At 58.0% G+C, this 57,671-nt stretch carries 38 protein-coding genes and 1 pseudogene (1 of these 39 only partly in view); 24 read left to right on the top strand and 15 right to left on the bottom strand.

Going from position 1 to position 57,671, the window contains the following annotated elements:
- Positions 1-466: 466 nt before the first annotated feature.
- The gene (locus ABD720_RS13675) at positions 467-1,492 is read left to right on the top strand and encodes a hypothetical protein (protein ID WP_344763893.1); all 1,026 of its coding nucleotides are present in this window, start codon (positions 467-469) and stop codon (positions 1,490-1,492) included.
- Positions 1,493-1,559: 67 nt separating this feature from the next.
- Here ABD720_RS13675 and ABD720_RS13670 read toward each other — a convergent pair whose 3' ends face one another.
- The 4 genes from ABD720_RS13670 to prpR form a co-directional block, all read right to left on the bottom strand.
- Positions 1,560-1,724 carry an AAA-type ATPase lid domain-containing protein gene (locus ABD720_RS13670; RefSeq protein WP_344763892.1) on the bottom strand — a complete coding sequence of 55 codons (165 nt, stop codon included), beginning with the start codon at positions 1,722-1,724 and terminating at the stop codon, positions 1,560-1,562.
- Between the two features lie 30 nt (positions 1,725-1,754).
- Positions 1,755-3,029, bottom strand: coding sequence for a hypothetical protein (locus ABD720_RS13665; RefSeq protein ID WP_344763891.1), 1,275 nt, complete (start codon positions 3,027-3,029; stop codon positions 1,755-1,757).
- Between the two features lie 40 nt (positions 3,030-3,069).
- The gene (locus ABD720_RS13660; RefSeq protein WP_344763890.1) at positions 3,070-3,612 is read right to left on the bottom strand and encodes a hypothetical protein; all 543 of its coding nucleotides are present in this window, start codon (positions 3,610-3,612) and stop codon (positions 3,070-3,072) included.
- 288 nt (positions 3,613-3,900) lie between these two features.
- Positions 3,901-5,499, bottom strand: coding sequence for a propionate catabolism operon regulatory protein PrpR (prpR, locus tag ABD720_RS13655; RefSeq protein WP_344763889.1), 1,599 nt, complete (start codon positions 5,497-5,499; stop codon positions 3,901-3,903).
- A 186-nt stretch (positions 5,500-5,685) separates the two neighbouring features.
- Between prpR and prpB the strand changes: the two genes are divergently transcribed.
- The 18 genes and pseudogenes from prpB to ABD720_RS13560 all read left to right on the top strand — a co-directional run bounded on the left by prpB (position 5,686) and on the right by ABD720_RS13560 (position 30,648).
- Entirely contained in the window at positions 5,686-6,579 is an 894-nt protein-coding gene (gene prpB / locus ABD720_RS13650; protein WP_344763888.1) for a methylisocitrate lyase, read from the top strand.
- A gap of 20 nt (positions 6,580-6,599) precedes the next feature.
- Positions 6,600-7,751 carry a bifunctional 2-methylcitrate synthase/citrate synthase gene (gene prpC, locus ABD720_RS13645; RefSeq protein WP_344763887.1) on the top strand — a complete coding sequence of 384 codons (1,152 nt, stop codon included), beginning with the start codon at positions 6,600-6,602 and terminating at the stop codon, positions 7,749-7,751.
- Between the two features lie 37 nt (positions 7,752-7,788).
- Positions 7,789-10,383: a Fe/S-dependent 2-methylisocitrate dehydratase AcnD gene (acnD, locus tag ABD720_RS13640; protein WP_344763886.1), complete on the top strand. Its 2,595-nt coding sequence runs from the start codon at positions 7,789-7,791 to the stop codon at positions 10,381-10,383.
- Positions 10,384-10,458: 75 nt separating this feature from the next.
- Positions 10,459-11,640 (top strand): 2-methylaconitate cis-trans isomerase PrpF, encoded by a 1,182-nt coding sequence (gene prpF, locus ABD720_RS13635; RefSeq protein WP_344763885.1) that lies wholly within the window; start codon positions 10,459-10,461, stop codon positions 11,638-11,640.
- A gap of 116 nt (positions 11,641-11,756) precedes the next feature.
- Positions 11,757-13,401: pseudogene (tnpC, locus tag ABD720_RS13625) on the top strand (IS66 family transposase).
- Between the two features lie 452 nt (positions 13,402-13,853).
- The gene (locus ABD720_RS13620; RefSeq protein ID WP_344763882.1) at positions 13,854-17,240 is read left to right on the top strand and encodes a protein-tyrosine phosphatase family protein; all 3,387 of its coding nucleotides are present in this window, start codon (positions 13,854-13,856) and stop codon (positions 17,238-17,240) included.
- 24 nt (positions 17,241-17,264) lie between these two features.
- Positions 17,265-20,192 (top strand): tetratricopeptide repeat protein, encoded by a 2,928-nt coding sequence (locus ABD720_RS13615; protein WP_344763881.1) that lies wholly within the window; start codon positions 17,265-17,267, stop codon positions 20,190-20,192.
- Between the two features lie 51 nt (positions 20,193-20,243).
- On the top strand, positions 20,244-21,506 hold the full coding sequence (locus ABD720_RS13610) for a hypothetical protein (RefSeq protein WP_344763880.1): 1,263 nt from the start codon (positions 20,244-20,246) through the stop codon (positions 21,504-21,506).
- Between the two features lie 81 nt (positions 21,507-21,587).
- Positions 21,588-23,285, top strand: a complete 1,698-nt coding sequence (locus ABD720_RS13605) for a hypothetical protein (RefSeq protein ID WP_344763879.1) — start codon at positions 21,588-21,590, stop codon at positions 23,283-23,285.
- Positions 23,286-23,432: 147 nt separating this feature from the next.
- On the top strand, positions 23,433-24,353 hold the full coding sequence (locus ABD720_RS13600; protein WP_344763878.1) for an SEL1-like repeat protein: 921 nt from the start codon (positions 23,433-23,435) through the stop codon (positions 24,351-24,353).
- A 97-nt stretch (positions 24,354-24,450) separates the two neighbouring features.
- Positions 24,451-24,747 (top strand): transposase, encoded by a 297-nt coding sequence (locus ABD720_RS13595; protein WP_344763877.1) that lies wholly within the window; start codon positions 24,451-24,453, stop codon positions 24,745-24,747.
- Between the two features lie 226 nt (positions 24,748-24,973).
- Entirely contained in the window at positions 24,974-26,407 is a 1,434-nt protein-coding gene (locus tag ABD720_RS13590; RefSeq protein ID WP_344763876.1) for an IS110 family RNA-guided transposase, read from the top strand.
- A gap of 358 nt (positions 26,408-26,765) precedes the next feature.
- Positions 26,766-27,095, top strand: a complete 330-nt coding sequence (locus ABD720_RS13585) for a hypothetical protein (protein WP_344763875.1) — start codon at positions 26,766-26,768, stop codon at positions 27,093-27,095.
- Between the two features lie 355 nt (positions 27,096-27,450).
- The gene (locus tag ABD720_RS13580) at positions 27,451-27,876 is read left to right on the top strand and encodes a hotdog fold thioesterase (protein WP_344763874.1); all 426 of its coding nucleotides are present in this window, start codon (positions 27,451-27,453) and stop codon (positions 27,874-27,876) included.
- 94 nt (positions 27,877-27,970) lie between these two features.
- Entirely contained in the window at positions 27,971-28,237 is a 267-nt protein-coding gene (locus tag ABD720_RS13575) for a hypothetical protein (protein WP_344763873.1), read from the top strand.
- Between the two features lie 237 nt (positions 28,238-28,474).
- The gene (locus ABD720_RS13570; protein WP_344763872.1) at positions 28,475-28,975 is read left to right on the top strand and encodes a hypothetical protein; all 501 of its coding nucleotides are present in this window, start codon (positions 28,475-28,477) and stop codon (positions 28,973-28,975) included.
- Between the two features lie 432 nt (positions 28,976-29,407).
- Positions 29,408-29,590, top strand: coding sequence for a type I restriction-modification system subunit M N-terminal domain-containing protein (locus tag ABD720_RS13565; RefSeq protein ID WP_344763871.1), 183 nt, complete (start codon positions 29,408-29,410; stop codon positions 29,588-29,590).
- On the top strand, positions 29,587-30,648 hold the full coding sequence (locus ABD720_RS13560; protein WP_344763870.1) for a PDDEXK nuclease domain-containing protein: 1,062 nt from the start codon (positions 29,587-29,589) through the stop codon (positions 30,646-30,648). Before ABD720_RS13565 ends, ABD720_RS13560 begins: the two co-directional genes overlap by 4 nt.
- 209 nt (positions 30,649-30,857) lie before the next feature.
- On the opposite strand, the gene xth is transcribed toward ABD720_RS13560, so the two are convergent.
- The 6 genes from xth to ABD720_RS13530 all read right to left on the bottom strand — a co-directional run bounded on the left by xth (position 30,858) and on the right by ABD720_RS13530 (position 45,758).
- Positions 30,858-31,628 (bottom strand): exodeoxyribonuclease III, encoded by a 771-nt coding sequence (gene xth, locus ABD720_RS13555; protein ID WP_344763869.1) that lies wholly within the window; start codon positions 31,626-31,628, stop codon positions 30,858-30,860.
- Positions 31,629-31,818: 190 nt separating this feature from the next.
- Positions 31,819-33,138, bottom strand: coding sequence for a type II toxin-antitoxin system HipA family toxin (locus ABD720_RS13550; RefSeq protein ID WP_425547979.1), 1,320 nt, complete (start codon positions 33,136-33,138; stop codon positions 31,819-31,821).
- A gap of 16 nt (positions 33,139-33,154) precedes the next feature.
- Positions 33,155-33,559, bottom strand: a complete 405-nt coding sequence (locus ABD720_RS13545; protein WP_344763867.1) for a helix-turn-helix domain-containing protein — start codon at positions 33,557-33,559, stop codon at positions 33,155-33,157.
- A gap of 290 nt (positions 33,560-33,849) precedes the next feature.
- Complete coding sequence (locus ABD720_RS13540; protein WP_344763866.1) at positions 33,850-42,588, bottom strand: GH36-type glycosyl hydrolase domain-containing protein; 8,739 nt, start codon at positions 42,586-42,588, stop codon at positions 33,850-33,852.
- A 362-nt stretch (positions 42,589-42,950) separates the two neighbouring features.
- Positions 42,951-44,168, bottom strand: a complete 1,218-nt coding sequence (locus ABD720_RS13535) for a tetratricopeptide repeat protein (RefSeq protein WP_344763865.1) — start codon at positions 44,166-44,168, stop codon at positions 42,951-42,953.
- A gap of 78 nt (positions 44,169-44,246) precedes the next feature.
- Positions 44,247-45,758 (bottom strand): leucyl aminopeptidase, encoded by a 1,512-nt coding sequence (locus ABD720_RS13530; protein WP_344763864.1) that lies wholly within the window; start codon positions 45,756-45,758, stop codon positions 44,247-44,249.
- Between the two features lie 40 nt (positions 45,759-45,798).
- On the opposite strand from ABD720_RS13530, the gene lptF reads away from it, so the two are divergent.
- From lptF to ABD720_RS13515, 3 genes are read left to right on the top strand one after another with little or no spacing between them, the layout of a single operon-like run.
- Positions 45,799-46,929, top strand: a complete 1,131-nt coding sequence (gene lptF, locus ABD720_RS13525; protein ID WP_344763863.1) for an LPS export ABC transporter permease LptF — start codon at positions 45,799-45,801, stop codon at positions 46,927-46,929.
- Positions 46,926-48,062, top strand: a complete 1,137-nt coding sequence (gene lptG, locus ABD720_RS13520; protein WP_344763862.1) for an LPS export ABC transporter permease LptG — start codon at positions 46,926-46,928, stop codon at positions 48,060-48,062. The genes lptF and lptG overlap by 4 nt, the downstream gene beginning before the upstream one ends.
- 40 nt (positions 48,063-48,102) lie before the next feature.
- A complete protein-coding gene (locus ABD720_RS13515) occupies positions 48,103-48,474 on the top strand; it encodes a sirohydrochlorin chelatase (RefSeq protein WP_344763861.1) in 372 nt (123 codons plus the stop codon).
- A 38-nt stretch (positions 48,475-48,512) separates the two neighbouring features.
- On the opposite strand, the gene ABD720_RS13510 is transcribed toward ABD720_RS13515, so the two are convergent.
- The 4 genes from ABD720_RS13510 to ABD720_RS13495 all read right to left on the bottom strand — a co-directional run bounded on the left by ABD720_RS13510 (position 48,513) and on the right by ABD720_RS13495 (position 55,135).
- Complete coding sequence (locus ABD720_RS13510) at positions 48,513-49,304, bottom strand: hypothetical protein (protein WP_344763860.1); 792 nt, start codon at positions 49,302-49,304, stop codon at positions 48,513-48,515.
- A gap of 294 nt (positions 49,305-49,598) precedes the next feature.
- Complete coding sequence (locus ABD720_RS13505) at positions 49,599-50,066, bottom strand: type III secretion system chaperone family protein (RefSeq protein ID WP_344763859.1); 468 nt, start codon at positions 50,064-50,066, stop codon at positions 49,599-49,601.
- 181 nt (positions 50,067-50,247) lie between these two features.
- Positions 50,248-53,088: an EAL domain-containing protein gene (locus ABD720_RS13500; protein ID WP_344763858.1), complete on the bottom strand. Its 2,841-nt coding sequence runs from the start codon at positions 53,086-53,088 to the stop codon at positions 50,248-50,250.
- A gap of 199 nt (positions 53,089-53,287) precedes the next feature.
- Positions 53,288-55,135, bottom strand: coding sequence for an ExeM/NucH family extracellular endonuclease (locus ABD720_RS13495; protein ID WP_344763857.1), 1,848 nt, complete (start codon positions 55,133-55,135; stop codon positions 53,288-53,290).
- 320 nt (positions 55,136-55,455) lie between these two features.
- On the opposite strand from ABD720_RS13495, the gene ABD720_RS13490 reads away from it, so the two are divergent.
- Positions 55,456-55,902 carry a YidB family protein gene (locus tag ABD720_RS13490; RefSeq protein ID WP_344763856.1) on the top strand — a complete coding sequence of 149 codons (447 nt, stop codon included), beginning with the start codon at positions 55,456-55,458 and terminating at the stop codon, positions 55,900-55,902.
- 148 nt (positions 55,903-56,050) lie between these two features.
- Here the strand turns inward: ABD720_RS13490 and ABD720_RS13485 are convergent, their stop codons facing one another.
- Positions 56,051-57,100, bottom strand: a complete 1,050-nt coding sequence (locus ABD720_RS13485) for a M29 family metallopeptidase (RefSeq protein WP_344763855.1) — start codon at positions 57,098-57,100, stop codon at positions 56,051-56,053.
- 156 nt (positions 57,101-57,256) lie between these two features.
- On the opposite strand from ABD720_RS13485, the gene ABD720_RS13480 reads away from it, so the two are divergent.
- Positions 57,257-57,671, top strand: partial view of a YXWGXW repeat-containing protein gene (locus tag ABD720_RS13480; protein ID WP_344763854.1) — the 5' portion only. 47 nt of this gene lie beyond the right edge of the window; the window shows 415 of its 462 coding nt (coding positions 1-415); its start codon is at positions 57,257-57,259; its stop codon lies off the right edge, out of view.

Genomic DNA, 57,671 nt, shown 5'->3' with positions numbered 1-57,671 from the left:
CTTTCCAATGTGGCGGTTGGTAATTGTTCAGCGCAAGCTGGTCAAGTCAGAGTGATCGACGGATGTGGCGCACTAAAAACGGGTGCCGCGATTGCGCGCCGATGTGTTGTCCGGAATTCGGTTTCCAATTGTGCACTCGTTCATTTTGGAACTGATCGGTTGGTCGGCGCACTCATCGGGGAGTGTCGTCCTGTGGTCAACAGAATGGAGGGTTGATCGTCGTGGCGCGTTCAATGGTGCGAGCCGGAATTGCTGTCTTCGGCTGTGCGAACGGATGCGATGACTTTTTTTGGCGGAAATAATGGGACTTTTTACGGCCTGCCGACAGGCCTATGCGAGATGGACCGGCGCCGACCGGGCTGAGCAGACTCGGGATTCGGCGTCCGAAATGCTGCTTCCTCGGGGCTCTCCGCGGTCGACCGAGCCACCGGATGGCCGGCGTAATTCTGTTATCAGAGGCCAAAGCGTGGCAGCAAGACTTCGTACGCTCTCGCGCAGTTCGCAGGCCGGGCCGCTTGCAAGAGTCTCTGGCGATGTCAGCCGCCAGGTTCAGGCAACGCATGCACCGCTGAACCCACCAGTTAGCGACGCCACTTTGCGCGAACGCACACCGGCAGAGCACGCTTACAACGCGCAGCTGGTGCAACAAGTCGAGGCCGCCGAGTTAGCGTTAGCGATCAAGTTATCGCTGGGTGACACTGGCGGTGTTGATACCGGTTCGGTACAAAAAATCGCGGTGTTGGAACCAGATACTGCAGCTACCCGGCTGCCGCACTTTGCTGCGCCTGGCATCGACACATTCCGGGACCAGCATCTCGGTGCAGGGCAGCTGCAACGTTTTGCCTCGGGCCTGTCCGCCACGCACACGCTCAAAGAAATCTCGGGCAACCAGAATCAGTGCGCCTGGCAATGCGCCTGGATGAGCGTGATGCTGCAATTGACGCCTGAGCAACTCAAACGATCGATCATCGAAAGTCTCGGCGAGAGCGCGACCGCACTCGCCGATCACATGCACATGGCAGCAACCGCCCTGAAGGAAAAAGGATTGCAGGCCGTGGTATCGCAGCCGTTCAGCGCAGCCAGTCGCTTGCATTTTCCCGGCAAGCTGCCGGATGAAACGTCGGGCATGCTGAGCAATCTGACTTTCATGCTGCTTGAAAAAAGCGGCGCATCGTTCGAACGTGCCCACGCGCTGGCTTTTAAAAACAGGCTTGTCTCCGGCGAGGATATGCTGCGCGTGATTCAGCAGCTGGGCGCTGCCGGTGCCGTGCTGGAGATTCCGCGTGGCGCTGACGGTGCGGTGCCCGTCGAAGGGGCCATCCAGCTGCACATGTGCACCGCCAGGGAGGCGGCGGGTTTTACCGCCGCTGAAGACACGGATAACGCCGCCGGCTTGCACACCTATTTCAAACAGATCCCGGTGGCGATCATCTCGGACAATCACTTCAATTTGCATATTCCGACGCAGTTCATGCCGCCGGCGCTCGCTTGATACAGCACCAATAGAACGGCTGTCCGATAGAGCGATCCACATGCTGTCGTCATCGAACTCTATCGATTTAGCGGAAGTCGTCATTCCAGGTCCTTTCAATGAGCGCAGCATTGTGTTCTGCGATGTTGGCGAGTTCAATCCGTTCCATCATGCTGCGCAGTTCGCGCACATTGCCGTACCAGCCGTAGCCGGCCAGCAGCGAGGCCGACGCGCCCAATTCTGAGCGGAACACGGATGCCGGTACCTCATCGCGCAATGTTCGTTAATTTCCCAGTGCCGCCCTGAACACGCCGGCAGCGTCCTTTGTCACGTTTACCGTAAAAAGCGTTGCCATGGGTGTGTCGCCTGTTTCGCCACCGAGCGTGACGGATTTGGTGCCGAGAACGCCCGACCCATATGAGGCAACCTGCATGGTCGCCGTCCGGCCGGTGGCGCGGGCGTAATTGGCGATGGCGATCTTGTAGGTCCCTGTCTGCAACTTCTGGGCGCTGCAACTGGCGTAATAATGTTCTGGACCGTTTGCCACGACGTTGTCGACATCCAGGAACCCGGCGCGGCCTTGTTTGCTGCGGTACCAGACATGGGTGCCGCCGGGCTCGTCGATGTGGGTGTCGACGTCACCGATGCCGTCCCAGGTCAGCGTCGTCGAAAAGAATCCGGTGGCGGCACGCGAGGGTGGCTGGACCAGACTGGCCAGGCCGTTGTTGATGAGAGACTTCACTTTGGCGCTGATAGCGAGATACGGGTTGAGATAGATTTCCAGTAATCCATGCCCCAGCCTGTCCCTGAGCCCTTGAATGCCGGCCGGCCTGGCGGCATAGTCGGGAATGTTGTCGGTGATGTTGACCACCGATCCGACGATGCGCAACGCATTGATGACCAGATCAAGATTGGCCAATACATGTGGTCCGATCACGACGGGTGAGGCGGGAGCGATATGCACCACCCCGACGGCGCTGGACGGTGACCTGGAGACGGCATAGCGATAGGCCGGATTGACGAACAGGTTGCCTTGCGAATGGGCGACGAACAGCATCTTCTTGCCTTCGAGGGCGAAGTTGTCGATGCGGGTGCGGTGTTCCTGATAGGTGATCTCGGTTGGTGGGTTGGCGAGGAGGGTGGTCAGATTGCGGGTGGTAATGGCATTCACGGAATCGACCAGCGCGGACAAGGTCTGGCCCGCCGCCGCGACGGAATTGACAATGGTCGTCCACCAATCGCCCCCGCCTTGCATGGCTTCGAAAAACAGCTCAAAGCGGTTGGCCAGCAGGCCATTCTGTTCAAGCATGCGCTGCTCGAATGTCTCGACGAAATCCTCGAAATCGTTGCTGCTGTTGTACATCAGTTCGTAGCGGATTATCTGGTTGTCGGCGAGCTTCGCGCCGTGAATTTTCTTGAAATTGTCCAGCGCATACTCGGCTTGTCTTATTGATGTCTTGACGCCGTTAAAAAACGCGAAAATTGTTTCGGTTTTGCAGATGTCATTGTCAGAAACAGGGTTAGTTTGTGCCCTGACCGTCGAGCCGCCGACCATCATGCAAATGCCGGTAAAGAGGGCAACCACGGAACGCATGCGCTTATTCACAGGTGTCACCTGTCGGTAGGCTGATCGCGGTGCCGTCCTGTGATTTATTAAAAGCCAGATACGCTTTCAGGCGCGGCTTGGTATTGGTGGTAATTGCTTCGATCTTTGCGCCAATAGCCGATGCGGACTCCAATCCTTGCCCATCCGGAAATCGAGAAGAGACGCAGTTAACGGCGGCCATCATTTCGAGACTCACTGCTTTGCTTGCCTCTTTGTTAGTCGGATCAACCAGCACCGCTTTCTGCATCGTCCGGGCATCCTGCAACACCGCAGCCCGCTGCTTCGGATCCGTAAATTTTGTATTGATGTAATCGTCAATGTCATCCCGGACGCCGTTGTTGTTGGCATCCGGTCCGGCCAGCGACGCGGAGCGGTCCAGCCTGGGCAGGGCGCCGCTGTTTTCGAGCTGAACGAGGGGTGATGCAACCGTGACCGGGGTGGTGGCTCCCGCGCCGGTGGTGTCGTCGTCGCGGCCGCCGCAAGCGGCCACGGCCAGTCCGATGCAGGCGCTCGCCGCAAGCTGGTAAAAAGTCATGAATGTCACTCCATTTAGTTGTTAAATAATTTAACAAATAATGCTGGAGAAATCGGTGCAGTCTCTGTCTCTAGGTGTGGTGGATCGTCTGGCAAACAGGAAGCGTTTTCAGTGTCGGTTAAATGTCGAATTGTTACTTTCACGACAAAAATGACGCGTTGGCCAGAACGTCTGCGTCTGAAAAATGTGGTGTGATGAAACAATTGGTGCAGCAGAAAATCCCGCGGTGGCCATTGAATATCAAGCGCCGTGGCGGGTTTGCGTCCCCGGACAGGGCACGCAGCCCCGCTACGCGCCCCGCAACTTCCGCCACAACGTCGTCCTGCTCATTCCCAGATACTTCGCCGCCGCTTCCCGATTGCCATCGAAGCGCGCCAGCACCTCGGCCAGTGATTCCACGGGTGCGCTCGTGACCACCATCGGCGCGATTGCCCCGGCGCGCATCAGTTCCGGCGCGACCGCCAGCAACAACCCCGGCGACAAGGCCTGTAGCGGCTCGGCTGCCAGATACAGCGCGACCCGTTCCATCATGTTGCGCAGTTCGCGCACATTGCCGGGCCAGCCGTAGCCGGCCAGCAGCGACGCGCAGGCGCTCAGCTCGGCCTGCAGGTTGGCATGCGGGCGCAGGCCCATCGCGGCCAGTGCATTCTTCAGGCACCAGGCGGCCAGTTCGACCTGATCGTCCGGGCGCTCGCGCAGCGGCGGCAAGGTCATCCGCAGGACGCCCAGCCGATAAAACAGATCGGGCCGGAAGCGGCCTTCGCGCATGCGCTGGTCGAGGTCGCAATGGGTGGCGCTGACGATGCGCACATCGACCGGAATCGGCCGCGTGCCACCGACGCGCACCACTTCCCGTTCTTCCAGCACGCGCAGCAAGCGGGTCTGCAGCGGCAGCGCCATCTCGCCGATTTCATCCAGAAACAAGGTGCCGTGCTGGGCCGCTTCGAATAGCCCGGCATGGCCGCCGCGCCGTGATCCGGTGAAGGCGCCTTCTTCGTGGCCGAACAGCTCGGCTTCCAGCAACGACTCGGCCAGCGCGCCGCAATTGAGCGCGACGAAGGGTTGCCGCGCCCGCGTGCTTTCGCGGTGGATTGCCTGTGCGGCGAGTTCTTTGCCGCTGCCGGTTTCACCCTGGATCAGTACCGTTGCCGGCGAGCGGGAAAACAGCGTGATGGCTTGTCGCACGCGCTGCATGGCGGCCGACTCCCCCCGCAGATCATTGAGGCCATGACGCGCGCGCAGCGTATCGGCCGGTGCTGCCGGGCGACGCCGATTGGTTTCGATGCGGGTGAAGCGGGCGATCTCCAGCGCGTCATCAAAGGCTTGCCGGATCGACGCGGCGGAATACACGAACACGCTGGCCAGGCCGGCTTCTTCGGCCAGGTCGGCGATCAGTCCCGCGCCGACGATGGCCTTGACGCCGGTGGCCTTGAGTTCGCTGATCTGGGCGCGCGCGTCCTCTTCGGTGACATAGCTGCGCTGGACGATATCGAGGCCAAAGGTGGCCTGGAAGTCGCTCAGTTCCGGCATGGTTTGCTGGTAGCTGATCAGGCCGATGTGCGGCGTGATGCGGCGTGCGCGGGCCAGTGCCTGCATCACGTCGAAGCCGCTGGCCTTGGCGATGATGACCGGTACCGACAAGCGGCTTTTAAGATATGCCGCATTCGAGCCGGCGGCAATGACCGCGTCGCAGCGTTCGGTCGCCAGCCGTTCGCGGATGTGGCGCACTGCGTCTTCAAAGCCGAGATTGATCGGCTCGATCGTGGCGGCGTCGCCGTACTCCAGCATGATGTCGCGGAACAGGTCGAACAGCCGGGAGATCGAGACCGTCCAGATGATCGGCTTGTCATTCGGGTCGATGGGGACGGGGAGAATGGGACGGTGCATGTTTCACCTTGGCGTTTCAATGTTGCAAGTGTAACGGAATTTGAAACGTGATAGCGCGATGAAGCTTCAGCCAGTATTGAATGAATGGCCGTTACAGGGACGTTACAGCGTATCGGCAAGGGGTGGCACGGCGATTGCAACACTCATTGCAAGCAAGTCCGATGAAACACACCCGAAAGTGACCTCATGACCCAATATTCCGCTGGTGCCGCCTTCCGCAAGGCCATGCAAGAAGAATCGCCGCTGCAAGTCGTCGGTGCCATCAATGCCAACCATGCGCTGCTGGCAAAACGTGCCGGCTTCAAGGCGATCTACCTGTCGGGTGGCGGTGTGGCTGCCGGTTCGCTCGGTCTGCCTGACCTGGGTATCACCTCGCTCGATGATGTGCTCACCGACGTGCGCCGCATCACCGATGTCTGCGACCTGCCATTGCTGGTGGATGTCGATACCGGCTTCGGTTCATCGGCCTTCAATGTGGCACGTACCGTCAAGTCGATGATCAAATTTGGCGCAGCGGCGATGCACATCGAAGACCAGGTCGGCGCCAAGCGCTGCGGTCATCGTCCGAACAAGGAAATCGTCTCGCTGCAGGAAATGGTCGACCGCATCAAGGCCGCCGTCGATGCCCGTACCGACGAGAACTTCGTGATCATGGCGCGCACCGATGCGCTGGCCGTCGATGGTCTGGACGCTGCACTGGAACGTGCCATCGCCTGCGTCGAAGCCGGCGCCGACATGATCTTCCCGGAAGCCATCACCGAACTCGCGATGTACAAGCAGTTCGCCGCTGCCGTCAAGGTGCCGGTACTGGCCAACATCACCGAATTCGGCGCCACGCCATTGTTCACGGTCGACGAACTGAAAAGCGCTGACGTCGGCCTGGTCCTGTATCCGCTGTCGGCCTTCCGCGCCATGAACAAGGCTGCCGAAAACGTCTACAACGCGATCCGTCGCGACGGCTCGCAGCAGAACGTCGTCGATACGATGCAGACCCGCAAGGAACTCTACGACCGCATCGATTATTACGCCTACGAAGACAAGCTCGACGCACTCTTCGCAGCACAAAACGCCAAAAAATAATTCATCCTTCAGGAGACACCATGACCGAATCCGTACCTGCATTCAAGCCGAAGAAATCGGTTGCCCTGTCAGGCGTTACCGCTGGCAATACCGCACTCTGCACCGTCGGCAAGACCGGCAATGACCTGCACTATCGCGGCTACGACATCCTCGACGTCGCCGACACCTGCGAATTCGAAGAGATCGCGCATTTGCTGGTCCACGGCAAGCTGCCGACCAGCGCGGAACTGCATGCCTACAAGGCCAAACTGAAAGCGCTGCGCGGCTTGCCTGCCAGCGTGAAGATCGTGCTCGAAGCACTGCCGGCGTCGTCGCATCCGATGGACGTGATGCGCACCGGCGTGTCGGCACTGGGATGCATGCTGCCCGAAAAAGACGATCACAACACCCCGGGCGCGCGCGATATCGCCGACCGGTTGATGGCCTCGCTGGGTTCGATGCTGCTGTACTGGTACCACTACAGCACCAACGGCAAGCGCATCGAAACGCAGACCGACGATGACTCCATCGGCGCGCATTTCCTGCATCTGCTGCACGGTAAAAAGCCGTCCGAAGCCTGGGAAAAAGCGATGCATGTCTCGCTGATCCTGTACGCCGAACACGAATTCAATGCCTCGACCTTCGCTGCCCGCGTGGTCGCCGGCACGGGGTCCGACATGTTCTCCGCCATCACCGGCGGTATCGGTGCCTTGCGCGGACCGAAGCATGGCGGCGCCAATGAAGTCGCGTTCGAAATCCAGAAGCGCTACGACAATCCCGATGAAGCCGAAGCCGACATCCGTCGCCGCGTCGAGAACAAGGAAGTCGTGATCGGCTTTGGCCATCCGGTTTATACCGTCTCGGATCCGCGCAACAAGGTCATCAAGGAAGTGGCCCGTTCCCTGTCGCACGAAGAAGGCTCGACCAAGATGTTCGACATCGCCGAGCGCCTCGAAACCGTGATGTGGGAAGCCAAGCGCATGTTCCCGAACCTGGACTGGTTCTCGGCCGTGTCGTACCACATGATGGGTGTGCCGACTGCCATGTTCACGCCGCTGTTCGTGATCGCCCGCACCTCCGGTTGGGCCGCGCACATCATCGAGCAGCGCATCGACAACAAGATCATTCGCCCGAGCGCGAACTACGTCGGTCCCGATGACCTGGCGTTCGTGCCGATCAGCAAGCGCAAGTGAACTCACGCAAGCGCCATCACCCTCATTCAAGGACACCATGAATAGCGAATTCCGCAAACCCCTGCCGGGCACCGCGCTCGATTACTTCGATGCGCGTGCCGCCGTCGATGCCATCACGCCCGGTGCCTTTGACACACTGCCGTACACCTCGCGCGTGCTGGCCGAGAACCTGGTGCGTCGCTGCGACCCGGCCACGCTGAACGCCTCGCTGTCGCAACTCATCGAGCGCAAGCAGGACCTGGATTTTCCGTGGTTCCCGGCCCGCGTGGTCTGCCATGACATCCTCGGTCAGACCGCACTGGTCGACCTGGCTGGCCTGCGCGACGCGATTGCTGCCGAAGGCGGCGACCCCGCGCTGGTCAATCCGGTCGTGCCGACCCAGCTGGTGGTGGACCACTCGCTGGCCGTCGAATTCGGCGGCTTCGACAAGGACGCGTTTGCAAAGAACCGTGCCATCGAAGACCGTCGCAACGACGACCGTTTCGATTTCATCGACTGGACCAAGAAGGCGTTCAAGAACGTCGACGTGATCCCGTCGGGGAACGGCATCCTGCATCAGATCAATCTCGAACGCATGAGCCCTGTGGTGCAGGTCACGGACAACGTGGCCTTCCCGGACACGCTGGTCGGTACCGACTCGCACACACCGATGGTCGATGCGCTGGGCGTGCTGGCCATTGGTGTCGGCGGTCTCGAAGCTGAAAGCGTGATGCTGGGCCGCGCCTCGTACATGCGCCTGCCGGACATCATCGGCGTCGAGCTGACCGGCAAGCCGCAGCCCGGCATTACCGCCACCGATACCGTGCTGGCGCTGACCGAGTTTTTGCGCAATGCCAAGGTGGTCTCGTCGTACCTCGAATTCTTCGGTGAAGGCGCTGCGCACCTGACGCTGGGCGACCGCGCCACGATCTCCAACATGGCGCCGGAATTCGGCTCCACTGCAGCGATGTTCTACATCGATCAGCAAACCATCAAGTACCTGAAGCTGACCGGTCGCGACGACGAACTGGTCAGGCTGGTCGAAATTTATGCACGTGAAACTGGCCTGTGGGCCGACACGCTGACCAAAGTGCAGTACGAGCGCGTCCTGCAGTTCGACCTGAGCACCGTGGTGCGCAACATCGCCGGTCCGTCCAATCCGCACAAACGCGTACCGACTTCGGAACTGGCTGCACGCGGGATTTCGGGCATCGTCGAGAACGAGCCTGGCCTGATGCCGGACGGCGCCGTCATCATCGCCGCCATCACCAGCTGCACCAACACCAGCAATCCGCGCAACATGATTGCTGCCGGCCTGCTGGCACGCAATGCCAACCAGCGCGGACTGACCCGCAAGCCGTGGGTAAAAAGTTCGCTGGCACCCGGCTCGAAGACGGTTGCGCTGTATCTGGAAGAAGCCAAACTGCTGCCCGAACTGGAAACCCTCGGTTTTGGCGTGGTCGGCTTTGCCTGCACCAGCTGCAACGGCATGAGCGGTGCGCTCGATCCGGTGATCCAGGAAGAACTGATTGCACGCGACCTGTACGCCACGGCCGTGTTGTCGGGCAACCGTAACTTCGACGGGCGTATCCATCCGTATGCCAAGCAGGCGTTTCTGGCCTCGCCGCCGCTGGTGGTGGCGTATGCGATTGCCGGCACGATCCGTTTCGATATCGAAAAAGACGTGCTCGGACTCGATCACGATGGCAAGCCGGTACTGCTGGCCGACATCTGGCCGAAGGACGAAGAGATCGATGCCATCCTCGCTGCCAGCGTCAAGCCGGAACAGTTCCGCACGGTCTATACGCCGATGTTTGCGCGCCAGGCCGATGACGGCGTGAAGGTCAGCCCGCTGTACGACTGGCGTCCGACCACCACCTACATCCGCCGACCGCCTTACTGGGAAGGCGCGCTGGCAGCAGTGCGCACGCTGTCCGGCATGCGTCCGCTGGCGGTCCTCGGTGACAACATCACCACCGACCATCTGTCGCCATCGAATGCCATCATGCTCGATAGCGCCGCCGGCGAATACCTGGCAAAAATGGGCTTGCCGGAAGTCGATTTCAACTCGTATGCAACGCACCGTGGCGACCACCTCACGGCGCAGCGCGCGACCTTTGCCAATCCGATGCTGAAGAATGAAATGGTGCTGGAAAACGGCAAGGTCAAAGCCGGTTCGCTGGCCCGCATCGAGCCTGAAGGCATAGTCACCCGCATGTGGGAAGCCATCGAAACCTACATGGAACGCAAACAGCCGCTGATCATCATTGCCGGTGCCGATTATGGTCAGGGTTCGTCGCGTGACTGGGCTGCCAAGGGCGTGCGTCTGGCTGGCGTGGAAGCGATCGCGGCCGAAGGCTTCGAGCGGATCCACCGGACCAATCTGGTCGGCATGGGCGTGTTGCCGCTCGAATTCAAGGCCGGCGTGAACCGCCTCACTCTTGGCATCGACGGCACCGAAACCTACGATGTGCTGGGTGAACGTACGCCACGCACCACGCTGACGCTGGTGATCACGCGCAAAAATGGCGAACGGGTTGAAGTACCGGTCACCTGCCGCCTGGATACCGCCGAAGAAGTCGCCATCTACGAAGCCGGCGGCGTGCTGCAGCGCTTTGCACAGGACTTCCTTGAGTCGGTAAAAGCCGCGTAACTTTCGCTGACCATCATCACCTTCACGGGGTGGTACAGCGATGTACCACCCCGTCATTTTTTCAGGAAAAAGCTCATGATCCATGCACCCCAGATCAAAATCCCCGCCACCTACATGCGCGGCGGTACCAGCAAAGGCGTGTTCTTCCGCCTGCAGGATTTACCCTTCTCGGCCCAGGTTCCCGGCCCGGAACGCGACGCCTTGTTGCTGCGCGTGATAGGCAGTCCCGACCCGTACGGCAAGCAGATCGACGGCATGGGTGCGGCCACCTCCAGCACCAGCAAGACCGTCATCCTGTCGCGCAGCGGCAAACCGGAACATGACGTCGATTACCTGTTCGGCCAGGTCGCCATCGACAAGCCGTTCGTCGACTGGAGCGGCAACTGCGGAAATCTGTCGGCAGCGGTTGGTGCGTTTGCCATCAGCAGCGGTCTGGTGCATGCCAGCCGCATCCCGGACAACGGCATTGCCACCGTGCGTATCTGGCAAGCCAACATCGGCAAGACCATCATCGCGCACGTGCCGATCAGCCATCGCGAGGTACAGGAAACCGGCGACTTCGAACTCGACGGCGTGACCTTCCCGGCCGCCGAGGTACAGCTCGAATTTATCGATCCGGCGGCTGACGAAGAGGGCGCAGGCGGCGCGATGTTCCCGACCGGGAACGTGGTCGATACGCTGGAAGTGCCCGGTGTCGGCACGTTCACGGTGACGATGATCAACGCAGGCATTCCGACGATTTTCATCAACGCCGACGCCATTGGCTACACCGGCACCGAGCTGCAGGAAGCGATCAATGGCGACGAGAAAGCGCTGGCCATGTTCGAAACCATCCGTGCCTACGGTGCAGTACGCATGGGCTTGATCAAGCACATTGACGAAGCTGCCAATCGCCAGCACACGCCGAAAGTCGCGTTCGTGGCAGCACCGGTGGCGTATGTGTCGTCGAGTGGCAAGCAGGTGACGGTGGCGGATATCGATCTGCTGGTACGCGCGCTGTCGATGGGCAAACTGCATCACGCCATGATGGGTACGGCAGCGGTGGCGATTGGCACTGCGGCAGCCATACCGGGCACGCTGGTCAATCAGGCAGCCGGGGGCGGGGCGCGCAACGCGGTGCGTTTCGGCCATCCGTCGGGGACGTTGCGGGTCGGTGCGGAAGCCAGTCAGGTTGACGGCGAATGGCGCGTTGCGAAGGCCATCATGAGCCGTAGTGCGCGGGTGTTGATGGAGGGTACGGTGCGGGTGCCGGTGTAATTGCGCCTACCTGATGCCCTGAGTACTTCGTTAGTGGCCGCGAAAGTTGCCCGCAGGTCGCTCTCGCGCTTCGGCGGGAACAACGGCGGTCATGCGTCAAGCAGCGGCATGCCCTCATGCCATTTTCCCCTGACCTGCTCGATGCCCTCCCTGCCACGCTGCGCGTTTGCGTTCTTAAACGCGAAGCGGCCCACCAGCAACACCCGGCTGCGCGCGAACAGCACATCGCCACGCGCGAGCAGTACATTGCCGCGCTGGAGCAGCGCATCGGTGTGCTGGAAGAGCAGTTCCGGTTGGCACAACTCAAGCGCTTTGCGCCGTCCTCCGAGAAGCATGGCCTGCAAGGCTGCCTGTTCAACGAAGCCGAATCGGGGTTGCCCGCGCTAACGACACCCGACAACGCCGACGACCACGCCGACACCACCGAGGCAGCCGATGGCACACCGTCCCCGGGCAAGAAGCGCGGTCACCACCCCCTGCCGGCGCACCTGCGGCGTAAGCAAGTCGAGCACGACTTACCCGACGCCGACAAGGTCTGTAGCTACTGCCAGGGCACGTCGCACCGCATGGGCGAGGACGTCACCGAACAAATTGCACATCGTGCCGGCGCAAGTCAGCGTGCTCCAGCATGTGCGCTTCAAATACGCCTGCCGTCATTGTGAGCGCCACGCGCTGATCAGCCCGATCATCACCAGCCCGATGCCGGCACAACCGATCCCGGGCAACATCGCCAGCGCCAGTACGGTGGCGACCATCCTGACGGCCAAATATGCCGACGGCCTGCCGCTGTACCGGATGGAATCGGTGCTCGAGCGCAACGACGTGGACATCAGACGCGGCACGATGGGCCGCTGGGTCATCCGCAGCAGCGAAGACTGGCTGGAACGGCTTTACAAGGCGATGCGGCAGACACTGCTGCGCCAGCACATCATCCATGGCGACGAAACACCGGTGCAGGTGCTCAAGGAGGTGGGCCGCACGGCCCAGAGCAGCTCGACCATGTGGGTCTACCGCAGTGCCGCCGACAGTGTGCAACCGGTGGTGCTGTTCGACTACCAGCCGGGGCGCGGACATGCCCATCCGGAACGCTTCCTGGACGGCTACTCCGGTGCCATCATGACCGATGGCTACGCGGCCTGGCGCATGCTCAAGGGAGTCATCCACCTTGGTTGCATGGCGCACGTGCGGCATCGCTTTGACGAGGCGCTCAAGGCGCAGAAACATCCCAATGGACGCGCCCGGCAGGCGCTGGATACCATCGGCAAGCTGTACCAGATCGAGAAGAAAGCCCGCGGCAAGCCGCCCGACGGCGAAACCCCTGAGCAGTACACATACCGCCTGCGGCAGGAGCATAGTCGCGGGGTGCTCCATACACGGTATGCCTGGCTGGTCAAGCATCAGCAGGAAGTGTTGCCGCAATCGCTGATTGGCAAGGCGATCGGCGATGTGCTGGGGCAATGGAAATATGTGATCCGTTACATCGATGACGGCTGCGCCCCAATCGACAACAATGTCATTGAACGCGACATCCGACCGTTTGCCATCGGCCGCAAGGCGTGGCTGTTCGCGGACACGGTGGCATGGGCGACAGTCAGTGCGATCGTCGACAGCATCATGCTGACCTGCCGTGCCTGCAACGTCCAGCCCTATCGTTATCTGCGCCATGTGCTCACCGAATTGCCGCTGCGCTCAGTCGACGCCGACATCACTGATCTGCTGCCGTTCAACTTCCAGCCGCCAGCCGCGCCGACTAGCGCGTGACGTGACTACGTGATCCACGCCGTTGCGGTGGATGGGGTGTGTTTAATAAAGTGCTTACCTCGAAACGTCTTGCTGGCTTTGCGGAGTTTCGTGAATGCAAGCGAACGATGGCAGAAAGATGTCGCGGCGTTGGGCTTAGTGCCCCGGTAGGGGTTCCGCGGCCAAGCCCGTCAAAATTTCAGATTGCCGAAAACGATGGCCCGCTCCCAATCCATTCCCGCCAAAAAATCTTGCTTCAATACCTTCGACAAATCATGCTGGAACTAATCACCTGTCAACGACATATATCAGGGATTCTTGTCCGGCATTGGTAAACAGCGCACCCGCCGTAGCCCATGAAGGACCGGAATAAATCCGATCGGTTGACCACGGCCACAGTAATTCAGAGGTGCAGGCATCGTCGGCTGATCACGCTGCAGCGACATCGCTGCCAGTCTTTTTTGGAATGAACCATGTCTCCCCGACCAGCCTCCCCATCCACTTCGCCAGTTTTGCGAGCGATTCCTCGGTACGATCAGCATATAAGCAAGGCGTTACAGGCCAATCCAGCAAGCGGTTCACGTTTGCCAACGTGGCGTTTAGAGCGACTGAAGCATTGGTGGAGCACCTTGCGTTCATCCAGAACTCAATCAAAAGACGACTTCGTCGAGAATATCGTCGAGCCCAACGACACCGGGATCCTCTGCCCCGACAACCGAGGGACCATTTGGATCAAGACGAAGTCCTCGACTACTGACAATGGCACGCCAATTCACGCAAGCAAGTTCGAGATCGCGCACAAGGTAACGAACACCGCGGAAACCCAAAAAACCGTTATCTACAAAATCGGTCAGTCACCACACGAAAAAACCTATAAAGATTTTCTATTTGAAGGGCTGGAGTCGGGATTGGGCATTTATCAATTCGTGTCTGAGCGGACGCTCGATAATAAGAACCGGAGCAATACCGCTGTCGTCCAGTTGCTGGAAAAAGAGCTGAAAAAAATCAAAGAGAATAGTGCTTCACCGCTAAAACTGGGTGATCGCTACACAGTGCAAAGCTTTGAGATTGCGACGCAAGAGCCTGCCGTCGAGGGATGCCGTCGGTATCTGCTGACGGTCACCGACGATAATTCCCCCGGTAAGACAATTACTGTGCCGGTCACGCAAGCGGGATTGCCGTTTCAAGATGCCTTGCTCTCGGCGGAGACAATCGCCCGAGCAAGCGCGATCCTGGATCAGCACAAAAAATTACTGCCGAATCCACCGAATGAACCGATACACGAACACGATCCCCTGATCCTTAGCCAGGCCGGCTACGGTCGCAATGCGACGTTGATGACCTATCGGGATGTTTGCCTGCGGATAGCCGATGGCACGGTCAAGAACGAGGACGATATCGGGAAACAGGTTTGCAAGTTCGTTGAAGACCAAAGGGAGATAAGACCCGGGTTCGTGCATTCGCTGCCACAGGTTGAACAGTTAGTAATTGCACTTGAGAAAAAATTAAGAGAGCGAGGTGGCCAGCCGAGTCAGTATGCCCGAGCGCAGTCTTCGGCTATCAGGCCGCTTCTCGCTGCGGTGACGCCAACAGTGAAACCCACGCCGGTGATCCGCACCAGTCTCGCGAATATCGACGCCATGCCGGTTGATGGCATTGCCGTCGGTAGCAATATGACCTTCGACAATCAGCACTTTACAGACGCCCTTGCCACCGCACGCACCCATGCTCAGTCCGGTGGCACCGCGAGCTTCACACCCGTTCGTGAATTAATTTCTCGCCCGCTGAACAAGTTTCCCCAAGGTTCACAGACACCAAAATACGTCCTCGTGACAGGTCTGCCACCCCAGCACCCGCGAAGCACCCGTCCGCATTTGCCAGAGCAAGTCGTGAAATATGTTGGTAAGACTCTCGCTGCCGCAGTCACTAGCGGCCTGAAGTCCGTCGGATTTTCTGCAAATCTGCTGGCTCCCACACAATCAAGGAAACAGGGGCAGCTAGGCATCCCCTTTGAGCAGATGACGGCACTCGCTGTGGCTGCTGTGGTCCGGCAGGAGCGAGCTCCAGGTACTCCGATCAGCGTGGATTTTCAATGTACCGACGTTGGCCAGCAAGCGATTGTTAACGATGTAATCGCACAAAAGAAGAAGTTCGACGAGCATCAATACTATCAAGCACTGTTGCGATTGCCCAACAACATGCCAACGCCTATTCCAGCAACAGCGCTTACCGATTTTGGCAATTCTGACAAACGCGCCAGCTTTGCACCTATCGCGCTCAAAAAGCGCCAGGACGACACACTCCAGTTCGACCTGGCGACAGCGCTACCCACACACATACCCTCAAGTCCCGTCCCTTTCGAGAGTTGGAATGAGGTGCCTACCACCCAAGCGAAGTGGGAGGAAGGGGATGTTGTACTAGCGGGTGAGCCACCTAGCGACGGTATCGACGCTGCAGGGGTAATGATTCGCGAAAATGATGGCCGGGTCTGGGTCGTCGCACCAACGGGTGGCTTTGCCGGGATGAAAAACACGTTCCCGAAAGGACAGACTGTTGACGATGACGATCCGTTGGTTAAGTGGTCGCCGCAAGCGACCGCCCGCAAGGAAGCCTATGAAGAATCCGGGCTGCAGGTCAAGTTGACCGCCTTTCTGTGCGACTACCAAGGCGAAAAACAAAAAACACGCTATTACCTGGCAGAACGCATTGGCGGCACTCCTGCAGATGTTGGCTGGGAATCGCAAGCCGTACATCTTGTGCCGATGAACGAGCTGAGGGGCATGATGACCAGACCCAACAACAAACGTGAAAATCAAGTCTTAAATCTGAGCCGCTTTAATTTGTCTTATGACGCGACCGGTGCTTTTAGCCGCCTGGAAGAACTACTTCGCAGCCCAGGATATGACGTTGACGGCCCATTGTTTGAAGACATGGCGCAAGAAGCATCCGAAGCGATGAGATATATCGGAGGACAGCGTAAAGATAGGGGTATCGATCTCGTTCCGGAAAATCAAGTACTTTCACGCATTGATAGCCGCCAGCCGCAAAAAAGCACGGCGTTGAGAATACCCGGCGCAACGGGCAGCGCTCCGCGCTACCTCCATGCAAACCGGATTGAGCTTGGGGTAAGCCGCAACTACATCGCGGCACAATATCCATTGGGCAATAGCATGCCAGGTAGGGAAAATCGGGATGATTTCTGGCGTGCGACGACAGACAGCAAGCTGCTCATTCCGGACGTTCCGATCAAGGAGGTCAGTCTGATAGTGGACCTGACGGAGCCCGGAGAGAAGAAATACGACGATTCGTATGCGCCGGTTGGCGAAAAACCGCTTGAGCTCCCAACATATGAATTACGGTCTATTCCGCTCCAGGGGGCTAACCCGCACATTAACGAATCCATGATTCAGATAAAACCGCATAAGGGCGGAGGTACAAAAGAAGTCCAGCGCATGCATTTCACCGCATGGCCAGACAAAAAGGCAATTGAAGTTGATGCGCTGATCGATCTCGCAAACCAAATTGTCCTGAATAGCAAAGACAAGGATACGGTCTTGATCCACTGCAGCCATGGCGTGGGCAGAACCGGCACCCTCATTACGTTCCTCGCTGCCAGCGAGAAAATTGAAACAGCGATTGCTGCCGCGACCAGATCGAATCCGGACACCAAACTGTCGGTCTCCGATTTCCTGGCTATCGTGCGGGACGTGCTCATTAAGGGACGCCAGGCACGCGGTGAGCAGTTCGTCGCGACTGTACAGTTCCCGCTCATCATCAAAGCTCTCCTGCAACAGCATTTTGACAGCGAGATTGTCGATGGCATGTTGAGTCCAAAAGCCATTCGTGCCAGCGTTGCCTGATCCTCTTTTGTAACGAACGTCATCATGCCCGTCACTAACCCCTACAGCAGCACGCGCGACCCTGGACCATTGCGGTTACCCCCGCTGGACAACGCACCGATTCCGGCTTCGGTGACTGCACTGTCCCGGGAAATCAATGACAAAGGCGTCTACATCCACAAGGTGCGTCGCGATGCCGGATCACTCGCGAACGACGGCGCCATCGTCCGTGCCCAGCTAACCAAGCTGGTTGCTCTGGATGACAAGATCCCCACGCCTGCCACGCTGGTTGGCGTGGGGTTTCACAAGACTTATAACAATCGCGGCTGGACCAACACCTCGGGGCTCGTCTTCTCTCCCGCCACGGCGTCTGTTCTTTCCTACAAAGGAGACGTCCATACCCACCGCCTGTCTCGGGCCAAGAAATTTAGCGGCAACGCGGCGGACAATCCTGACTTTGATTACACCGAATACGCGCGCTATCTCAATGACAAGTTTAATGAACTGGGCACGACCGGTTCGCTGATCAATAACCGGAAAGACATGCCGCTGAAATTACGCGAAGACGTGGCAATGGCGCGAGAAAAATATGCCGAACTGGCGTTGCGAGGCAACCGCCACTTCCATCATTCGCAACCTCCCGATTCGGTCATCAGCGATATCTCCAGCAAGTTCCTGATCGCCCGACTTGCAACGGCCATCAAGCCCCCCGATCAATGGAACAAGGCCGATCTCCTGACTTTTCTGGACACGATTGACCATGAAGAAAAAGCGAACATTGATCCGTTGCTGGTGCATGCGCGCCTCAAAATCAAGGATTTCGATGGCGATACCCAAATCGCGGCCTATCTTCGGAAAGGCATGGCGAATCCCGCCAAGAAGAATCACTACACAAAAATGGTCGGCGAATGGGGCTCGCTGCCGCCTAACGAACACCTGCTGATGCCGGCACCGCGCGACCTGCTTGGCGTGCTGGTTAATCTGGACTGCGTGGCTGGCATTGACCATGCTTTGGAAATCCGCCAGCAGATTGGTAACCTGCCCGGCCACAGCTTCGATGCGCAACACGGCCCCCTTACCTTGACGCATCTTCTTTCACACAAACTGGGGAAGTCAATCGGTATTGCGGACAAGGAGCAGGTCGTGCTGTGGTCTAGCAAGGGTCTGATCGAATTTGCAAAAACGGGGTTAGCGGCAGCAGGAGTGCGTCCTGACCATTTTCAGCTGCTTTACACACTTGCTCAGGACAGTGCCCTTATGAGCCTGCAAAAAGACAAGATTGGCAACCAGACCTATGGCAGACATCCATTCATTTCCGATTTGTCGATGATCAGCGAGAGTGGAAAAAATCTCTTGCAGCTATTGATCGAGCAGCGCTCTGATCCCGACGCGGTCAATGATGCCCGCTTTTTTTGCCTGTGGAATGTGCCGCCACAGGAAACTGGCAAAGCCGACGATGCACTGCGAATGGCGCAACAACGTCAGCACAGCACGCTGCCTTTGCTTCAGGAGGCAGCAAGCTGGAGTGCGGCCGAACGCATGGAGTTAAGGCAGCAATTTATCTCCGAACAGCTCGCACGCATCCAGCTTAACCACCCGGACGAAGTGAGTTATGTACTGCGCAACGGCGTGACAGAGACAGGCAAGGTAGCGTTCATTCCGGCCTTGCAAACGTTTCGCGTCACGCAGGGTCGTCATGTGGCAACAGGCACACTAGGCCCAATCTTTGAAGGATTGCACGCCTACGATAGCGCACTCGGCGATATGGCTCTGGTTGCCGGATCGTGTCGGAAAGATACCGGAGAGCGACAGCTCGGATTGTGGCGACCGGGAACGGACAGCAAAATTCTCCCTGATCAGCTCCAATTGGGTGTACGGCATTTACCGGGCGAGCCTGGTCCCAACGGTATTGCAAAAGATGTAATTTTAATGAGCAGTAATGCGCCTGGAAATGAAATGCGACTGGTACTACGGCCTCACGGCACGACAGCAAGCGGGCACAGTGTCAGGTTCGAAATGACCGCGGCCACCGGTGCGACGCAATGCGACGACTTCGACGTTGACACCGATCGCTGCACGTCATTCAAGATGACTTGCTACATCATCAAAAAACATTACGACGAGTTTTTGGCCGGAATCGTCGAAGGCAACCTCTTTAACCACGTGGCAGTTACCCGTGACCGGTTTCATGGCACGCAATTCAAGAAACCGGAACGTGCCATCAATATTGTCCGCTACGCAATCGCCAATTTGCGCTATCTGCACGCCTGGCAGGACGCCGCTGGAGAACACTCGCCCTACAGTGATGAGGCCCTGGCCTACATAAACATGGGTACAGATGAAACGGCAAAACGTATCCGGAACCGCATTGCGATGAGCCTGCGTGACATGCGTGATGCACTGAATGAGAAACCGGAAAAAACACGCCCGTTACTCGCCGTGAAAGATGTCGCTGGTGAATGTCTTTATGACCATCTTTCAAAGCTGATCGACAGCTTCAAGACGCGTTCCTTCAGCAGCGATGCAGCCGAGGACGCGACATTTCAGTTTGGACTGGGAACAATCTGTGCGGACGGACTGGTACATCAACAACCAGATCAGAACAGGGCACGACATTTTTTTGAAAAAGGTGTGCTGCATCAACATGCAGAAAGTCAGCTCGCCTTAGGCGGCATGTACGCGCAAGGCTTTGGCGGGCTATCGGTAGACATGGGACGCGCACTCGAACTCTACCAACTTAGTGCAGCTCAAGGAAATGCCGATGCAGTCATCGCATTGCATGACGCGGCACAGCGCATGGCGCAGGAGCGCGCCGACGTAGCCGCACAACTCGAACAAGCGCGACTGCAAACGACCACATTACAAACAGAGGCGGCAGCCGCGGCAGCCGAACTCGCCGCAGCAAGGGCCGCTGCAGCAGAGGCACAACGCCCACGAGAACGATCGTGGATACGTGCCTGTTTTTCCGGCTAACGCAGCGGCAAAAGATACCGATCGCCCCACTTACTTATATCGACAACCACCATGTTTAATCCAGCACAACCGAGCGCAGGCAATACTCAATCCAGAAATGTACGGCCGCTCTTGCCTCACTCTCCTTTAGATCAGTTCACATCAACCCATCCCCAGGGTGCGATTCACGACTCGGAAAAAATCAGGCAATTCTTGATGAACAGATTCCGGAATCTGCAGCAACATCACTCGGGAGGTGAGGCGTTGTCGGTCTTTGTCAATGATGTCGACTACTTCCTTGAGGCACTTGAGCACCATCGAGGTAGCCCGGTCCGCGGCATGCGCTTCGCTACAAGGAAAGAGGCATTCGGTCTAGCAATTGCCAGCGCCGGCAACAAGCCATTCGAACTTGTCCAACACTACTTGGAGATTCCACATTTCAAAGGGAAAAACCATCTTGTCATTGAATACGCCCGAGAAAAAATCGAGCAGACGGTACGCGCGCGCTACCGGCTCCCGGCAGGGGCACAGCACCCATCACTCGTTCGCCGAATCACAGCCCAACAGCTTCAACGGATCAGTCAGGGTGATTACATTTTGCACGTATGTGGCCTATTTAATCTCGAGAAAAAAATCCACCATGCCGAGTGGACAGATTTCACGGCTCAACTGGATGACGCAAGCCGGAACACCCTGCGTGGCACTAGGCAACCTGATCAATGGGTAGGGAAAAAATATAAGGATGCCATCAGCGAACTCATCGGCATCTTCTCAGGCCAGCAAGGTCGCGGCTTGCATAACATTCACCCTGCATCACGGCTACTGGAATCCTGTTCTGGTTTTGTGTTTCATCCCAACCGAAATAATCAGGCTCAAGATCTGATCAATAGTGAATCGCCGCTTTCGTTCGAGCAGATCGGACGTACGCTCGCCTTGAAATATCTCGAATCCGTTCAATCGAACCAGCTGGACGCATTTTTTGAAGAAGCCTTCCAGCGAACTGACCCCTGTTACGAGGCAACTGTTGAAAACATCCTTGCTTTCCAGCCGACAGAAAACAGGATTGTCATCTTTCACCCGAAGCCAAAATGGATCGACAGTGCATCTGCCGAAGATAATATTGATGGGCTGTTAGTTTGGGCGGAACGGGAATTATTAAGAGATTATTCGATAAAAAAAATATCGACCTACACACATATTCACTCAAAAAAATTGACGATCTTATTTCATCCAAGGACTTTTCGAAGTTTCTTAGTGATAATCAAACATTGGTTAATCAACGATTATTTCACCTCGTCAAGCCTGGCAATGACCAGCTTTTCAAAAACTTACTAGCCGATTATGTTACGGAGTCACTCACACATGCTAAAAATAAATGAATATCGAATCACAAAGAAAAATAAATAAGCCGAAATCATGCATATCTCACATAATTATATTACACCTGTTACTGCAGGAGAACTAGGCCATCCGCCTCTTGATCAATATCCAGGGAGGCCAAAAGACACGCGATTCAGTGAGGAAGTAAACAAGTCGGGAGTGTACATACATAAATTATGTATTCACGGGGATGCGATAAAAGAACAGTTCGATAAAATCGAAAACAATCTTATACCCACCCCTGGAACGTTTGTCGGTGTCGGAATGCATCGCACCTATAACATGGACAGATGGGCGAGAACTTCAGGATTAATATTTTCACCGGATACGGCATCCATGATTTCTTATAAAGGGGATATTGCTTCCGTAAGATTGTCAAATATCGACAAGAATTTTTCCCATTTTTCTTCGGTGCCAGCGCAAGAGCAACATGCGAAATATGCACAATATCTCAGTACCAAGTTCAATCAATTAGGTGAAACAGGAACGGCATTTAACAACAGAAAGCCAAAACAACTACGCCTTGTCGAGGATGTTACATTTGCAAAAGATAAGTATAAAGAACTGGAATTGCGTTCAAATCTTGCCTTCGGCAATGAAATGCCCGACGCAAACGACTCTTCGACGATCCCAGATGAATCCAGCAAATATACCATTGCGAGACTATTGCAGTCATCAGGAGTTGATATTGACTCACTCACCAAATCAACCTTGTTAGACGTATTGATACCAATCGCACAGGAGGATACTGAACTCGGACAGCGATTACGTCATGCCATTAAAAAACTGGAGCGATTTGATAATGATGCGGCGATCAAGGTTTATTTGAACCTAGGCAAAGCGGACCCTGTGAAAAAAAATCACTATATCAATATCATGCGAAAATGGGGCGCGCAAACACCCAATGAACATCTGCTCATGCCCACGATCGCAAACATCGCAGGCATCTGTGTGAACGTGGAAGCGACAAGTGGGATTGATCAGGCATTAAAGATCAATGCGATGCTGAGTGAAAGGCAGAAAGCAAATGGCCTGGTGAGCAATAACAATCCTGCCTTTGTGTACCATCTCTCACCAAAAAGTGGGAAATCGCTTGTGCATATCGGATGGTCACAAGGCGTTTCACCCTGGTCGTCACAGGGATTAATCGAATTCGCGAAAACTGGAAAAGTAACCGGCGTAGATGGAAATACGTTCAAACCGGATCACTTCAAGTTACTTCATGCATTGGCCGATGCCAGTACACTTGTTTTTTTTGAAAATGAAAAGACTTTACTAAACTGTAAATTTTCAAATAACTTTATAGACAATCTGTCCCTCGTCAAAGATAACAATGATAATTTATTACATATTGCCATTGCAAATAACAGGGATATCGATACCATAAAATTTCTCTATTTTTGGCAAGTAAACGCGTTTACCGAAAAAAACTCAGAACAACTTACTGCGCTGGATCTTGCAAAGAAAAATAATCATCCAGCTTGTTCTTTTTTACAAACAGCTAAAGGTTGGGATGGTAATTCTGCGATTGTCTCACCAAACAGAAATGCTTATATCATCGAGCGACTAGAAAAACTGCCGAAAATTTCAGATTATTATGAAATGAGGAATGGGCGCTCCGAACGTGGAGAAATAAAATACATTTCTGAACAGGGGACTTATCGCGTAACAAAAGGAAATGGTTATTTTAACAGAGAGAAAACTATTTCCTGGAAAGGTATTCAGAAATACTAGCCTATACTTATTGATCTTGCACCTTCAGTCGGCTCAATCGATGTCGGAGGTAATCATGTCGACATTGGAATTCTTAATTTAAATAATACACTGCAATCGGATACTGGACTTCCGCCGATTTCGTATCAATATCGTCCTGCAATAAGATTGTCATTAATTTTACCTAAAAGAAATGAAGGAATCAGCTTTTCTAGCACATTACCTTCGGTTAACTTTATGTATGAAATTGAACTTACTGGTGAGACAACACGTTTTCTAGAGGCTGATATCGAAGGAAGCAAAAATTTATTAGTAAAGGATGGTATATACGATCCTGATCCTACCTGCTGTACTCACTTCAAGGCAAAACTTTTTCTTCCAAAAAAGCTCAAAAAACATATTGATGAGCTCTCCGAGGCTAAAGTATTTACGCATCTCCCCATTGACGAAAGAAGTTTTGACAGATCCCTGCCAGAAAACGAACGCCACCTTATTGTTTGTAAGTATTCGCTTGCTAATCTTCGTTATTTATCAGGATGGAAAAAGAATATAGCGGAACTTGGTCCTGAAGAAATGAAATTTTTAATCAATGAGAACCCTGGCTTCATTGAAAAAACCAATCTCTTATTGGAAGAACAAAAAAATCTTCTACATCAGTCACTGAGTCGAAATTACCAAGATATCCTCGCTCCTGAGTGTGAAAAAATCGATGCATACGGACGATGTTTACTTCAGGAATTCGCTCAGGAATACCTTCATTACTCCCAATCGGAACATGCGGACATGCAATATAAGTTGGCTTGCAAAATGACGTCGCGAAACCAAGTCACAGATGCCGATCTTGTAATTGCCAGGCAACTTTATGAAAAAGCTGCAGTTCACGCCCATGGCGAAGCTGAATTTGCACTCGCCCAATTTCATCAAAACGGAATAGGTGGATTGACCGCATGCAAAGCTACAGCACGACACTTTCTCGATCGCGCGGCAGACCATAATGTTGATGAAGCAAAAGCGGCACGCCGCCTGCTCACTGGGACTCGCAAGCGCCTCGTCAATTCATTCGTGAAACTCATGTTCCCGAAGAAATAAATACAATTCACGCCAGCATTAGCCGGTGACCATTGTAGGGGTCTAACGAAATCGGACACCTCGGTAGGTGGATAATCCACCAAAAGAGGAATCGCATATGAGAAAGCAGCGCAGGAATTTTGATACGAGCTTCAAGCTTGAAGTCATACGGATGGTTCGTGAACAAGGGTTGAGCGTCAAGCAGGTCAGCGATAGTGCCGACATCGGCGAGAAGGGGTTACGTCGATGGCTGAAGCAATACGATGCAGAGCAAAGGGGCGAAAAGGGCATCGGCAATGCGCTCACTGTTGACCAGCAGCGCATCCGCCAACTGGAAACTGAGAACCGACAATTACGTGGCGATGTAGATATATTAAAAACGGCCTTCACGGCGCGCCGAGCCCCTTATGGATAGAAACACAGGGGGGATTTACAGCGATTTCCGACTCGCCTAGACTGGTTACGGAGCTCAGAGAATAGCCGCTTGCTTCTTGGTGGTACCAACCCCGTCAAAAAACCTGGCTTAGGGGAATCTGCGGACCCGTCTGTGGTGGCAACCTGTGTTGACCCCGTTTAGGAATTTGATTTTTCCGTGACCCCATCTGAGACCATTTTCATTTTCCATTTCTCGGAGAATTGTTATGGCAAAACGCATATCAGGCGATGCGACCGTCTCGCCTCCCCAACCATCCGCGTCGCTCCCGGCAGACAAGCAGTTGGCGCTGCGAGGACTGCCAGTAATACACGAACGTGCTGCAGGCATCGATATTGGCTCCCGCTTCCATATGGTCGCGGTCAGCCCGCAACTCTGTGATGAGCCGGTGCAGTCGTTCCAGGCCTTCGCCGGTGATCTGGTGCGAATGGCCGACTGGCTCTTAGCCGTTGGCATTCAAACCGTGGCAATGGAATCGACGGGAGTTTATTGGGTAGCTGTTTTTGAAATACTGGAGTCCAGGGGGCTGGAGGTTATTCTGGTCAATGCACGAGAAGCCAAGGCGGTTCCCGGTCGCAAAAGCGACGTCAATGACGCTCAGTGGCTGCAACGATTGCATGCCTGCGGACTTCTGCGCGCGAGCTTTCGTCCCACACACAACATTGCCGCACTCCGGACCTACTTGCGGGCCAGAGAGCGCCATCTGGACTACGCGGCAGCCCATATCCAGCACATGCAAAAAGCATTGACCTTGATGAACTTACAACTACACCACATCATTACGGACATCACCGGGGTGACAGGGATGGCGATTATTCGCGCCATCGTGGCAGGCGAACGCGATCCCGCAGTCCTTGCTGCCCATCGAAATCGCTGTTGCAAGGCAAGCGAAGAGACGGTGCGCGCGGCTCTGGTTGGTAACTATCAACCCGAACATGTCTTTGCACTAGGCCAAGCATTGCGCCTTTATGACTTTTATCAAACGTGTATTGCTGAATGTGATGCTCAGATCGAACAGGCTGTGGCGGTACTAAATCTAGAACGTTCCCTCCCGGAAGCGCCACTGCCGAAACAGAAGCACAAAACAAAGCAGCCCAATGATGTCAACTTCGATGTGCGCAGCGCACTATACCAACTCACTGGTACCGACCTGACGCAAATTCACGGGATTGGCCCGTTTCTCGCGCTGCGATTGGTGGCTGAATGCGGAACGGATTTATCTAGGTGGAAGAGTGCCAAGCATTTCACGTCGTGGCTGGCGCTGGCGCCGGGCTGCAAAATCAGTGGCGGCAAAGTGCTTTCGGCGCATACACGCAAGACGTCGAACCGGATCGCCGCGCATTTGCGCTTGGCCGCAGTGACGGTGGGGCGGACCAGCACTGCACTGGGTGCTTTTTACCGACGACTGGCTGCACGGATTGGCAAGGCAAAAGCTGTCACGGCCACAGCCCGAAAAATTGCAATCCATTTTTACAATGCCATGCGATTCGGCATAGCGTACAAGGATCCCGGTGCGGATCAGTATGAACAGCAATACAGGGATCGTATCGTCAAACAATTGCACCGGCGGGCGGCTGAATTTGGTTTTGTCTTGTCCTCAAAGGAGCCGCTATTGCAGGCAGCGAGTGGTGGTGTTTCTTAGTAGGAAGCATTGGCCTTCTTTACCCGAGAATTGAGATGAGTTATCGCCTGATTAAATCACTGCAAACGAACGGAGGGTGTAAATAATTTTCTGATAAACGTCCCGGGTTGGTTCCGGGCATTTTTTCGCTGACATTGCTGCTGCCCTTGAGAATGATTGCGTGCTGGCCACTTGTTCACGCAACTCCCTGTTGCGTAAGTGAACTGCCTCGCATACCAATCCAACTAACTGTCTCTAGCGGTGTGATCGGAGCATCATGCTCCGATCTGTCGTTCATACTTAGCACGGAGCAAATGCTCGCCTGTCCGCTTTGCTGGCATGCTTCAAGTTCCACTTTTATTCAGCTTACGGAGAACCCATGAACAAACTATCCCTTGCCATCCTGCTGTCCCTCGCCGGCATGGCCGGCTTCGCCAACGCGCAGTCCGGCATCACCGAAAGCACCGACCCGGCAAAAATCGCAGCGATCGAACAGCGGGCCCGGGAACTCGGTCAGGTGCAGCCGGCGGTCGAGGCGGGCAAGCCGATGCCTGCGATGCATCATGGCGACCGGCATCACGAGAAAAAGCATCATGGCATGAAGCATCATGGTGACAAGCGTCACGGCATGATGCATCCTCCGGGTCATGGCGAACGTGCTGTTCCGGTTGCGCCATCGGCTCCGATGGCGCCAGCGCCAGGCAAGTAACAACGCCAGCAATCCGATGCCGCCGTGACCGTGTTCCAATTCACCGGTGCACGCGGCACATGCCGAGTCCTTGGCACTCAACGGGCCAATCGCTCAACCACCACCGCAGCCTCCCTGCATCAAAACCAGCCCGCACTTCCTGCCGTATCCCCGGATTTCATTCGCCTCGTTTTCGGTTGCCCCGTGCTCCTGATCGTCATTAAAATGCGCCTGGAATTCGCCCGGCATGGCGACCAGCACCGCGTCCTGCTATCGTGGCAACACTCCATCGTCTGATCCGGGAGGCGGCCACGTTGCAGCGGTTCGCTGTCGAACAGGCGATGCCCCCTGTTGCACTTTTTCCGACCACACTTCCATGACAATCTGGCATACACCAATCGACCTGATCGCACTCAAGGCAGCGCATGCCGACACCGCAATTTCCCATCTCGGCATCGAGATTACGGAGTTTGGTGACGACTTTCTAATTGGCCGGATGCCGGTCGACCACCGCACCGTGCAGCCTTTCAAACTACTGCATGGCGGCGCATCGGTACTGCTGGCCGAAACGCTGGGCAGTTGCGCCTGTGTCCTGACGCTGGATGCGAGCAAGCAGTTTTGCGTCGGCCAGGAAATCAATGCCAACCATCTGCGCGCCGTGCGCAGCGGCTTCGTGACCGGTCGTGCAACGCCGATTCATCGCGGGCGCTCCAGCCAGGTCTGGGAAATTCGCATCAGCGATGACACCGGCAAACTGGTCTGCATTTCCAGAATCACGATGGCGGTGCTGGATCTGCGGTGAGGCGACGAAGAAGTCCGGGGGCCGGTGCTGCGGTGATGGTGCCACCGTGCCAGAATGGCGCTCTTTGCAATCATCACTGTTCATTGGAGTTCCTGTGAGATCAACCCGCGCAACCGCTGCCGTCGAACGACTGAAATCCCGCAGCGGCAATCCTGATTACGCCTTGATGCGTACTGCTGCAGGCCTGTTTTGCCTGATGCTGGGCCCCGCTGCCGATCCGGCGTCGCGCCTGTCCGAGCTCTTGCCGCTGGATGAATTCGTCGCTTTCGTCAACAGTTTCGGACCGCAAATTCCACGCCGCGTCACGAAGAACGATGCCGCGTTCGAGAAGCAACTGGTCGCAAAAAAACCGGTCGAGTGATTTTGCGATGGCGGCACCAAAGTAATCTGACTGCCGTTTTCCTGTAATCCATCCTCTGTAATCCACTCGATCGTTGATCTTCATCGTCAACCGTGCAATTAGCTGGTCGAGATTGAAACTGCTTGGCGCAACAGCCGTCTTAAAAATTGTCGCGCTCTGGACTGTGGTTCAGGTGCGCTGGCGAATTTCATGCACTCTTCCTGTGCCACATTGTCTTTTTCAGCTTACGGAGATCTTATGAAGAAACTTTCCATCGTTTTATTGATGTCCCTTGCCTCCTATGCCGGTGTTGCCAGTGCGCAGACCAGTGCGAGTGGTATTACCGAAAGCACCGATCCTGCAAAAATCGCCGCCATCGAACAGCGTGCACAACAATTGGCTCAGGCGCAAACCACGACCGATGCGACCGGTAGCAAAGCCGTGGACAACACCAAGCCGATGGCGAAAAAGAAGCACGCCAAAAAGCATCGCACGGCCGAGAAAAAATCCATGGCGCAGCCTGCGGCAGCGGGTGGTGCGGGTGCAACTGGTGCCAGCAATGCGGGTGCTTCCTCCGGCGCCACTGCGCCATCGATGTCGTCCACGCCATCGACATCCGCAAGCCCGTCAACATCGTCCGGATCATCGACGTCTGCCAGCCCGTCGACCTCGGCCACACCATCGACCTCGTCTGCACCGTCAAAATCATCTACGCCATCGACACCCGGTTCCACTGCGACATTGAAGCCAGGCAGCTGATGCTGATGCGCAGTGCGTGCAGGTGACCACGCACTGTTCACCGAATGCGCGTACCCACGGTTGCACCGACAAGCACTCTCGTTGCGGCGGTTGCGATTCAAGCCGACTCCCGGCCCCCGGACATTGCTGCTCGCAGACGGTTTCAATGTAATGACCCTGGCGGGAAAGTCCTCTGCCTGGGTAAGGTGCCTGTCTTGTTGGCGCCGTATTTCCCGTTGCCGAATCCCGGACAGGGTCTATTCAGCTGAACCTGTCTGCTGGCGTGGGAAGGGTAGCGGTGATCAATTCCGCTAAAACCCAAGGCCGCGAAGGAGCGGAGCAGGGACACAGCGGCAGATCAATGAGACGGCTTTTTTGGGCTACCGCATCACGGAATCGATTGGGAAATGCCCTGACAATCATTGGTTAATCGAACACAACCGGATGTCCTGAATGCCCTTAACCCAGCTAGAACCCTACCTCTTCAAGGCCGTCGATATCCTGTACGGCAAGATGGACGGTCCCGACTTCAGGGAATACATCGCCGGGATTCTGGTCCTCAAACGCTGCTCCGATGTGTTTGACCAGAACCGCCAAAAGATCATTCTGAATAAGCTGCTGTCACCTAACCCATGACCAGTCGCCCTGTTTCACTAACCCCACCCCCCACCGGCTATACCGACTGGCTGGCCGAACTCAAAACCCGCATCCATAGCGCCCAGCAACGCGCCGCACTGGCGGTCAATCGCGAACTGGTGCTGCTGTACTGGCAGATGGGCCGCGATATTCTTGAGCGACAGGGCAGGGAGGGGTGGGGGGCGAAGGTGATCGAGCGGCTGGCGCATGATTTGCGCACGGCATTCCCCGACATGAAGGGCTTCTCTCGCGCCAACTTGATGTCCATGCGTTCCTTTGCGGAGGCTTGGCCCGATCCGGCAATTGTCCAACAGGCTGTTGGACAATTGCCGTGGGGGCATAACCTCGTGTTGCTGGCCAAGTTAAAAAATCCGGCACGACGGCTGGCGTACGCCCAACGGGCTATTGAGCATGGCTGGTCACGTGCGGTACTGACTATTCATATCGAGGCCAGTTTGCTTGAGAGAGAAGGCAAGGCGGTGACGAACTTTGCAGAGCGCCTGCCTTCGTTGGGTAGTGACCTGGCGCAGCAAACACTGAAAGACCCTTACCTGTTCGACTTTCTGGATGTTGGCCAAAAGGCCCATGAACGCGAGATCGAAGGCGCGCTGGTACAACATGTCACGCGGTTCTTGCTGGAGTTGGTCGCAGGTTTTGCGTTCGTCGGGCGGCAAGTGTCACTGGAAGTGGGGGGTGATGATTTCTTCATTGATCTTTTGTTCTATCACCTCAAGTTGCGCTGCTATGTGGTGATCGAACTTAAAGCGGAGAAGTTCAACCCAGAGCACTTGGGGCAACTCAGTTTTTACCTGGCGGCCGTCGATGGCCAGATCAAAAGCGAGCACGACGCGCCCACCATCGGCCTGCTGCTATGCAAGAGCAAGAACAAGGTGGTAGCCGAGTACGCGTTGCGCAATGTTGCTGCGCCCATCGGCGTGGCCGAGTATCAATTGCTCGAATCGCTGCCCGACATCCTGCAAACCAGCCTGCCCAGCATCGAGCAGATCGAACAGGAACTGACTGGCCCGGATGATGCAACAACCGAGGGAGATGCTTGACGGGATGGGAACTCGTAGGCGTCGAAAAGCCGTTGCTCGGCCAGTCGCAAGGCTTGAGCTGGACGGACATCGAGGGCAATATCGAAGACCATGCCATCACCGGCGGTGGCTCCCACGCGCATCGCACGGCTCAAACTGATCGAGGTCAATCAGACGGTGACCGAGCTGCCGCTGCCCACAACGTCAGGCATGCAACCAATCAACCACGATTAGACCAGCTCGATCGTAGCCACCACCGGCGTGTGATCCGACGGCTGCTCCCACTTGCGCGGCACCTTGTCGATCACGCAGGCGGTGCAGGCCGCAGCCAGTGCCGGCGACAGCAGGATATGGTCGATGCGCATGCCGAAGTTACGGCGGAATCCCATTTGTCGGTAATCCCACCAGCTGAACAATTTGGCGGGCTGCTCGAACAGCCTGAAGGAGTCAGCCAGTGGCAAATCGATCATTCTGCGAAACGCTGCCCGCTCCGGTTCCGATACCAGTATCTGCCCGACCCACGCGGCCGGATCGTGCACATCGCGGTCGTCGGGGGCGATGTTGTAGTCGCCGAGCAGCGCAAATTTCGGATGTGCCGCGACTTCGAGAGTGAGCCATTGCTGCAGGCCGTCCAGCCAGCGCAGCTTGTACTGATACTTGTCCGAATCCGGCGCCTGACCGTTCGGAATATAGGCGCAAATGACGCGCACGCCCTTGATGGTGGCGGCGATCAGACGCTGCTGTTCGTCGGCAAAGTGCGGGTTGTTACGGACCACATCGGTCATCGGATGGCGCGACAGGATGGCCACGCCGTTGTAGGTTTTCTGGCCGCTGAAAACGACGTGGTAACCGGCGGCTTCGATCTCTGCCTGCGGGAATTTTTCATCGATGGTTTTGGTTTCCTGCAGGCAGAGCACATCGACCGGATTGTCGGCCAGCCATTGCAGGACCTGGGGCAGGCGGACTTTGAGGGAATTGACGTTCCAGGTGGCGAGTTTCATGGGGGCTAGTGAGTAGATGACGTGGCGTGGTTTTATCACAGATCGGGCTGGCGGCGCTGCATTGGGTTGGGCGACACGGCTTGCCGATCCAGCGGATCTACGATCCGTTTGTGAATGTGATGAAGAACTCCCACGGCGTGATGAAGAACTCTCGCGTTGGCCGGACACTCAAACGTGCCTTCAACGCCAGTCAAGACGGCACTATGCTTTCGCCCAGGTGAATCAGTCTGCGGGCTTCCTCTGTCACCTCGTGCTCGAACGCATCGTCGAATGCAATCAATTCGGTCGCTGTGAGACCTACCTCGTCACTTAACGCTACTTTCTTCCAGTCCTTAACAGTTGCCAGCACGACCGCCAGTACCGCATGCGCCTGCTCCGACGTTAACGAAAAGTAGGATGCCTCATCAAGGAGCATCTGTACCGAGTCAATCGGCCCGGTATCCTCCGTCAACCAGGTTTTCGATTCACGCAATTTGCCGGGCATGGGATTGACGTCGAACGCAGGTGCCAGTTTCCACTGACCACCTCCCGCATAGAGAAAACCGTGGTTTTGCAAGTGGTCGTCCGTATTGGTAATGAGTAAATTAAAAACCAGCCGACGCCACAGCTCACGGGCATCGTCATCCGGATTCACGCAGGTCTTTCGCATCACGTCGACAATTTCGGTGTAAGCGTGGGTTTCCTCACGTGATGATTGCAGCATTGACGCTGCGGAAAGATAGGGTATTCGTTTGTCGTCAGGCCCTCTGTCGAATCGTTCGATGAGCGCGACTGCCGCGCTGTTGAGAGAAACGGCGCGTGCCGTGGCGGTGGTGATGCCTGCGCGCCGCGATAAAGCCAGCGCGAGAATTTCACCCCGTGTGACGTTGATCGTATCGTTCACGCTAGAAAACTTGCCAATAACGAGTTTGCCGTTTTCATCGAGGACGGTGCACTTGGGGCGCATGCCTCCTAACGAGGTGCCTTTTCCCTGCAGGTATCTCAGGTCTTCCGCAGTCTCTGTATTGTTCTCGATCGCGTGACTTGCCGAGAGCATGTGTTCCAGCTCCAGTAATGGCGGCGTTGTTCGCCGACCGGCATCGGCCGTCCGCAAGTAAAGCCCCGCTTTATGCAGGCGAAGTGCGCCAACGCGGCTGAAGTCATCGACAGCGCAGAGATAGTCGAGTTCGCAGAGCGGCAACAAGCGGGAGTTTTCCTTGCGCGCCTTCGCATGCGCACGCTCGATGACGCGCCGCCCCCAGGCATCCGGCGCAGTGTCGGCGATTGCTGAATGGAAAACAGAATCCACTTTAGGCGGTGCGCGTCGCGTTGCATACCCTGCTTCAAACGGGAGATCGGGTGAAATTGCGAAGCCGTCCTGATGCTCCAGCCACGCTGCGGCGTAAGCAAACTGCGATAGCTCCCGCTGGCCTTGACGCACAAACGTCAAGTGACCTACAAGCGTTCCAGCTGAGCCGAGACGTACTTCGACGATTTCCTGCGTGTTGAGTTTTGACCCATTGGCTTTCACAAAAAATTGTTCCTTTTCAGAACGCGTTTTCACGCTTTTTGCTGTGGCGTACACGTTTGGGCAGACGGTCATCCATCAACGTCAAGCCAATTTCGTCCTGCCCGCTGTCCAGCAGCGTCACCAGACGGTCGAGCTCACCAAACAGGAACAACATGCGCGCGAGGAAATGCAGTGGCACCTTCAGGTCACCATTTTCGAGTCGCTTGACGGTGTTCAATGAAGCACCAATGCGCTTGGCCACTTCTTGCTGCGTAAAATTTCTGCGGCGACGTGCGCGGTTAAGGTCTTCCCCCAGCTTGCCAAGCGCGCGGACCACTGGCGCTGGCGCCGGAAGCCCGGTATTACGGCTCTGGTCGGGGCTCTCAGAATCTTTAATAGGCTCCATGAGAGCTATTGTAGTGAGAATCGTAGGGAGGATCAAGAGTCAGTCTGAAAAGTCCTGATCAGCGTTTTTAGGTAACACAGAAGCCGTTTTCAGAGGCGTGATGTGTAAGAGGCATCGCAATGTGAACTATTCTTTGAAGATTTATTTTCTTTAAAGTAATGTCGCGCACTGATCTTGCATAGACGAATGCGTATCGAATATCGACGTTGAGATTGGCGTTACAAAAAGTCTGTGGCAAGAAGAGGGTGGCAATGCGTTTCGTCCTGCTCGGTGGGGGTGGTCAGCAGGCTAGTCGTAATGGCGTCACCCCGCGCCCGCAATCCGCATCAACCCACCACCAGCTCCACCACATGCTCCACCCCGTCATCAACCATCACCAGCGTCACACCCGGCTGCACCACACCATCCACCGACAACGCAGCCACCGCACCGCGCCGCACCGTAATCAGATACACGCTGCTGCGATACCGATAGCGGATACGGAACGTGTCCCAGCCCGCTGGCATGAGTGGCGTCAGTTGCAGCTTGTCGACCTCCAGCCCAATGCCCAGCAGCGATTCGATGATCAGGCGGTACATCCAGCCCGATGAACCGGTGTACCAGGTCCAGCCGCCGCGACCGATGTGCGGTTCAACTGCATACACGTCGGCCGCCACGACATACGGCTCGACCTTGTAGATCGCCAGTTGTGCGGCATCGCGGGCATGGTTGACCGGGTTGATCATGTTGAGCAATTCCCAGGCGCGGGCACTGTCGCCCATGCGGGCAAACGCCATGGCGGTCCAGATGGCAGCGTGCGTGTACTGACCACCGTTTTCGCGCACGCCAGGGACATAGCCACGGATGTAGCCTGGGTTCTGGCCCGCTTTGTCGAACGGTGGATCGAGCAACTGGATCAGCCCGTGGTCGCGACGCACCAGGCGCTGGTCGACCTGCGCCATCGCGCTGGCAGTGCGGACCGGGTCGCCGGCGCCGGACAGGACCGCCCAGCTTTGCGAGATCGAATCGATCTGGCATTCCTCGTTGGCAGCGGAACCGAGCGGGGCGCCGTCATCGAAATACGCGCGCCGGTACCAGTCGCCATCCCAGGCATTGGCTTCGATATTGGTCTGCAGCAGCGCGGCCTGTTCGTGGCAGCGCGCGGCGAAGGGCAGATCGCCAACCAGCGTGGCGACGTCGGCAAAGCGCATCAGCACGTCGTACAGGAAGAACGCCAGCCAGACGCTTTCGCCCTTGCCGTGCTCGCCGACCTTGTCCATGCCGTCGTTCCAGTCGCACGAGCCGATCAGCGGCAAGCCATGCACGCCGAAACGCAGACCGCGTTCAATGGCGCGCACGCAGTGCACGTACAAGCTGGCTGATTCGGACGAGCGTTGCGGCAGGTCGTAGTAGGAGTCTTCGTCGGCATTGACCGGCCGGCCTTCGAGGAAGTGGGCAGCGTCGTCCAGCACGCCGCGGTCACCGGTGGCTATCACGTAGCGGTGTGCCGCCAGCGGCAGCCACAGGTAATCGTCCGAGCAGTGCGTGCGCACGCCACGGTCCGCCGGCGGATGCCACCAGTGCTGCACGTCGCCTTCGACGAATTGATGCGCGGCGCAGCGCAGCAGCTGTTCGCGCAGCAGATGCGGTTCGGTGTGGATCAGTGCCATCGCATCCTGCAGCTGATCGCGGAAACCGAACGCGCCGCCGGACTGGTAATAGCCACTGCGCGCCCACAGCCGGCAGGCGATGGTCTGGTACATCAGCCAGCCGTTGGCCAGCACATTGAGGGCGGGATCGGGCGTTTCGATCTGGACGGCGCCCAGCACATGGTCCCAATGCTTGCGTAATGTGTCGAAGGCCGCGTGCGCCGCGACCGAGCCGCGGAAACGCTGGATCAGCGTGCTGACATCGGCATTGCGTCGACCGGCGATGCCGAGCATGAAAATGACTTCGCGCTGCTGACCGTCGACCAGGTCCATCGGCACCTGAATCGCCGAACACGGATCGACGCCGGCACCGGCCTTGCCGGACAGACGCACCCGGCCCATGGCAGCCGGGTTCTCCAGCGAGCCGTTGCGTCCGATGAATTCGGTGCGGTCGCCGGTGATGGTGCGGTTGGTGGTGTCGACGTCGAAGAACGCGATCCGGTCGGCGAACTCGGTGTTGTACGCATTGCGGGCGAACATCGCACCGGTGATCGGGTCGAGTTCGGTGACGATGTGCATGTTCGACTTGGCACGCAGGTCAGCCAGCACCCATTCGACGTAGCCGGTGGCCGAAATGCGGCGTGCCATGCCGGAGCGATTGGTGACCTTGAGTACCGAATATTTGATCGATGCATCCAGCGCGACATAGACCCACAATTCGGAATGGATGCCGTCCTGCACGTGCTCGAACACGCTGTAACCGAACCCGTGGCGGGTCAGGTAGGTGCCCGTGCCGCGGCAGGGCAGCGGTGCCGGTGACCAGAACTTGCCGGTGTCGTCGTCACGCAGATAAAACGCTTCGCCGCTGGTGTCCGACACCGGGTCGTTGTTCCAGGGCGTGAGGCGGAATTCGTGCGCGTTTTCGCCCCAGGTGTAGGACTGGCCACTTTCGGAAATGACGCTGCCGAAATGCGGATTGGCCAGCACGTTGCTCCATGGTGCCGGCGTGCGCTGTTGGGCGGAGGTGGTAATCAGGTACTCGCGCCCGTCGGGGCTGAAGCCGCCGATGCCGTTGGCCAGAATCCGTTCCGGCTTGAGCGCCTCGTGGCTGGTGGCAGGTGCGACCGTGCGCCCGCTGCCAGTGCGCAGCGGCACCAGCGCCGGCACGCGCAACTCCTGCATGCTGCGCCGCTGGACCTGTTCGGCCAGCGTGCCGTGGCTGTCGCTGAGGACTGCGCGCGCGACCGACTTCAGCAGCACGTGGTCTTCAGGCGCGATCTGTTCGGATTGCCGCACAAAAATTCCGCCCGGCCGATCGATCGACTGCGCTTCCATGCCCGAGGCGATCAGCCCCATGATTTGCTCGTGCAGCACCTGGCGGTAACTGGCGTGGTCTTCGTTCCAGATCACCAGGTCGACCGCCAGCCCTTTCAGGCGCCAGTAGGCATGCGCCTGCACCAGTTGACGGATCAGGTCGATGTTGGCCAGTGCCTTGATCTGCACCAGCACGATCGGCAGGTCGCCCGAAATCGCATAGCTCCACAGGCCGGATTGTCCGCGCCGGTTCTTGATCAGGATGCTGGCATCGGCGCGCAATGCCGGGTTCATGTAGACCACCGAACCGGCCAGGCGACCATATAGCTGGGCGTCGGTTTCGGTGGCATTGAGCTGGCGCAGCACGACCTGGCTATGTGTCCAGGCCAGTTCGAAGACGCGATCGGCGAGGTGACGGTCCTGGTATTTTTCGATCAGGTGCAGGGCGCTGTCGCGCGTCTCGACCATTCCGGTGACCATGTCGACGCTGGCGGATTCTTCGGGTTCGAGCGTGATCTGATAACGGATCGCGACGATCGGGTCGAGTACCGAGCCGGCGCTGTTGGACAGGTGAACGGCATCGGTCAGCGCCGCCGGAGCGCTTAGCAGATTGCCGCGCCCGATAAATGCCATGCGGTCGGTCTCGAACGAGACCGGGCCGATGGTGCTGCCATGGACCACTACCTGATGCAGCATCCACGGCATCTGCTCGTTGGCGGAACGCGGCCGGCGGGTGCAGAGGATGGCGCCGCTGTCCGGCAGCAGTTCGGTTTGCACGAACAGGTTGCTGAAGGCCGGATGGGCGGCATCGGCAGCCGCCGGTGCCATCACCACTTCGGCGTAGCTGGTGATGTCGATGGTGCGGCGCAGGCGCGAGCGGTTGGTGATCTTGGTGCGGCGGATTTCGATGTCGTCTTCCGGCGAGACCACGACTTCGGTATGCATGTCGATCTCGTTGTCGGTACGGCGGAATTCGGCCCTGCCTTCCGAAAAAATCACTTCGTAACTGTGCGGTTCGGTCAGTGTCGGCTGATAGGTGGTCGACCAGAAATGTCCGTCGTCGAGGTCCCGCACGTAACAGAACGTGCCCCAATTGTCGCGCGTACTGTCAGCACGCCAGCGCGTGACCGCCAGGTCTTTCCAGCGGCTGGAACTGCCGCCGGAATTACTGATCATCACGTGGTAGCGGCCATTTGACAGCAGCTGGATTTCGGGTGTGCGGCTATCGGTGCGGTGGAACACGCGCATGGGCATCGACTGCTCGCCGGTGGTGGTACGGATGTCGGCCAGTTCGGTGGTGTTCGAATAATGTGCAGTGGCGTTCGGGATGCGCTCGTGCAGCAGCAGCATGGTGGCCTGGAACAGCGGATCGGACGCAAAGCGGCGCTGCATCGGCCGCTCGCACAGCAGGTAGGCCAGACTCAGGAAGCCCATGCCCTGGTGATGCACCATGAACGATTTGATGACGGCGCTGGTTTGTCCGCGCGGCAGGCGCGAGGTGGTGTAATCGATCGCTTCGTACATGCCGTAACGACCTTCGAAACCTTCCTTGCACAGGCGCTGCAAATTCAGGCAGGCAGCTTCCGGCGCGACCATCAGCGCCATCATGGTGGCGTAGGGCGCGACCACCAGATCATCGCCCAGGCCACGCTTGAGACCCAGCCCCGGTACGCCGAAGGCGCGGTACTGGTAGTTCAGCGCGGCGTCGAAGGTATTGAAGCCCGATTCCGAAATACCCCAGGGCACGTCGCGCTGTGCGCCATAGTCGATCTGGCGTCGTACCGCCGACCGGTAGGTCTGGTCCAGCAGGGTGTCGTCGAAGGTCGGCATGACCAGCAGCGGCATCAGGTATTCGAACATCGAGCCACTCCAGGACACCAGGATCGGTTCGCCACCGGCCACCGTCAGCTGGCGTCCGAGTGCAAACCAGCTCTCCTGCGGCAGCTGGCCCTGCGCGATCGCAACGAAGGTTGCCAGGCGCGCTTCCGAGGCCAGCAGGTCGTAGAAGCTGACATCACGGCGGCGCTCGCTGACGTTGTAGCCGATCGAGAGCAGCTTGGTGGTGTGGTCGAACAGGAAGTCGTATTCCATGCGGGCGAATTCGTTGGCCTGCATGGCCAGGCGATGGATGTCGGCGATACGGTCGAGCGCCAGCCTGCTGCCGGATTCGAGCGCGTCGAGCAGCGCGGCGAAGGCGGCGTGTTGCGCATCCGAATCGAGTGTCGCGCGTTGGGCGTCCAGCTCGGCCTGTAATTTGTTGCTGATCTGCGCAACCTCGGCCAACGTCGGAATCACGTCGAGTGCTGCACGCAGGTCGGGGTGCAGCGTCAGACGGTCTTCGTCCTGCAGCGCTACCCAGGGTGCCAATGCCATCAGTTCGGTGTGGCGTTCGCGGCATTCATTGGCCAGTGCAGTTGCCCACCAGAGGACTTCGGCATCGGCTGTCGCACCGAGGTGGCCGATGAGGTCGGTCGCCTCGTTGGCCAGGTCTTCCAGCGTGGCTGCAATACTGCGCAGGCTGTGTGGCGGGTACGCCAGTGCCTGCTGGAGGCGCGCCTGGAAATCCGCCAGTGCCGCCGCCGGTGGTGCGTTGGTGGCGGCAAGCAGTGCGTTGACCGTATCGCCGATCCCGCTAAAACTTTGCGGCGGCAGGATTGGTGCATGGGCCAGCATTTCCAGTCCGGGTCGCAGCGTCAGCAAATGTCCGGCCAGGTTGCCACTGTCGACACTGGAGACGTACATCGGCGACAGCGGTGCCAGCGAGACCGTGTCGTACCAGTTGTAAAAATGCCCCTGGAAGCGCTCCAGCCGGTTCATCGTGTGCAACGCGTGGTCGGTGCGTTCGAGCAGTCGACCCAGTCCGATATAACCGAAGTCCCAGGCAGCCAGATTGGCCAGCAGTGACAGGCCCATATTGGTCGGCGAGGTACGGTGCGCGATCACGGCGACCGGTTCCTGTTGCACATTGTCGGGCGGCAGCCAGTTGTCCTGCGCGCCGACATAGGTTTCGAAAAATCCCCAGGTCTTGCGCGCAAGCTTGCGCAGGTACAGGGTCTGGGAAGTGCTCAGGACAGCAGGTGCCTGTTGCCGTGGCCGACTGATCCACCAGGCCACCGCCGGCGACAACCACCACAGCACCAGCAACGGTGCCGCGCCGGCCAGTGCCATCGGCCGGTAGGCCATGAACAGTCCTGCTGTCACCAGCGCCAGTACCGGCGCAAACCACATCGATTCGTACACATCGCCGAGGTGATTGTTGTCGCGCCGTGCCACCCGGCCTGACGGTTGCCATTCGAGCAGACGGCGTTTCGAGACCAGCATGCGCCACAGCGTACGCACGATGGCATCAACACTGAAAGCGGCTTCATACGGCAGGAACGTCAGTTGCAGCAGACCGTGCGCCAGATGACGGACGCCGGCGCGGTTGACTTCGGCCAGATGCTGGGTCAGCAATGCCTCGTCAGGTTTGCGCACCAGGTCCATCAGGATCGCCACGGCGGCGGGACCGAGCACGATGACCAGCGCCACCAGCGTCCAGAACCAGCCGGCCGGCAACAGGCTCCAGCCGATCAGCAACATTGTCACCAGCGCAGGTGCGACCAGGCTGCGACGCAGGTTGTCGAACAGCTTCCAGCGCGCCAGTGCCGACAGCGGATTGCGATTGCGCGGTCCGGCGCGACCGTCACCGTTGGTGGCACCCGGCACCGTAGGAAACAGCCATGCCAGCAATTGCCAGTCGCCGCGAATCCAGCGATGGCGACGGCTGACGTCATCGCGGTAGCGGGCCGGATACTGTTCGTGCAACTGGGCGTCGCTGATCAGTCCGGCACGGGCATAGCAGCCTTCCAGCAGGTCGTGGCTGAGGATCTGGTTGTCGGGCAATTTGCCATGGAGCGCACGTTCGAACGCATCGATATCGTAGATACCCTTGCCGATGAACGAGCCTTCGCGGAACACGTCCTGATAGACGTCGGAGACGGTGCGGGTGTAGGGATCAATGCCGGGTTCACCGGCACACAGTTTTTCGTACAGCGACGCACTTGCCCCGGGCAGGCTGGTGGTCACGCGGGGCTGCAGGATGCCGTAGCCATCGGTGACGCGCTGCAGGCGTGCATCGTAGTCGGCGCGGTTCAGCGGATGGGCCAGGGTGGCAATGAATTGCCGTGCGGCGTCGCGCGGCAGCAGGGTATCGGTATCGAGCGTGATGACAAAGCGCACTTCCTGCAGCCGGCTGGTATCGCCGGCCACGCACGAAAATACATCGCCAGCGTTGCCACGCAGGAAGTGATTCAGGTCGGCCAATTTGCCGCGCTTGCGCTCGTAGCCCATCCAGACTTTTTCTTGCGGATTCCAGCGGCGCGGACGGTGCAGCAGCAAGAACGGACTGCCGGCATTATTCGGATATTTCAGGTTCAGGGTATCGATGGCACTTGCCGCATGCTCGATCAGCTGTTCGTCGCCCGCCACTACAGCGGAGGCGGCATCGTTGAGGTCAGTCAGCAGGCAAAAGCGCAGATGGTCGTCGCGATTGGCCAGGAAGCGCACTTCCAGCGCCTCGCATAATTCATTGATGTTCGGTAGCGAAAACAGCATCGTCGGAATCACCACCAGGGTGGTCGACTCGGCCGGAATGCCGCCGGTGTAGTCCATGCGCGGCAGCGGATGCGGCTTGGTCAGCAGCGTCGCGCCCCAGTTCGTCAGACCGATCGCCAGCTGGCTGGTCGCCAGCACGGCCAGTGCGCCGACGATCGCCAGTAACCACAGCGGTGGCGCGCGGTTGCCGAGTGTCGTCTCGGCCAGGATCAGCGCGGTCGCCAACGCGATCATCGCCGCCATCGCGCCCAGATAAATGCGCAACGGCCAGCGCTCGATCGCATGCTGCGTGGCGTCGAACAGTGAGCGGCGCAAGCCGACGTTCTTTTCCAATTGCGCCAGCCCGCGGCCGACCAGGTAATAGCCGACGTGCGCAGTACGGTGCGTCGCGCCGTTGACGATCTCGCCTTGTCGGGCCAGTGCCAGGGCAGCCTCGGCGACTTCCAGTTCGGACGGGCTGCTGTCGCGACCGACTTTTTCGATGATGTGGCGATAGCGGTCGCGGGTGGCGAAATCCATCGCGGGATAGGCCCCGTGCGGATCGCGCTGCAGGATTTTTTCAACGCAGCTGAGCGATTCAACGAATTCGCGCCAGTCCATGTTGCCCAGAAAGCGCAGGCTGCCGATGCTGTTGCTGATCGACACCTGGTCGCTGGCCTGTTGCTGCGCGTCGAGCTGCACCAGCTGTTCGATGGTCTCGCCGTTTTCGGACAGGCGCTGCGCGACCCAGGTCAGTGGCAGCGCCAGCGCGGGATTCTGGCCCTGCAGCCGGCGCGCCAGTTCGGCGATGAACGAGGGCACCAGCGGTGGTTCGGAGCGCGCCATGTCGGCGGTGATGAGGATCAGTTGGCCGGGTGTTTTTTCGGACGCCTCGGTCATCTGGTCGGCCCAGGTATCGGCCAGGTCGCGGTTGATGCGGGCGGTATCGAGGCGCGCGGCGATGCGGCGCAGATTGTCGATCAGCGCCAGGCGCAACATGATCGGAATCGCCCACAATTCGCCCAGCTTGAGCGACTGCACCTGCTGATAGGCCGCCACAAAACGGCTCAGGCTTTCGGGGTCGACCCGGCCATCGCCATGCGCAATGGTCTCCAGCGCAATGTCGTAGACGCGCGGCCGGCCGGCCGACGGCCCGGACAGCAGGCGCGGCAACTGTTTGCTGTAGGCCTTCGGCAAATGACGTTTGGCAGTACGGATCTGTTCTTCGATCAGATAGAAATTGTCGAGCAGCCATTCCGCCGCCGGCGTGATCTGGCGGTTGGCCCGCATCGCTACCGTGAGCATGTTGCAGGTCTCGATAATCACGGACTCGTTGTCGGCCAGTCGTCCCAGCAACAGATCGCGTCCCGGACTCTCGCTGATGCTGTGCGAACCCGCCAGCACCGTACCGTGATGCGCCATCTGCGCAGCGCCGTACAGCTCGGCACGCAGCGGCTGTTCATCGTCGAGGTTGTCGTGCGCGACATTGCTGTCACGTAGTTTCGTCACAGGAATCAAGTGGTCCAGCAGGAATTGACGGATGGCATTCAAGATCGGTATCTCTTTCTGAAGGCGATGCGTACGCTGCGCGGGTGGATGACGTCGCTGCGGGATGCGGACGGCCATCAAGCCCAGCGGGCAGGCGTTTAACGAGGAAGGGAATATTGCTTATTTGATATGGCTCGCCGACACCTTGGAAGGCTAGCGTATTGACCATGAGCATGCTGTGCGATAGCGCACATAGACGGGGAGTCTATGCGGGGATGGTGCCAGGAGTTGATACGGATTGGCGCAGGGATGTCGGGCCTGTCGTTGGCCTGATTGCCAGCAGCAGGCCCGATGGGCCGGTTGAATATTCCGGGTGTCGGTGTGTGTCAAGGTAAAGCTGGCCGGCTTGCGGCGCGCAGTATTTTCTACGGCACGTAAGTCCACAACCGCGCCAGCTCGGCGCTGCCATCGTGACGGCCTTGCAATGACTTCAGCACGCTCGCCGCGCGCGCCTTGTCACCGGACTGCTGCAATGCCAGACCCAGATGCAGCGTGACTTCATCGGGACGTTTCAGTCCGCCCTTGGCGATGCCCTGGTCGAGCAAGGCAATTGCCCTAGCCGTGTTTTTCTGGCCAAGATAGTTCGTGCCCAGATTGACCAGTGCCGTCCCGTTGGGGGATTTTTGTGCGGCGGCTTCGCTGTCGGCCATGATTTTCTGGTCGGCGGCGGCCTGGGTACGCGCCTGGGTGCGCAGCTTGGTGTGGCGCGCAGCTTGCGGACCCACCCCGAGGAGGTTGGCGGCGTAGCCTTCGTCCAGGACAGCCATTGCTTCGGCCGGCAGGTTCGCCTGCAGCGCCAGTTCGGCCATGTCGGCGTAGTCGAGGGCATTGGCGAGCGTGCCGGTGGCACGCTGCAGACGCAGCACGTCCAGCGTGTAGCGATCCGAAAATCCGGGCTGGCGCGGGATACGGTTAATCAGGTCGGCCCAGTACGACGGCTTCGGATAGGTTTTTACCAGCCGTTCGAGCGTGCTCACGTAGGTGGCGTTGTCGCTGGTTTTGCGGGCGCTGTCGGCGAGCATTTGCAGCTGGATTTCCGGCGTGGCGCGGTTGGCCTGATCATTGGCCAGAAGCCGGGGTGCCAGCGTTGCCACCACCGCAGCGTGGTTGTCGCTCAAATACTGTGACTGCACCAGCATGTTCTGCACGGCTTCGTTGGCGCTGTCCTGTTTCAGGTAGCGCTGTGCCCAGACGATGGTTTGGGAATAATTCTTGGCATTATAGTAGTTGGCTGTAACGCCTTCGGTCAGCTGCAATTGCTCGGCAGCCGGCAGGCGCCCGCTGTCGATGACGCGCTGGAATGCCGCCGCAGTCAGTTCGGTGTCACCCGCGCCGGCCGCTGCTGCGCCCCGCGTGCGATCGATCGTGAAGAGTTCGAACGGAGTGCGCTCGGGCACCGCATCGAGGCTGTTCAGCTTGACCAGGGCTTCGGCGAATTGCTTCGCCTTGACCAGTTCCTGTGCTTCCTGCAACGGCTTGGCGACGACGGCACGGATGGTGTCGGCCTGGGCAAAAGCGGCAGGTGTGGCGCTGGTGAGCGCGACCGCCAGCAATGCGCAGAGCAAATAAGAGCGTGATTTCATGTGTGTTTCCCGGAATGAAAACGGCGTTCGCAGCACATCGAGCATGTCCTGCGAACGCCGTGGGGTGGTCAGTGGAAATTACTTTGCAGCGTCGACCCGGTTTTGCAAAAAGGTCGTCAGCAGCGGTACCGGACGGCCGGTTGCGCCTTTGGCAGCGCCATTTTTCCAGGCGGTTCCGGCGATATCCAGATGGGCCCAGGTGTATTGCTTCGTGAACCGTTCGAGGAACGCGGCTGCAGTAATACTGCCGCCACCGGGTGTGCCGATGTTGGCCATGTCGGCGAAGTTGGACTTCAACTGTTCGTTGTAGGCTTCTTCAATCGGCATGCGCCATGCGGTGTCACCCGCAGTCTTGCCGGCGGCCAGCAATTCGTCGGCAAGTGCATCGTGCGCGTCGTCATGGCGCGTGAACAAGCCGGTGTTGTGGTTGCCGAGGGCGACCACGCAGGCACCGGTCAGGGTCGCGATATCGACCACGGCGGCTGGCTTGAAGCGTTCGACATAGGTCAGTGCATCGCACAGGACCAAACGACCTTCGGCGTCGGTGTTGAGGACTTCGATGGTCTGGCCGGACATCGAGGTGACGATGTCGCCCGGACGGGTGGCGCTGCCCGATGGCATGTTTTCGCAGGTGGCGATGACACCGATCACGTTCAGCTTCAGCTTCAGTTCGGCGATCGCGCGGAAGGTGCCGAGCACGGTGGCGGCGCCACACATGTCGTACTTCATTTCATCCATGCCGGAGCCGGGCTTGAGCGAGATCCCGCCTGAATCGAAGGTGATGCCTTTGCCGACCAATACCACCGGCGCATCCTTGGACTTGCCGCCCATGTGCTTGAGCACGATGAATTTCGGTGGCTCGATGCTGCCGTTGGTGACCGACAGGAAGCTGCCCATCTTCAGTGCTTCGAGCTGCTTGCGGTCGAGTACCTCGATACCCAGCTTGAAGTCTTTCGCCATCTTGCGGGCGATCTCGGCGAGGTAGGTCGGGGTGCAGACGTTCGGCGGCAGGTTGCCGAGGTCCTTGGTCAGGTTCATGCCACGCGCCAGGGCCACACTGCTGACGATGGCCGCTTTGGCGCTGTCGACATCGTCGGCCGCGACGGCGAACACGACTTTCCTGACGCCTTCCGGTGCCGGGTCTTTCTTGCTTTTCATTTCATCGAAGCGATACGCCTGGGTTTCGATGGCACCGACGGCGCAGTGGATGGCCCGGCTGACACTACTGTCGCGGAGGTCGTCGAACGGCAGCGCGATGACGCCATCGGTGGCGCCGATGGTGGCAAACACCTGGGCCACGGCGCGCAGTGCCTTGTCGAAATCCTTCTGGCTGACAGGCGCTTCCTTGCCCAGTCCCACCAGCAGCACGCGCTCGGCGGTGACGCCGGCGACACCACGCAACAACAAGGTGCTGCCTGCTTTGCCGGTGATGTCACCGGACTTCAGAGCGGCAGTCATTTCGCCGCTGGCATCGATCGAGCGGGCTGCTGCCGATAATTGTTTTCCTTCGAATACACCCACTGCGACACAACCGGCCTTGACGTTGGCCAGTGAGGTTTTGGCGTCAAATGTTTTTATGCTAAAGTCCATCGATTCTCTCCCATTTTGCGAACGCAATTATAAGCTCCTCATGATTTTCCAGCGCGCGCTCCGACGCGAATTGATTAGCACCGCAGGCGCCGTCTTCACTACCCTCTTCACGATTACCATCACTGTGATGCTGATCAAGATTCTTGGTCAGGCCGCAGGCGGCAAAGTCGCGTCCGAAGATGTCATCGCCCTGATCGGGTTTGCGGCGCTGAACTATATGCCCGTGATCCTGATACTGACAACCTTTATCTCTGTACTACTGGTGGTCGCTCGCAGTTACCAGGATTCCGAGATGGTGGTCTGGTTCACGAGCGGCGTCAGCCTGCTGCGCTGGATCCCCACCGTGCTGTCAGTGGGCCTGCCGGTGGTCGCACTGATCGCGCTGCTGAGTCTGTATGTGACGCCATGGGCGAACCGTTCCAGCGCCGAGTTTCGCGAGCGCTTCGACAAGCGTGCCGATATTGCCAAGGTCTCTCCCGGCAAATTCCAGGAATCCTCATCGGCTGACCGGGTCTTTTTTGTCGAAGGCGTCAGCGGTGATGCGATGAACGTGCGCAATATCTTCGTCAGCACCACGCGGGATGGCAAGAGCAGTATCGTGGTGGCCAAGGAGGGCCGTACCGAAGTCGATGCCAACGGCGATAAATTCCTGGTGATGTCCAAGGGTCGTCGCTACGAGGGATCGCTCGACGAGCGGGATTTTCAGTTGATGGAATTCGAGCGGTATGGGGTGCTGGTATCGAGCACGTCGACCGTGCTGCAGGGCGACAAGTCGGCACGCTCGATGACTACGGCAGAGTTGCTGCTGATACAGGACGGCTTCGCCCGCGGCGAGCTGCTGTGGCGGATTTCGTTGCCGCTGATGGGCCTGTTTCTGATGGTGCTGGCGATACCGCTGGGCTTTGTCAATCCGCGCAGTGGCCGTTCCGCCAATCTGATCATCGCCCTGTTGCTGTTTGTTTTTTACAGCAATATGGTCAGCCTGATGCAGGCAACCGTGGTGCAGGGAAAACTGTCGATCTGGATTGCATGGTGGCCGATTCATTTGCTGGCGCTGCTGATCGTCGGGTTGCTGTTTTCGTGGCGACTCAACATGAATAGCGCGTATCACCCGCTGCTCTGGTGGAGCAAGATCAAGCGTAGTTTCGTTGTCCGGCGGGGTGCAGCATGACCGTCCTTCAGCGCTATCTGGGCAAGGAAGTACTGCGCTCGGTGTTCTTCGTGCTGCTGGCGTTCCTGGCACTGTTCGCATTTTTTGACCTGATCAATGAATTGCCGTCGGTCGGGCGCGGTGGTTACCAAATCCAGCATGCCTTCCTGTATATCCTGCTCGGATTGCCCGGATACACGTACGAACTGATGCCGATCGCCGCGCTGATCGGGACGATTTACGTGCTGGCGCAACTGGCGTCGAACTCCGAGTTCACCATCATGCGGGTATCGGGTTTGTCGACCACCGAGGCCGGCTTCATGCTGGCAAAGATCGGTCTGGTCTTTGTGCTGATTACATTTCTGTTTGGTGAAGTCATTTCGCCGGCCAGCGCCGAACGCGCCGAGCGCCTCAAGCAGCAGGCCCAGGGCAGCACGTCCAAAGAATTCCGTTCCGGCTTGTGGACCAAGGACCTGATCAAGGATGCCAGTGGCACGGTGACCGGATCACGTTTTGTGAACGTCGGCGAGTTGCTGCCCAATGGCCAGTTGAAAGAATTGAAGCTGTACCAGTTTGACCTTGAACTACGCCTGACGTCGATGGTGACGGCGGCCTCCGCCACTTTTCAGGGCAACAAGCGCTGGCGTCTCGACCAGGTGTCGGAGACGCTGTTTGCGCCGACCGTGTTCGACCTCAATACCCTGCCCGATGCGGCGGCAGGGATTGCCACCACCAAGCTGGCGAACAAGGAACTGGTGTCCGAAATTACACCGGATCTGTTGTCGGTGACCTTCGCCGATCCGGACCGGATGTCTGCGCTGGATCTGTCTTCGTACACGCGCCACCTGGCCGAAAACAAGCAGGTGACCGAGCGCTACGACATCGCTTTCTGGAAAAAAATCGTCTATCCGTTTGCGGTCTTCGTGATGATGGCGCTGGCGTTGCCGTTTGCCTATCTGCATGCACGCAGTGGCGGTGTCAGTCTGAAAATTTTTATCGGCATTATGATAGGTGTCAGCTTCAAATTGCTCAACAGCCTGTTCTCGCATATCGGCCTGCTCAATACCTGGCCACCACTTGCCACGGCGGTCGCTCCCAGCCTGTTTTTCCTGGTGGGTGCGATCGGTGCATTGTGGTGGGTCGAACGACATTGATCCACAGACCCACAGACCCACAGACCCACACACCATCAACATGACGACATCAGCCTTGATTTTATTTGCCCACGGCGCTCGCGCAGCCGGTTGGGCGGCACCGTTCGAACGCTTGCAGCAGATCGCCAGCGCACAATTGCCGACGGTTGCCGTGCGGCTGGCGTTCCTCGAACTGATGACGCCGCAGTTGCCCGAGACCGTCGCTGCACTGGTGCTGGACGGCTGCACCAACGTTACCATCGTGCCGGTATTCCTGGGGCAGGGCGGCCATGTCCTGCGTGACCTGCCATTGATCGTCGAGGCGCTGCGCGTAAGCCATCCAGCGCTGGTGATCAAGGTCGCGGCTGCCGTGGGCGAGAATCCGGATGTGCTCGATGCCATCGCACACTACTGCATCGGCAGCATGGACTGATTTGTCCTTCCTGTCGTATCAGTCCGGGCATCACGCAATCACAGCAGCAGTGTCATCTCGGTATCACCGTGACCTTGGCTATATCCCTTGATCATTGCGAGTCGGATTTCTCCGGACAACACCGGCTCCAGACGGAGTTGCGTCAGTGCGGTCTGGATCATTCCGTCTATGCGTTCCCGGCAACCCTGACAATGCAATGCGCCTGTTAAAGCGACCAGGATATCGACGTGCGCCTGTGGCAGGTCACCGTTCTGTCTCAGGACATCTTCCAGCACGGTCAGCGTGCGTTGTTGCAACTCTTCTGGCAATCCGGCGAGTTGCGTCGCCAATTCATGGGCTAGTGCCAGGTCCGGAAAAACATGCAAGGTACGGCCGATCAAGGTCAGCCCCTGATCAGTTTGACGCGGGTCGGATAGTTGGGACAGCCGACGCGCGATTAACATCAGCCATGGCATGAACGTCAACGGATGCTGCGTGATGTCGTATCGTTCCAGATAGGTGTGGAGGTTGCTGAAGGCGCGCTGCAGACACTCTCTGTCTTCCCCTGATGGGTTCGCAATCTGGCGCTCGTTCAATGTTTTCAGCGCCGACTCCAGAGTGGTGAGGGCGGTTGTGCGGGGCGCCGTTTCCAGTTCCCTGTTTGCATTGGCAAGCTGCTGTTGCGACTTGTCGCTGCTTCTGCATAAGTCTGGTTGCGGAAGCGTGGTGTCCAGTGGTGTTGCGCCAGGGATGGCCTGATCAGGTACCTGGTTGGGTAACCGGGTCTCTGCAACGAATTCATGCCGCCGATAACGGGCAACGATGGAACATACAAACGCGAGAATTTTCATGATCGGAAAGAGTGGCAGTCAGTGGATACGGTGTTAAGTGGTGCCTGACCGGAGTCTGGTTCGTCTGCCGACCCGCTTTTTTAGTATTTATTTGTCAACAGATTCGGGTGCTGCTGCAACGACGGAAAACGGAGGGTATTCCATCGTGTGTTGGTGATGCGGTAGCGCGTTCGCCACCGGGAGCATGAAAAAAAAATTGTACGGGGAGGGGCCGGCACTCGTTACAGCAGAAGCCGATTGCATTTGCAACCCTGCGCAGTCCTGTCAGGGTCCGATGCGTATTCTGCGCCGAGCTTAGTGCAGCAGTGCTGCCGGCGTATCGCCGTCGCTCATGGCCGAAAATGCAGGTGCACCTTCGTCCAGCCAGCAGTGCAGCGCTTGCACCAGTTCATTGAAGCAGACGAACCAATTCACGAGTACCTCGGTGCTGGAGTGCTTCGTGCTCAGGCGCGACCAGACTTGCACGTTGGACGGCGCCTCGGCAACCAGGCTGACGCTGATCAGTGGCAGATCACCGCGGGCATGATTTTCTGCCAGCAAGATCGACAGCGCAGCGATGGTCGGTTCGGCCAGCACGCCCGGGAAGCATTGGAGGGTCAGCCCGTGCTGATCGGATTCGATCAGTTCGATATGGATCGCACCGACCTTGAGCGTGCAGTTTGTACCAGGCTGCTCGGCGCCTGGCAGGTGATCAAGGCCAAGCTGACGCAATAGCAGGTCGATGGGTCGGGACGGAAGGGAAGGGTGGGAACGGATCATCACGGTAGCCTCTCAGAAGTGGATTCTTGGTGGTTGTGACTCGCGCTTGCTAGTGTTCGCTCACGATATGCGTGTTACTGCGTGCTGTTGCTTCGTTCGGGCCCTTTCAGGCTCTTACTCTGAGTGAGATTCATCGGTGGCTTGGTTCCATGGCGCGGGCTGGCTTCACTCTGACATCGAACGCCTAGGTTGCCTGCGCCTTGCGTCGATCGTGCCACAGAGCCGACATCACTACCGGTTCAGGACGACCGACCCCGTAGCCCTGTGCAAAATCGACGCCCATCTCCCGCAAGCATTCCCGGATCGCGTCGTTTTCCACGAATTCGGCAATGGTTTTTTTTCCCATGACGTGGCCGATCTGGTTGATGGCATCCACCATTGCGCGATCGGTGACATCGGTCAACATGTCCTTGACGAAGCTGCCGTCAATCTTCAGATAGTCGACCGGTAAGTGTTTAAGATAGCTGAACGATGACATGCCGGCACCAAAGTCATCGAGTGCAAAGCTGCAGCCGAGCTCGCGCAAGCGGGTGATCAGCCCGGCCGCCTTCGACAGATTGGCAATCGCTGCCGTTTCCGTGATTTCAAAGCAGACCACGGACCATGCCACACCGTGCAGGCGTTGCTGCTCCAGCGCGTACTCCAGAAATTGATCGTCGTCGATCGATGCACCCGACAGATTGATGGCGCACGTTGTCATCGGCGTACCCGGTTGCGACTGTTTTTCGGCCAGCATGCGGAAGGTGTTGCGGATCACCCAGCGATCAATCTGCGGCATTAGTCCATAGCGTTCGGCAGCCGGGATGAAGGCCATCGGGGCGATGATCTTGCCGTCGTCGTCCAGCATGCGTAGCAAGATCTCGACGTGGTCGTGACCGGTGCCGGACGTGTCGGCGGTGGCCGCCTGCAATGGCACGATCGCTTGCGCATACAGACAAAAGCGATCGCGCTCAAGGGCGTTCTTGATCCGCGCGACCCAGGTCATTTCGGTATGGCGTATCGAGAGCTCTTCGTCGTCTTCGCTATAAACATGTACCCGGTTGCGGCCTTTTTCCTTTGCCATGTAGCAGGCCGCGTCGGCCGCTTTCATGATTTCCTTGAGCGTGCTGGATCCTTGTGTGGCGACCACCAGGCCAACGCTGACACCCACTGCAAAATGCTGGTTGCCCCACGCAAAGCGGATATCGGCGATGCCTTGTCGTAATATCTCGGCGATACGTTGGGCGCGCTCGTTATGACAGTTCTTGAGCACGATGCCGAATTCGTCGCCACCCAGACGGGCCACCAGATCGCCATCTCGTACGCTTTGTTGCAGGATCATGCTGACCTGGCAAATCAGTGCGTCACCGGCGGCATGGCCACAGGTATCGTTGACCACCTTGAACTGATCGAGATCCAGATACATGACGGCATATGGTTTGTCGGCTGTTCTGTTCGCTGCGGTGTTACTCCCCCCGGCTACCGAAGTCTCCTGTATGAGTGCGTTGAGCTGGCGCTCGAATGCGCGCCGGTTCAGTACGCCGGTCAGTGCATCATGGTTGGCCTGGTGCGACAACTCGGCCGCATGCCGCCTGCCTTCGCTGACATCGTGCAGCACCACTACAGCACCGATGATCTTGCCGGAAAAATTACGGATCGATGCCACGGAATGCGTCACCGGAATGACTCTGCCAGCGAGGCAGTGCAACAGCAACGTGCTCTTCGCGGCAATGCCGGTGTCGCCACGCATGGCCGGACCGACCAGGTCAGTAATTTCCTGATGGACTTCTTCATGGACGAGACGGCAAACGGATGCGAGCGGCTGGTTGCGCAAAACGATCAGGCGCTGGCCCAGCAATGCTTCGGCGACCTGGTTGCAATACGTGATGCGTCCTTCGGTGTCGGTCGTGATGACCGCCTCGCCAATGGCCGCCAACGCTACTTGGGCAAGCTCCTTGTCGCTGAACGCCTGGGCTTCAGCTGCCTTGAGGTCGCTGATGTCGACGAGTGTGCCGACCATGCGGATCGGTGCCCCGTCTGCGGCGCGCGTGGCTTGCGCCCGTGAGCGACACCACAGGTAATTGCCATCACTGGTTTTCAGGCGGAATTCGATGTCGTAGCGCGACGAGGTCTTGAAGTGCAATGCAAGGGCAACTCTGCTCTGTTCACGATCGTCTGGATGCATCAGCTCGATAAACGCTGATGGCAGGATGTTCATGGTGCCCTCGGCGTAGCCAAGCAACTCTGTGATCCAGGGCGAGTAGTACACCGCGTTTCGCTGGATGTCCCAGTCCCACAAACCTGCGCCACTGCCGCGAAATCCCATGATCATTCGTTCTTCGCTTTGCCGCAGTTGTGCTTCCAGCCGATCACCACGGATACTGATCCTGCGCAGCACGATCACGCTACTGCCCATCAGCAGCAGTGCGACCGATGTCACGCCGACCATCAGCAGATTGCGTATCAGGCGTGACGCATCTTCGATGGCATTGGAAAACCCTTCCTCAAGCGGAGTCAGGCTTTTATTGATGCGGGCAATCTCAGAAATGGTTACTTCAACCGATGTCATGCTTTGACGATCCCGATAGCCGTCCTGCACGCTTTGGCTGACTGGCTCCAGTTGTGCAAGTATCGCATCAGCAGTTTCCCAGAAGGCGACCGCTCGGGCGATGTCGGGTAGCCATTTGAAGTTGCGATATACCCAGACCATGCCCGGGATGTCGTCGGCATGGACGCCGCCATCGAGAAAACCCTGGCGCACAACCGCATCATCGTGTGTTGCAAGATTCATTTCAAGACGTGCACGCCGGAAGCCGGCAGTCACGCGCAGTTTCTCGCGAAAGAGTGCGAGATCGCTTTCGCGGCCGCTGCTGGCATAGGACGTTAGTGCAGAGGTCGCGTCCTTTTGCGCTTTGGACCAGAGACTTTCGGCGCCGACATAGGCCCGAAGCACGGACATCACGCTGATGCTGATCACTGTGATCGTCGTCAGTGTCACCACCACGGTAATAAGCAGTGTCAGAAAAAGTGAGGTGCGCTTGAACAAGAGAAGACCTCCTTAAAAAGATCACTGGTGAAAAAGAAAGTCGTGAAGTTGCCCGGCACAAATTATGCATCAGGCGCTCTGTAAAAACAGCAACACCGAAATTTAAAGTTGGCATAAAGCACTAATCGACATCCGTAACAAGTCCTGCCAGAGCCCTCGCGGTGCGCGTGGCACTGATGAATTAGCGATCGCTCTATGGTCAACGCCGTAGCTGCAGATTCAGCCCCACCAGAACCGGATCGTGATCGGACGAGCGAAAGGGCGTCGCTGCATAGCGATCATCCGGACGTGACTCGGTGTTGTAGTCCAGGACCCCCGGCTCATCGGCATTGATATGCCAGATCGTCACGCCACTGACCTGCGCCGCCAGTGTCTTGCTGGAAAAACCGTAATCGAGTGCGCCAGACTGGCCGGCAAACACGTACGAATAGCGTTCTTTTGCGGGCAGCCGGCGCAGCAGGTTTTCGTAGCCGGCAGCCTCGATGGCGCGGATCGGATCTTCGCTCAGGTAGGCATTGAAATCACCCAGCATCAGAACGTCGGGTTCACCCGAACGACTCACCAGGTCCGCTACCCAGCTATCGAGCGATGCAGCCTGACGTGTGCGGGCGGCGTTCCAGCAACCCTGGCCACGGTCGCGCTCGATACTGCGGGAGTCACGCGGACAACTGCTTTTGCTTTTCAGGTGACTGACCACCAGCCAGAATTCACGCTGGTTATCGCGTGCAGAAAAACGCTGTGCCAGTGGCGGACGAACGCCGCCATCGACGATGAACCCCCGTGTCGGTGGCAGTTCCGGGCCATCCACCGGTGCGACCGCGGCCGGCTTGTAGATGATGGCCACCTTGATCGCATCGCTGCCGGGCGTGCCGCTCTGGATCGCGGCGTAAGTGTTCTTGCCCATGCGAGCGTTGATCGCCGTCACCAGATTAGTGAGGGCAGCAGTGCCGGTTTCAATTTCCATCAACCCCAGCACATCGGCATCGAGGCCGATGATCGCGCTGACCAGTTTGTCGCGTTGGCGGGTGCGTTCCAGGCTGGTATTGGCACCGCGTTCATTCAAGGTCGTGAAGAAGTTCAGCACGTTCAGGCTGGCCGCCCGCAGTGTCCCTCCGACCGCCATCGGTGCATCCGGACGCGCGTTGGCCGACGTGAAGACCGGGCGTTCGGTGGGATGCAATCGCCATGCATTGAATGACCAGCTCAGGATGCCCTGCAAGCCGGTGACGGTATCGCCGGTGCGACGCGTGCCGCTGGTGTCGCTGGCGCTCAGGTACGGAATGGTCGCCGGATGAACGATGTTGGCGCCGTCATCCAGCAGAATCTGGGAGCGCGCGTTGTCGGTCGCAATTGCTGCGACATCGGTGCGCACCGGATGATTGCCGGGTTGCCACAGGCGGTCGCCGACGGACAGCAACAGGGTGCCGTGGTCGCCCAGATCATGGTTGTCGGACACGGTCAGCGGCTGGGTGAAACGTACCAGCATGCCTTCGAGCGCTTCGAAGTCCTTGTTGCTTGCCAGTGGCAATGTGATTGCACGCGGTGAGATGGCAGGACCCGTTCCGCAAATGGTGATGGTTTTGACGTTGTTGATGCGGGTGAGCCGATCGGTGTCGGCGCTGCTGCTTTTGTATTCGTCGATGGTGCCGCTGACCTGCACGTACTGTCCTGCTGTGACCCGTTTTGCGCCCGACGGCAAGTAGACAAACAGGCCTTCGGAGGTGCCGGCATTCTGGTCCGGCACCGGCTGTTGCAGGAAAAATCCATGCAACTGGCGCGTGTCCTGGAAGTCGCCAGTCACCACGCCGCGCACCGTGACTGGTTGGCCATCCCTTGGACTAAGACGGCTGCTGCCCTGAACGCTGGTGATGTTGCGCAATGAGTTCGGTGCGGCGGGGCAGGCGGGCGCACCGGCAACGTTGCGTACCGCACTGAACTGGTCGGGTGGCGGGCCTTGACTGGCATCGCTGCCGCCACATCCGGCTAACAGCAGCGTGAAGAGAAATCCCGGGAGGCGATGGGAGTAGTCGCAAAAAGAAGGTGGCATGGGGTGTCCGTCGGTGAGCAAGCCAGAACTGGCTGAACGTATTACAGCGCAGGGTTCGCGTGATCGGCAACGGTGCTGGTGCACGCAACCGCCAAAGGCCAGGGTTTTTCATTTTTAACCGGGACTGTGCTGCAGTTGCGTGTCACGTCAGGCGCGGTTGCATGTCTTGCCAATCCTGACATCGCCAAGTGACCTACGCAGGTTGGCGCAAACGCAAAGTCATGTCGTTTAGCTCTTCTATAGTGAAGGCTGCAATCGGCCCGACCGGTCTGGCCGGATCGGGTTGCACGCGCGATGGCGCAATCCAACCGGAGAAAATGATGGGAATTCTGAATCAACTGACAGGGCAAATCAAAGGCAAACTCGGTTTGCCGCAAGCCGATGACGAACCACAAGGCCCACCGGGCGGATTGCTTGAAGCGGTAGTGGCGTTGGCCTCCAGTACCGGCGGATTGTCAGGTTTGCTGCAACAGCTGCGTGACAGCGGCTTGCAGGAGCAGGTGGCTTCGTGGATCGGTCTTGGCGAGAACCAGCCGGTATCAGCCGGGCAGATCCACAGTGCGCTGGGCGAAGCACAAGTCAGTGATATTGCACTGCATAGCGGAGTCCCGACCGAACAGGCTGCTGCCAGTCTCGCGCAGTTCCTGCCGAAGCTGATCGATCAACTGACACCAAACGGGCAGATACCTTCCGAAGACAACTGGCAAAGCGAGGTGGGCAACCTGATCGAGGGTCACTTGTTCGGAGGGGGTAAAGACAGTCACTAACGGTGTCTGTTTTTTCATCATCGACTGGCGAAGAGCTTTTCGTGCTCGCTTTCGGAATGTTGGCTGATGTTGGCTGACGTTAGCAGGTGCGGCAGTTTATCCTGGAGCATCGGCCAATCTTGGACGCGCGTGACGCTTACAAGTTTGGTCACACGACCCAGGCACCATCCCGGTACACGGCAACGCCATCCAGCAGCACCGATTCCGTCACGGCAAACACGTCGACATGATGGCGCACCACACCGCGCTTGAAACCCGGCTTGGCATAAATTCCGTGCTTGGCGCCCAGCGACAAGTGGATGCCGCACATGCGCTCGAAGGTGCCGATGTCGCCGACAGTGCAATCCTTGCTGAACGCCCGATTCATGCCAAAGCCCAGCTCGCGTAGCCAGACTTCACCTTCATCAGCGCGGATATTCGCCAGCACCTGATCGAATTCCGGCGTGCTGTCGACGGCCTCGACGACGCGGCCTTTGCTGATCACCAGCGTGATCGGTTTCGCGGGCTGATTCACGGAAAAAGCGGTATCGCCAAACACAAAAATCCGTACCCGGCCATTGACGGCTTCCAAGTCGCGCGCTTCGGTAAATACTTCGCCGATCGGGAACTGGCCGCCCACATTGGTCATGCCCCGGTAGTCGCCTATATTGATCTTGGCTGATTCCAGCGGGCCACCAAACACCAGCTGCTCGCCGCCGCTGTCAACCACCGCGGAACCGGCGCGATCGATACGTTCCTTGAGGGCCATCCCGGTGCCACGGTAATACAGCGGGTCATACGCCAGCGCAGCAATGTAATGCAGCGATTGCTCTCCCGGCATGCGCGCAAGATGCGGGTGCTCGATGACTTTCAGTCCGCGCTTGAACAGCTCGACCCGGATGCGGTAGGCGTCCAGCCGGAAATTGGTCGACTGCACCAGCACCACCAGGTCGCCGGCGTCCAGCGTGGCAAACAGTGCCTGGATCTGCTCCGGCGCGACGGACGCGAAATCAATGAAGGTCGCCTCGGGCAGGCAACGCCGGTAGGCTTCGGTCAATGCACATGCCAGCGCGCAGCCGGTATCGGACACCACCACCGCCCTGTTTGCCGGCGAATATTCGATGGCCAGTTGCAATACGTCATGCAGGTGGGTGGTCGCGGCATCAATGGCACTGGCCGGTAGCGGGTCGAAAATTACGTCAGGGAGAGTGGCAAGCATGATGGCGGTCATAAGAGGAAGACGCGTATTTTAACCCGCTGTTTCCATATGACATGCGAGGTGCGTGAGCTGTGTCAGATGTAAGCAGTTGCACGATCAGCCGGAAATCCGCGATTGCCGGATATAGTCAGTTCACAACCCCTCACGGAGCCCAGCATGAAGAACAGCACAAAGCGCATTATCCTCACGGCCACCGCAATACTGATCAGCACAGCAGCATTGCTGCCAACGACAGCATCGGCGCAAGTCGGCGTGAATGTCATCATCGGCAATGCACCTCCGCCGGTACGTTACGAGGTGGTGCCACAACCACGACGCGGTTACGAGTGGGCTCCCGGCTACTGGAACTGGAGCGGCCAGCGACATGTCTGGTCCCGTGGTCATTGGGAGCGTTCGCGGCCTGGCTACCAATACATGCGTCCGGAATGGCGCCAGGATGGTGAGCGCTGGAGACTGGAGCGGGGCGGATGGCAGCGCGGAAACCATGGCAACGGTTACGGCCGCGGGCGTGGGGACCAGGATCATGACGGTATCCCGAATCGCTACGACCGTGATCGCGATGGTGATGGCG

Source organism: Actimicrobium antarcticum, from assembly GCF_039536745.1.
GTDB lineage: Bacteria > Pseudomonadota > Gammaproteobacteria > Burkholderiales > Burkholderiaceae_D > Actimicrobium > Actimicrobium antarcticum.
Note: the sequence above shows the minus strand (reverse complement) of the source record. Positions and strands in the feature narration are given on the sequence as shown.

Excerpts from the sequence above, each read along its gene's own strand:
- ABD720_RS13665 (WP_344763891.1), bottom strand. The coding sequence starts at position 3,029 with ATGATGGTCGGCGGCTCGACGGTCAGGGCACAAACTAACCCTGTTTCT.
- ABD720_RS13660 (WP_344763890.1), bottom strand. The coding sequence starts at position 3,612 with ATGACTTTTTACCAGCTTGCGGCGAGCGCCTGCATCGGACTGGCCGTG.
- prpR (WP_344763889.1), bottom strand. The coding sequence starts at position 5,499 with ATGCACCGTCCCATTCTCCCCGTCCCCATCGACCCGAATGACAAGCCG.
- prpB (WP_344763888.1), top strand. The coding sequence starts at position 5,686 with ATGACCCAATATTCCGCTGGTGCCGCCTTCCGCAAGGCCATGCAAGAA.
- prpC (WP_344763887.1), top strand. The coding sequence starts at position 6,600 with ATGACCGAATCCGTACCTGCATTCAAGCCGAAGAAATCGGTTGCCCTG.
- acnD (WP_344763886.1), top strand. The coding sequence starts at position 7,789 with ATGAATAGCGAATTCCGCAAACCCCTGCCGGGCACCGCGCTCGATTAC.
- prpF (WP_344763885.1), top strand. The coding sequence starts at position 10,459 with ATGATCCATGCACCCCAGATCAAAATCCCCGCCACCTACATGCGCGGC.
- ABD720_RS13620 (WP_344763882.1), top strand. The coding sequence starts at position 13,854 with ATGTCTCCCCGACCAGCCTCCCCATCCACTTCGCCAGTTTTGCGAGCG.
- ABD720_RS13615 (WP_344763881.1), top strand. The coding sequence starts at position 17,265 with ATGCCCGTCACTAACCCCTACAGCAGCACGCGCGACCCTGGACCATTG.
- ABD720_RS13610 (WP_344763880.1), top strand. The coding sequence starts at position 20,244 with ATGTTTAATCCAGCACAACCGAGCGCAGGCAATACTCAATCCAGAAAT.
- ABD720_RS13605 (WP_344763879.1), top strand. The coding sequence starts at position 21,588 with ATGCATATCTCACATAATTATATTACACCTGTTACTGCAGGAGAACTA.
- ABD720_RS13595 (WP_344763877.1), top strand. The coding sequence starts at position 24,451 with ATGAGAAAGCAGCGCAGGAATTTTGATACGAGCTTCAAGCTTGAAGTC.
- ABD720_RS13590 (WP_344763876.1), top strand. The coding sequence starts at position 24,974 with ATGGCAAAACGCATATCAGGCGATGCGACCGTCTCGCCTCCCCAACCA.
- ABD720_RS13585 (WP_344763875.1), top strand. The coding sequence starts at position 26,766 with ATGAACAAACTATCCCTTGCCATCCTGCTGTCCCTCGCCGGCATGGCC.
- ABD720_RS13580 (WP_344763874.1), top strand. The coding sequence starts at position 27,451 with ATGACAATCTGGCATACACCAATCGACCTGATCGCACTCAAGGCAGCG.
- ABD720_RS13570 (WP_344763872.1), top strand. The coding sequence starts at position 28,475 with ATGAAGAAACTTTCCATCGTTTTATTGATGTCCCTTGCCTCCTATGCC.
- ABD720_RS13565 (WP_344763871.1), top strand. The coding sequence starts at position 29,408 with ATGCCCTTAACCCAGCTAGAACCCTACCTCTTCAAGGCCGTCGATATC.
- ABD720_RS13560 (WP_344763870.1), top strand. The coding sequence starts at position 29,587 with ATGACCAGTCGCCCTGTTTCACTAACCCCACCCCCCACCGGCTATACC.
- xth (WP_344763869.1), bottom strand. The coding sequence starts at position 31,628 with ATGAAACTCGCCACCTGGAACGTCAATTCCCTCAAAGTCCGCCTGCCC.
- ABD720_RS13535 (WP_344763865.1), bottom strand. The coding sequence starts at position 44,168 with ATGAAATCACGCTCTTATTTGCTCTGCGCATTGCTGGCGGTCGCGCTC.
- ABD720_RS13530 (WP_344763864.1), bottom strand. The coding sequence starts at position 45,758 with ATGGACTTTAGCATAAAAACATTTGACGCCAAAACCTCACTGGCCAAC.
- lptF (WP_344763863.1), top strand. The coding sequence starts at position 45,799 with ATGATTTTCCAGCGCGCGCTCCGACGCGAATTGATTAGCACCGCAGGC.
- lptG (WP_344763862.1), top strand. The coding sequence starts at position 46,926 with ATGACCGTCCTTCAGCGCTATCTGGGCAAGGAAGTACTGCGCTCGGTG.
- ABD720_RS13515 (WP_344763861.1), top strand. The coding sequence starts at position 48,103 with ATGACGACATCAGCCTTGATTTTATTTGCCCACGGCGCTCGCGCAGCC.
- ABD720_RS13510 (WP_344763860.1), bottom strand. The coding sequence starts at position 49,304 with ATGAAAATTCTCGCGTTTGTATGTTCCATCGTTGCCCGTTATCGGCGG.
- ABD720_RS13495 (WP_344763857.1), bottom strand. The coding sequence starts at position 55,135 with ATGCCACCTTCTTTTTGCGACTACTCCCATCGCCTCCCGGGATTTCTC.
- ABD720_RS13490 (WP_344763856.1), top strand. The coding sequence starts at position 55,456 with ATGGGAATTCTGAATCAACTGACAGGGCAAATCAAAGGCAAACTCGGT.
- ABD720_RS13485 (WP_344763855.1), bottom strand. The coding sequence starts at position 57,100 with ATGCTTGCCACTCTCCCTGACGTAATTTTCGACCCGCTACCGGCCAGT.